The organism is Lacinutrix cladophorae (genome assembly GCF_053604645.1).
Map to the genome: position 1 here is coordinate 288,358 of NZ_JBSHNR010000110.1, position 57,671 is coordinate 346,028.

The window sequence follows — 57,671 nt, forward strand, 5'->3', positions numbered from 1 at the left end:
CAGCTGCTCTAGAAGAAGTTGAAAAAAATAAATTCCAAATAAAAGGTAGCTACACATCTTCTGGTAGTGGAGGTATTTCTATTGGTGCATTTAATGTGCCAAGAGGTTCTGTAGTAGTTACAGCAGGAGGACGAGTACTTGTTGAAGGTATTGATTATACCGTAAATTATCAATTAGGTACCGTACAAATTTTAGACGAAGCTTTAGCTGCTTCTAATACACCAATCCAGGTCTCAACAGAAAACAACTCTATTTTTGGACAAACATCAAAACGATTCTTTGGGGTAAATGTGGAGCATAAGTTTAACGAAAATTTTATTCTTGGTGCAACATATATTAGTTTAAAGGAAAGACCTGTAACACAAAAGGCTAATTATAATAGCGAGCCAATAAATAATCAGATTTATGGACTAAATGTAAATTACTCTACAGAGGTTCCGTTTTTAACTAGGTTAGCAAATAAATTACCAAATATAGATACAGATGTACCATCAAACCTTTCGGTAAGAGGTGAGGTTGCAGTTTTAAAACCCGGTTCACCTAGCGGAACAGACTTTGATGGTGAAGCAACTTCCTATATAGATGATTTTGAAGGTTCGCAAAGTGCTATAGATTTAAAATCGGCTAGTTCTTGGTATTTATCAAGTAGACCAATTAGAGTCGATGATTCAGATACTTATGATGTGCAAAATATTACAAATGGGTACAATAGGGCTATGTTAAACTGGTATCATATCGATCCAATTTTCTACAGTAGCCAGCGTCCAGGAGGTATTAGTGATGATGATATGTCCGATTTATATACTTCAAGGGTATTTATTAATGAACTTTTTCCTCAACAAGATATTGCACAAGGGCAAACCACAGTTTTAACAACATTAGATTTAGCATATTACCCAGAAGAACGTGGTCCTTATAATTTTCAACCTGGAGCACATACAGGAGTTTTAGATTCTCCTGAAGATTCTTGGGCAGGGATTTCTCGTCAGCTTACTTCTACCGATTTTGAACAAGCAAATGTGGAATATATAGAGTTTTGGCTACAGGATCCTTTTCAAGAAAATGCTACGAATCCAGGAGGTAAATTAGTTTTTAATCTTGGAAATATTTCAGAAGATATTATTAAAGATGGTAGGAAACTATATGAGAATGGTTTGCCAGACGATGGTGATGTTAGTGTTTTTACTCGTACAGATTGGGGTAGTGTAGTACCGTTAAACCAATCTTTAATTTATGCATTTGATTCTACAGGAGATGACCGTACAAACCAAGATGTTGGTTATGATGGTTTTGATGATAGAGAAGAGAAAGAACTTTCAACATCATTAGATTATCAAAATTTGGAAGATCCTGCAAATGATAACTATGCTTATTTTTTAAATACAGATGGGGATGTATTTGAGCGTTATAAAAAATATAACAATGTAGAAGGTAACTCTCCAGATACATTTAGTGATACTAATAGGGGTAGTACAACACAACCAGATGTTGAAGATATTAATAGAGATAACACAATGAATACCATTGATAGTTACTTTGAATATGAATTAGATATTACACCTTCAACCTTGAACCTTAACAATGCTTATATAGTAGATATTAAAAATACAGAATCAAGACAGTTGCCTAATGGGCAATCTGCAGTTCCTGTTTGGTATCAATTTAGAGTTCCAGTTACCGATTTTACAAATGATGTTGGGGGTATCGCAGACTTACGTTCTATACGCTTTGCACGTATGTATGTTAAAGACTTTACAGAAGCAACTGTATTTAGATTTGGTTCTTTAGATTTAGTACGAAGTGAATGGAGGAGGTATACGCAAACTCTAGATGAAGACCTTGGGGATCCAGATAATGATAATACAGATTTTAGTATTGGGGTAATTAGTACATTAGAAAACGACGGAGATTACGATTCTCCTCCTGGGGTAGAAGCAGAAGAGTTGTATAATAACAATACGGTAATAAGACAAAATGAACAATCCTTAGTGGTTAATGTTTGCGACTTAGAGTCTCATGATGCTAGAGCAGTTTACAAAAATATAAATGTAGATATGAGGCAGTATGAGCGTTTAAAAATGTTTATGCACGCAGAAGTAGGTGAAGATAGGTCTACTTTGTCTGATGGTGATTTAGTAGGTTTTATAAGAATGGGTAATGACCTTTCTCAAAACTACTATCAAATAGAAGTGCCTTTAGAAGTCTCTACTGGAACTTCAAGATCCGATCTTTGGCCAGATAGTAACGAATTAGACATAGAATTGTCTATTTTACAACAGTTGAAAGCGAAAGCAATTGCAGATAATTTTAGTGCTACAGAAGCGACATTTTACGATGTTATTGATGGTGTTGTAAGCGAAAACTCTGTGGCAGAGTTTTCAACATATACAGTCGGTCAAGAGCGTGTTGCTATATTTGGTAACCCTAATTTTGGAGATATTAGAAGCTTAATGGTTGGTGTTAAAAATGCTACGGGTAGTAATAGGTGTGGTGAAGTTTGGTTTAATGAACTTCGTCTTGCGGAAATGGATAATGAAGGAGGTTGGGCAACAGTAGTAAGTGCAGATGCAAACATAGCAGATTTTGCCAATATTACAGCTACAGGAGCGTATAGCACCTCTGGTTTCGGTACAATAGAGCAAGGCCCACAAGAACGTAGCCTAGAAGATGTAATGCAGTATGATATAGTTACTAATGTAAATGTAGGCAAGTTATTACCAAAAGAATGGGGAGTACAAATACCGTTTAATTATGGGCAAGGAGAAGAAAGTATCACTCCAAAGTACGATCAATTATATGAAGATATAGAATTGCAAACAAGAATTGATGCCGCAGAAACTCAAGAAGAAAAAGATATCATTCTAGAACAATCAGAAACCTACACAAAAAGAAAAAGTATTAACTTTATTGGAGTACGAAAAAATAGAACTACAGATAAAAAACCGAAATTTTATGATGTAGAAAACCTTACATTAAATTACTCCTATAATAAAGAAGAATATCGTGATTTTGAAATAGAACGATCCCTAGACCAACAAGTAAGTACAGGAGCAAATTATGCATATAATTTTGCCCCAATTTCGATAGAGCCTTTTAAAAAGAATGACTCGCTATTCACTGGTAAGTATTGGAAATTATTGAAAGATTTTAACTTTAACCCTTTGCCTTCTAGTTTCACCGTTAATTCTAGTTTTAATAGACAATTTAATAAACAAAAATTTAGAGATGTAGATTTAACTGGAGATAATATTGGTTTAGAAGAATTATTCAAAAGAAACTATACTTACGATTTTCAGTATACAATAAACTATAATTTAACAAAATCATTAAGTTTAAACTATACTTCTTCTAGTAATAAAATTGTTAGAAACTATTATATAGATGATGATTTAAATGGAAGACAAGATTCTGAATTAACCGTTTGGGATGGTTTCTTCGACTTTGGAGATCCTAACAGACAATACCAACAATTGGGAATAAACTATCAATTGCCATTAAACAAAATACCAACCTTAAGCTTTATTGATGCTACCTATTCATATAGTGGCGAATTTCAATGGCAAAAAGGATCTGATTTATTTGGAGACCTAGAACTAGATGGTGTTACTTACGATTTAGGAAACTCTATATCTAACGCTAATCAACATAATATTAATGCATCTTTAGATATGAATAAGTTGTATAAATATATTGGTATATCTAAAAAAAGATCTAGACAAAACAGTAAAATAAGTAGAACTAGTAGAGCAACACCTCCTAGTGAAGATAATAAAACAAAAAAGCCTAAAACTGCTAAAAAAACAGGTAAACTAGCTAATTTCGGTATAGGCTTACTAACTAGTGTGAAACGTATTCAGTTAAATTATAACGAGTCTAATGGAACATACCTTCCAGGATATTTAGAAACACCAGGTTTTGCAGGAACTTTAAAACCTACCTTTGGTTATACCTTTGGAAGTCAAAACGATATTAGATACCTAGCAGCTAGAAATGGATGGTTAACACAATACCCAGAATTTAATCAACAATATACAGAAACACATGCAAAACAGTTTGACTATGCTGTTAATGTAGAGCCTTTTAATGATCTTAAAGTAGATATCGTTGGAAACAGAATATATTCTGAAAATTTAACCGAAAATTATAACGTAAATAGTGATCTAGAATATCAGTCCTTAACTCCAAATACTTACGGGAATTTCACGATTTCTACAGCTTTAATTAAAACGGCATTTAATAAAAGCGATGAAAATGAATCTAAAACCTTTGAAGATTTTAGAACCAACCGATTAGTAATTGCAAATCGATTAGCTAATAGATTTTATGGTGGTGCAACTTTTAATAGAGATGCCGATGGTTATCCAGAAGGATTTAGCAAAACGAGTCAATCTGTATTGCTACCTGCATTTTTATCTGCTTACCATGGGCAAGATGCAAGTAAAACGAAAACTAGCGCATTGCGAAACATTCCAATTCCAAACTGGGATTTAAAATATACTGGTTTTATGAAGATGAATTGGTTTAAAAAACGATTTAAACGTTTCTCTTTATCTCATGGTTACCGTTCTGCGTATACGATTAATCAATTTAGAACAAATTTAGATTATAGCGCTCCAGACTCAACCGTAGACTATGCTAGTCAACCGACTGAAGCATTAGATCAAAACGGAGACTTTAAAAACGAAAAATTATACAGTAATATTAACTTAACAGAAATGTTTAGCCCACTGTTTCGTATCGATTTCGAATCTAAAAGCGCAATAAAAGTACTTTTAGAAATGAAAAAAGATAGAATGCTATCTTTAAGTTTCGATAATAATTTAATGACAGAAATACAAGGTCAAGAGTACATAGTAGGTTTAGGGTACAGAATTAAAGATGTACGAATGAAATCTAAACTTGCAGGGCCTAACAAAACCATCATTAGTGATATAAACCTTAAGGCAGATGTTTCCTTTAGAGATAATAAAACCATCATCCGATATTTAGACCTTGAAAATAACCAAATCACTTCAGGGCAATCTTTGTGGAGCGGTAAATTTACTGCAGATTATGCCTTTAGTAAAAATCTAACCGGAATTTTCTATTTTGATTATACTTTTTCAGAGTATGCGATATCTACAGCGTTCCCACAAACAACAATTAGATCTGGTATAACTTTAAGATATAATTTTGGTAATTAAAAGTTTAAAATTAAAAGACAATTAAATACATTTGTCAATAACAATAATTTAATAAATAAAATGAACATTCCATCAGAATTAAAATATACAAAAGATCACGAGTGGATTAAGTTAGAAGGCGATGAAGCTACTATAGGTATTACAGATTTTGCACAAAGCGAATTAGGAGATATTGTATACGTTGAAGTAGAAACTGTAGACGAAACACTAGAGGCAGAAGAAATCTTTGGTACAGTAGAAGCTGTAAAAACAGTTTCTGATTTGTTTTTACCTTTATCTGGAGAAATCACAACATTTAATGAAGCTCTTGAAGATGAGCCAGAAAAAGTGAATTCAGACCCTTATGGAGATGGATGGATGATAAAAATGAAATGTTCCGATCTTTCTCAAGTAGAAAATTTAATGTCAGCCGAAGACTATAAATCACTTATAGGTGCTTAAAAAATTTACATTTGGTATTACGATATGTTATACTGTTGTTTTAACAATAGCAAGTCTTATTCATATTTCAGGTATACCAAATATAAACTATTCTAATACCGATAAGATATTGCACTTTATCGCTTATAGTGCTTTATCTTGGTTTTGGTTTCAAACATTTCATATTAAATTTAATTGGCCCTTTAAGAAAGCATTAGTAGTTGCAGCAATTGTATCTGTAATTTTTGGTATACTTATTGAAGCATTACAAGGTATGTTAACCAATACACGAGTAGCAGATAATAATGATATATTAGCCAATACATTAGGAGTAGGTATAACCATTGTGTTTTTATTACTACTAAAAAAAACTAAAGTTAAAAAATAATAAACCCTTGCTTATTTGCCAAATAAATGGTTATTTTAGCAACAAGTAAAAACATATAATCATGGAACTTAAGAAAAATCCTAAAGCAAACGTTGGTAGAAATAGTGGCCTATACTTTTTAGTAGGTCTGGCATTAATGTTATTTTTAACGAATTTTGCAATTAATTATAAAACATACGATAAGTCTATTATAGATATTGGACAATTAAATCTAGATGAAGAGTTAGAGGAAGAAGTGCCAATTACAGAGCAATTACAAACACCTCCACCTCCACCACCACCTCCAGCAGCACCAGAAGTAATTGAAGTTGTTGAAGATGAAGTTGAAGTTGAAGAAACAGTAATTGAATCTACAGAAACTAGTCAAGAAGAAGAAATTGTTGAGGTAGAAGAAGTAGAAGAAATTGAAGAGGTAGAAGAAGATATCGAAGTGCCTTTTGCAGTTATTGAAAACGTTCCTGTATTTCCAGGTTGTGAAAAAGAATCAAACAACAATGCAAGAAAAAAATGTATGTCTACTAAAATTAGCAAGTTTGTAAACAAAAAGTTTAACACAGACTTAGCTCAAGATTTAGGATTAAACGCAGGGAAGCACAGAATAAGCATTCAGTTTAAAGTAGATAAAAACGGAAACGTAGTAGGTGTAAGAGCAAGAGCTCCACACCCAAAGTTAGAACAAGAAGCTGTAAAAGTAGTAAGCCAATTGCCTAAAATGAAACCAGGTATGCAACGTGGTAAATCGGTAACAGTACCTTACGGATTTCCAATTTCTTTTCAAGTGCAAGACTAATACCATACGTTTTTCCACATAAATTAAAATCCCGTTACATTATTTGTAACGGGATTTCTTTTTTGGTATACTTATTGTGATTTTATCATAACATTAACATTAAAACCTTTAATATTATGAGAAATTTTAAAAATGCTTACGACCTCAATGACCAAAAAGAGGAAAACGTAAAAAAATCACAAAAGCATGATGCAAATTTACAAAAAAACTCTACCATTTACTTTCAAGTTGGTTTAATTGTATGTTTACTATTTAGCTACGGCCTTTTAGAAATGCAGTTTGAAACAAAATCTTTAGAGGTTGGTTATGCCATTCCTTTAGATATCGATGATGATTTAATTGATATTAATTATGTCATTGAGGAACCTCTAGTGATAAAAGAACCAGTCCCAATAGAAAAGGTGAAAAAAGCAAAGTTGGTAGATGTGTATACTACTGTCGCAAACGATACGCCAGATGCTGTTATTACAGAAGTGGTTGTAGAAGATCCTCCAATAGTAGATAACCCTGTAGTTGCTATTGTCGATGTTCCCAATGTAAAAGAGCCAGATCCAATAATAGAAATTCCTCTCGATTTTGTTGAAATTGTACCTGTTTTTCCAGGATGTGAAAGTGCTACAACCAATGAAGAGCGTAAAGCCTGCATGTCTGAAAAAATAGGAAAACATATTCAGAAAAAATTTGATACAGACATTGCTAGCGATTTAGGCCTAGAAGGAATACAACAAATTAATGTTATGTTTAAAATAGATAGAAACGGAAATGTTACCAGTGTACAAGCTAGATCTGCTCATAAAGAACTTGAAGATGAAGCTAAAGAAGTTATTGGTGATTTACCAAAAATGACACCAGGAAAACAAAAAGATAAAAATGTTTCCGTTATTTATGGAATACCGATTAAATTTAGTGTTCAAAATTAATTGAACATATTAATTCTATAAAAATCGTTAATAAGTTGTTGTTAACGATTTTTTTGGGTCTATCAAATTCTAAAAAAATAGTATCTTACCACATTATAAAAAAACAGCGAAACCTATTATGAAGAAATTCATCCTTTTACTTCTTCTTCTTCCTTATGTTACTTTTTCTCAAGAAGATTCCTTTTTCGAAAAACCTCCCGTTTTTCCAAATTGTGAAGCTTCAGAAATTGAAAACCTTCAAAATTGTTTTGATGCTAACGTGTTAAATCATATTTATAATACATTTAAAACACCAGAAAATGTTTCCGAAGAAAAGTATAGCGGCGAAGTTGTTGTGCTTTTTGAAGTAGATAAAGAAGGTGCTTTTAAAGTGGTTTATGTGGATGCAATGTACGAGGAGTTAAAAAAAGAGGCTACTCGTGTTTTTGAAGCATTACCAAAGATTAAACCAGGAACCTATAATGGTAAACCAACCTTTAAGCAATATTCTATTCCCATTCAAATTCCTATTATAAACCAAGCAGTTCAAAAAAGAAGTATTACAAAAGTAGGTGAGGAATTGTCTATAGAAGAGACAGTTAAAACCGAATACGATAGCGTAAATAAAAAACTTGTTCCTTATACAAACAAAGAATATACGAGTCAGTTAAATATACCTTTTACGCATAGTGCATATGCTAAATTTGATAGGAATATTAATCTAGTAGGTACTAATAGCCATACTGCATCTAAGCCTTTTATATATGAAGATGTTTCCAAATATTACGATTTTAAAGCCGAAAATGAAGCATTGCATAAAGGAAAAGAAACTTTAGTGTCTAGAAAATTATGGAATGAACACATGGTTCGTTACCAAGCCGAAAATTATTGGTTTACTATAGATCCTATTTTTGATTTTGAAGTTGGTAAAGATACCGACGCCGAATTTAGTTCTACCTATAATAATACAAGAGGAATTAATATTCAAGGAGGATTAGGTAAGAAATTTAGTTTCTATGCTTCGGTTTTTGAAAGTCAAGGACGCTTTGCGCAATATTATAATCAATATGCCGAATCTATTAAAGCTTCTGATGAGGTTGCAATAATTCCCGGAAGAGGAATTGCAAAACGATTTAAAGCCGACTCTTATGATTATCCGGTTGCTGAAGCATACTTGTCTTATTCACCTACCAATTTTTTAAACGTGCAATTTGGTCATGGTAAGAATTTTATTGGTGACGGATATCGTTCCTTATTTGTAAGTGATGTTGCTAGCCCTTCTCCATTTTTAAAAATTAACACCAAGTTTTGGAAAATTAAATATACCAATACTTGGATGTGGTTAAAGGATGTTACACCTGCTGGAACAGACGAAGATGGCGCCTATTTAAATAAATACATGGCAACGCACTTTTTAAGCTGGAATGCTACAAAACGTTTAAATATTGGTTTTTTCGAATCTATAGTTTGGGCAAAATCGCAAAACAGAGGTTTTGATGTAAATTACCTAAATCCAATTATTTTTTATAGAGCGATTGAGTTCGAAACTGGGCAAGACGCAGGTAATGCTATAATGGGTTTATCTGCAAAATATAAAGTGAACGACAATATAAATGCATATAGTCAATTTGTGTTAGATGAATTTTCATTAAACGATATTACAGGAGGAGAAAAAAGTTGGAAAAATAAATTTGGTTACCAATTAGGTTTAAAATATTATAATGCTTTTAAAGTGAATAACTTGATGTTGCAAGCGGAGTATAATAGAGTAAGGCCATATACTTATTCGCACAATACGACATTTTTAAATTATGGGCATAATAACCAATCTATGGCACATCTTTGGGGAGCAAACTTTAGTGAGTTAGTTTTAATTGGTCGTTACCATTATAAACGCTGGTTTGCAAATGCTAAAATAAACCTAGGGAATAGAGGCTTAGATTTTGATAATAATATTAGTTACGGAAACAATATTTACGAAACCTATAATAATAGACCAAGTGACACTGGAATTACCGTAGGACAAGGAAACAAGACAAAAACATTCTACACAAACCTTCAAGCAGGTTATTTAATAAACCCAGCAACCAATCTGAAAATATTTGCAGATATAACTATTAGAGACTTTAATCCAGAAGCACAAACAAGTACTGCATTTAAAAATAATACCGTTTGGTTTAATTTTGGTATACGTACAGACTTGTTTAATTGGTATTTTGATTTGTAGACAATTCCTTTGAAAGAAGGAATCTCATATAATTTGACGAAATTTTTATTAGTAAAGAAATGCCATTTCATTTCTATTGACCAATTGTAATTAATACCAGAGGAGTATGTAATTAAGATTAATTTATGGTGTGTTGTTTTGCTTAATTGTTTTTTGATGTAAAAGACAAGAACAAAAAACCACAACCTAAAACCTTGTGGTTTTTTCTTTTTAAATATGCTTTTATAAACTATCTTTGCACTCGCAAAACAAAGCGTTTTATTTGAGTACAACAGCTACATCTTCAGTACAACATAGCATAATTTCAGATTTTAAAGAAATTACTAAAATGCGCTTGGCATTAAGTGTCGTGTTTTCTTCGGTAGCAGGTTATTTATTAGGAGTAGAAACTGTAGACTATACCACACTTACTCTTTTAGCTTTTGGTGGTTATTTTATGGTTGGAGCATCTAATGCATTTAATCAAATTATAGAAAAAGATTTAGATGCTTTAATGGATAGAACTAAAGATAGACCAGTTGCTGCGGAAAGAATGTCTGTAAATACTGCTTTTGCAATTGCCACTATTTTTACCATTTTAGGACTTGTTATTTTATATGTAATAAATCCGCAAACAGCTATGTTTGGAGCAATTTCCATATTTTTATATGCTTGTGTATACACACCATTAAAAACAAAAACACCATTATCTGTTTTTGTAGGAGCGATTCCCGGAGCAATACCGTTTATGTTAGGTTGGGTTGCCGCTACTAACGATTTTGGTATAGAACCAGGCACCTTATTTGCTATTCAATTTTTTTGGCAATTCCCACATTTTTGGGCAATAGGTTGGTTTTTATTCGATGACTATAAAAAAGGAGGTTTCTTTATGTTACCTACCAGAAAAAAAGATAAAGGTACAGCTGTACAAACCATTGTATATACCATATGGACAGTTTTAGCGTCGTTAATTCCAGCATTTGGTTTTACAGGAAAATTATACATAACACCAATTTCGGCAGTTATTGTTGGCCTTTTAGGTTTGGTTTTACTTTATTTTGCACTTCAATTATTCAAAAAAATGACAACACAAGCAGCAAAAACATTAATGATTGCTAGTGTTTCTTATATTACATTGCTACAAATAGTATATGTATTAGATAAATTTATACGTTAATCATGGATTTAACTCAGGGTACTTTACAGGAAAAACACGGCAGAGCAAAAAAAATGATGCTTTGGTTTGGGATAATATCATTAGTAATGTCTTTTGCCGGATGGACTAGTGCTTTTGTGGTAAGTAGTGCTAGACCAGATTGGTTAAAAGACTTTGTGTTACCAAATGCATTTATAATAAGTACTGTAGTAATTATTATAAGTAGTATTACCTTTATTTTAGCAAAACGTGCTTTAAAAAATAACAATAGACAACAAACTACTATATGGTTGTTAGCTACTTTAGTTTTAGGTGTTGTTTTTATTATAAATCAATTTCAAGGCTTTCAGCAAATTATAGATTTAGGGTATTACTTTACTGGTGCAGCTAGTAATGTTACCATGTCTTATATTTATTTAATAGCAATGGTGCATATTTTACATGTTGTTGTTGGCTTGATTTGCTTGTTAGTAGTAATTTATAATCATTTTAAACAAAAGTATAATGCGACAAATATGCTAGGCTTAGAGCTAGCTGCAACCTTTTGGCATTTTATAGATATACTTTGGGTATATCTCTTTTTGTTTTTATATTTTGTAAGATAAATTTAACGCTTTTTTAAGGTTCTTTTTTAGCGTATTAGCTAAAGCTTATCTAGAGTCTATTAAAATTTAGTGTTGTATGTTTCGTTAGAAAAATAAAATGATTATTTTTGTGCAACTTTTAATAACTAAACCAATTATATGAATACTACAGTAGCTACTGGAACAGAAGGAAAAACTTGGGGAGGAGGAAACAAACCTCTACATGCAAGTTATGGAAAAATGATGATGTGGTTTTTCATCGTTTCCGATGCATTAACATTTTCAGCATTTTTAGCTGCCTATGGGTTTTCAAGATTTAAGTTTATAAATTCTTGGCCAATTGCAGATGAAGTGTTTACTCACTTTCCTTTCTTACATGGTGTAGAAGCACCAATGTATTATGTTGCTTTCATGACATTTGTACTTATTATGTCTTCAGTAACGATGGTGCTTGCGGTAGATGCTGGTCACCATATGAATAAAGCGAAAGTAACTATTTACATGTTTTTAACAGTAATTGGTGGTTTAATATTTGTTGGTTCTCAAGCATGGGAATGGAATACTTTTATTAAAGGAGAATTTGGTGCTGTACAAACAAAGGGTGGAAACATTTTACAGTTTGTTGATACCGAAGGACATCGAGTTGCTGTTGCAGATTTTGCTAAAGTAGAAGCTGGAGACAGAACACAACATGAAAGCAAAAACGGTTTGTGGTTTGTTAACGAAAGTGAACTTCCTACTTATACAATGTCCGAGATTACTAAAGGTTTAGAAGCGCATCCAGATGTTTTAGTAAGAACTCAAATTATTGATGCAGATGGAAAAAAGACGGTTTTATCAAGAGAAGAGTCTATTAAACAACTAAAAGAAAACGGTAGGTTATTTGTAAAAGGAGCTAACCTTCATGTCAATGAATATGGTTCACCATTATTTGCTGATTTCTTTTTCTTTATTACAGGTTTTCACGGTTTTCACGTCTTCTCAGGAGTTGTTATTAATATCATTATTTTCTTTAATGTTATTCTTGGAACTTACGAAAGACGTAAAAGTTATGAAATGGTTGAAAAAGTTGGACTTTATTGGCACTTTGTCGATTTAGTTTGGGTGTTTGTATTTACATTCTTCTACCTAGTTTAATTAATTAAAAATTTATTTTTCTTTCCTCGAAAGAGGGAATATAAAAAACATATATAATGGCACACGAACATAAATTAGAGATTTTCAGAGGATTATGGAAATTTAAATCCAATACCGCAAAGATTTGGGGTGTATTAGCATTCTTAACTTTTGTAACAATAATTGAAGTTGTATTAGGTATTGTAAAACCAGAAGCTTTAATGAGTAAGTTTTTAGGAATGAAAATCTTAAACTGGATATTCATTATATTAACTATAGTAAAAGCCTATTACATTACTTGGGATTTTATGCACATGCGTGATGAAGTAAAAGCATTAAGACGAATGGTAGTATGGACAGCTGTTTTCTTGATCCTTTACCTAATATTCATTCTTTTACAAGAAGGTGGTTATATTGAAACTGTATACTCTTCAGGTTTTGTAAAACGTGATTTTTAAATAAAAATTTTTCAGTTAAAATAGATATAAAAGGTGGTTATTAAACCACCTTTTTTTATTTTTGTAGCATGAACAAAAAGCGTCTTAAAAGAAATCTAATTCTTGGAATTTTATTCTTCCTTCCAGTACTATTTCTATTGTTTTTATATCCTGCAAAACACAACTATATTGCTTTAGATATACTAGAAGAAAATGTATTAGATATTACTTCTTTTACGTCTTTAGAAAACGAAACGATCCTTCTAAAAGATCATATTACCATTTTAGGTTTTGTAGGCAAAAAACCAATAGATAAACTTACAGCAATGTCTAACTTAAAAGAGTTAATGTATGATAAGTTTAAAGGCTTCAAAAAGTTTCAAATCGTTATGGTTGTTCCAGATAGCACAAAAACAGAAGTACAGCTATTAAAGAGTGAATTAAGTAAATACGAACCGTTAAAATACTGGAAATACGTTTCCGCTTCAAATAAAGAAATTCTTAAACTATACAAAAGCCTTCACTTAATTAGTGATTTAGATGCAAATTTTGCAACAGACGATGTTGTAATTATTGATAAAGAATTAAATTTAAGAGGAAGAATAGACGATAGATCAGACAATGAAAAGCAAAAGAATAAACCAGCTTACCAAATGAAATCTTACGATTGTATTGAAGTAGCTGAGCTTAAAAATAAAATGAGTGAAGATCTAAGAATCCTATTTACAGAATACAGACAAAAACGAAAAGGGAATTTTAATTCGGAAACCAGAAGAGCAAACGATTTACAAAACGTAACAGAATAATATTTGTCGTTATAAAAAAATACAGACTCTTTTAAAACATATCTCACTAAGCTTATCGAAATGGCCTTAAAAGAAATAATATGAGCAAGAAAACAAACTATTCATACATAGGTATAGCATTAACTATCTTAGTATTCGGAATTATTTTTATACCAAAAATAGTAGATAGAATCACAAATAAAGATGTTACAAGAGAAGAGAGTAGAAGTGTAAGTGTATCGAATGAAGATAGAACAATAAGAACTTCAGATTTAGCTTTTCTTGAAATTAATGGCGAAGCGAAAAAAGTACCAAACTTTAGTTTTGCTAATCAAGATGGTAAAATAATAACCAACGAAGATTATTTAGGTAAAGTTTACGTTATAGAGTTTTTCTTTACTACCTGTCCTACTATTTGCCCTAGAATGAGTCGCAATTTAGTAGAAATACAAAATACATTTCCAGAGAATAGAAATTTTGGTGTAGCATCTTTTACCATTAACCCAGCTCATGATACTTCCGAAGTATTAAAAGCGTACGCTGAAAAATATAAAATCACAAATCCAAACTGGCATTTAATGACAGGAGATCAAGAAGTAATTTATGATTTAGCAAATAAAGGTTTTAATTTATATACTGCAGAAGAGGAAGAAGTAGAAGGAGGTTTTGAACATTCTGGAAACTTTGCCTTAATTGATAAAAATGGTTTTATAAGATCTAGAGTAGTAAACGGAAATCCAATTATTTATTACAACGGTATGATCTCTGAAGAAGAAAAAGTAGACGACGATGGCCAAGAACAACAGATAACCATGTTGAAACAAGATATTAATAAACTATTAAACGAATAACTAAAAAAAGTAAACTCTTCAAGTAATTTTGAAGTGAGCGAAATTATATAGATAAAAAATTATGGAAAATAGTCTAGACGAAAAAAAATATAACAAATTAATAGTAATTTTATCTGTTGCTGTTCCTATTGTTGTAGCGATATTATTTGGTGTTAAAATACCAAATGTAGAACCATTATCCTTTTTGCCTCCTATTTATGCAACCATTAATGCAATAACCGCTATTCTTTTGGTAATTGCTTTTTTTGCTATAAAAAAGAAAAATATTGTGCTTCATGAAAACCTAATGACTACTTCAGTTATGTGTTCTGCTGTATTTTTAATCCTTTATGTAGCGTATCATATGACTAGCGATTCTACTAAATTTGGTGGAGAAGGAGTCATTAAGTATATATATTATTTTATACTAATAACACATATATTATTGTCCATAATAATTATCCCTTTTGTGTTAATTACCTATGTACGAGCAATTACCAAAAATTTTGAAAGACACAAAAAAATAGCACGTATAACATTTCCTTTATGGTTATATGTAGCAGTAACAGGAGTTGTAGTATATCTTATGATATCCCCTTATTATGCGTAAATTAATCCTTTCCTAATCAAGGAAGGGTTAAAAAAAAATTAAAATGAAACAAAAAATATTATTCTTAATTTTCTCCATTCTTTTCTTTCTAGAAACAAATGCACAATGCGCAATGTGTAGAGCAGTCTTAGAGAGTGAGGAAGGACAAGCCACAGCAGAAGGTGTCAACGATGGTATAGTTTACCTTATGGCTGTTCCTTATCTTTTGGTAGGAGGAATAGCATTTTTTATTTATAAGACCTTCTCTAAAAATAAAACGGAATAATTTCAATTTTCTGTAACATTTCTTTCCTTTAATAGTCTTATTACTATAGCATTATTAATTCTTAACATTTTGTTAGTATAAATCGTTTAAAGGTTTATGTAATTTGTCATGCTAATCAATCAATCAATTAATCATGATAGAAATCAAAGATTTACATAAATCTTATCATATGGGAAGTAATTCTCTTCACGTATTAAAAGGAATTAATTTTAGTGTTAAAGAAGGAGAACTAGTATCAATAATGGGTTCTTCAGGTTCTGGAAAATCTACTTTGCTTAATATTTTAGGTATGTTAGACGAAGCAGACGAGGGGTCTTATACATTAGACAATGTTTCCATTAAAAATCTTAACGAAAAAATTGCTGCTAATTATAGGAATAAGTTTTTAGGATTTATTTTTCAATCCTTCAATTTAATAAACTATAAGTCAGCACTAGATAATGTTGCTTTACCTTTGTATTATCAAGGTGTTAAACGAAAAGAAAGAGCAGAAAAAGCAATGCATTATTTAGAAAAAGTAGGTTTAGCACAATGGTCTCACCATTTGCCAAGCGAACTTTCTGGAGGTCAAAAACAACGTGTAGCCATAGCAAGAGCTTTAGCTAGTGATCCTAAAGTTTTATTAGCAGATGAACCTACAGGAGCTTTAGATACAAAAACCTCATATGAAGTTATGGATCTTATTCAAGGAATAAACGACGAAGGTAAAACGATATTAGTGGTTACACATGAGCCAGATATTGCACAAATGACCAAGCGTATCGTAAACCTTAAAGATGGTTTAATTATAGATGATAGTAAGGTCGAACAAGTAAGAGCTTTAGCACATGTTTGATTTAGAACGCTGGCAAGAAATATTTGAAACCTTAAGTAAAAATAAGCTTCGTGCTTTTTTAACAGGACTCTCTGTAGCTTCTGGTATTTTTATATTAGTAATCCTTTTAGGATTTAGTACAGGAATACAAAATGGTGTGCGTTCTCAATTTCAAAGAGATGCAACAAATCTAGTTAGTATTTGGTCTGGTGTTACTACCAAAGAACACAAAGGTTTAAACCCAGGAAGAAGAATTCAATTTAAAAATGGAGATTTTAATGCTGTATCTAATAAATATGCTGATAATATAGAAAATGAATCCGCTTTCTATACCATTTGGGGAGGATTAGTAAACTACAAAAATGAATCTGGAAATTATAGAATTCAAGGTATTTTGCCAGGGAATCAATTTATTGAAAACGCCGATGTAAGTAAAGGACGTTTTATAAATATTGCAGATGTCGATGGCACCAAAAAAGTAGCAGTAATAGGTAATAAAGTAAGTCAGGATTTATTTAAAGGAGAAGACCCAATAAATAAGAACATATCACTTTATGGTATTACTTTTAAAGTAGTTGGTGTTTTTTACGATCCAGGAGGAGAACGTGATGAAAGTAAAGTTTTTCTACCCTTAACAACTGCGCAACTCGCATTTAATGGAGCAGATAATATTCGTAATATGATGTTTACATTAAAAATGGCAGATAATTTTGATGAAGCAGTTGCAGAATCACAAGCTATTTCTTCAGCAATAGAAAGCGAATTAAAAATAAGACAAACTGTTGCTCCAGACGATACAAATGCAGTACGCGTGTATAACACACTTGAGGAAGCCAAAAAAATATACTCACTTGTAGATACGATTGCAGCTGTATTTTGGTTTGTAGGTATTGGTACCATTATAGCTGGAGTAGTTGGTGTTGGAAACATCATGCTAATTATAGTAAAAGAAAGAACAAAGGAAATAGGTATACGTAAAGCACTAGGAGCACAACCTTGGTCTATTGTTGGTATGATTTTGCAAGAATCTGTTTTTGTAACCATGATTTCAGGATTATTCGGACTTATTCTAGGTCTAGGTTTATTAGAGCTAGTAGGGCCACTAATAGAAAGTGATTTTATTAAATATCCACAAGTAGATTTTAATACCGCATTAACCACTGTTTTTGTTTTAGTTTTTGCAGGAGCTTTAGCAGGATTTATTCCTGCATATAGAGCAGCCAAAATTAAACCAATTGTAGCATTAAGAGACGAATAATATGTTTAGTAGAGATCGTTGGGACGAAATATTACAAGCACTAACAGCTAATAAGTTTAGAACTTTTTTGACTGCTTTTGGTGTGTTTTGGGGAATTACCATTTTAGTGTTACTCCTTGCATTAACCAATGGGTTAAAAAATGGGGTTACAGCCGATTTTGGAAACTTTGCAACAAACTCAATGTTTATGTGGACGCAAGGAACTACAAAAACATATAAAGGCTTGCCAAAAGGAAGACGTTTTAATTTTAAATTAGAAGATGTAGAAACGCTTAAACGTGAATTACCTCAATTAAAATACGTGTCACCTAGAAATCAATTAGGAGGTTATAATGGTGCTAATAATGTGATAAGAGGCACAAAAACGGGTGCGTTTACTATATACGGAGACTATCCTGAGTTTATTAAACAGCAACCTATGGATATACTTCAAGGCCGTTTTTTAAGTTATTCAGACATTGAAACTAAAAGGAAAGTTTGTGTTATTGGTGAAGACGTCGTAAAAGCTATGTACGATAAAGAAGAAGAACCTCTTGGTTCTTATGTTAAAGTTAATGGTGTGAATTTTTTAGTTATTGGAACATTTAAAGCTGCTAATAGTGGTGATAAAGAAGAAGATGCTAATACTATTTTTATGCCTTTTACAACTTTTGGTCAAGCATTTAATAGAGGAGATAATGTAGGTTGGATGGCAATAACAGCTAATGATGATACTACAGTAACTGCTTTGAAACCAAGAATTCTAGAACTCATGAGGGAGAGCCATAAAGTACACCCAGAAGATGAACGTGCTATTGGTAATTTCGATTTGTCGGAAGCATTTGGCCGTGTAAATGGTTTGTTTTCTATATTATCCTTTGTTGGTTATTTTGTGGGAGCTTTAGTTTTAATGTCTGGAATCATAGGGATTAGTAATATCATGCTAATTGTTGTGAAAGAAAGAACAAAAGAAATTGGAGTGCGAAGAGCCTTAGGGGCTTCCCCTTGGACCATTAAATCACAAGTGTTACAAGAAAGTTTATTATTAACCATCATCTCTGGAATGGTAGGCATCTCTTTTGCAGCATTCGTGATTTTTATAATGAATTATATTTTAGATCAAAGTGGCCCTGTAGATAATTTTGCTAACCCAAGTGTGAGCATGTCTGTAATATTTACAGCGCTATTTATATTAGTAGTTTCTGGCTTATTGGCAGGATTAATTCCTGCAAATAGTGCAACTAAAATGAAACCTGTAGATGCTTTACGTATCGAGTGATTTATTTTTTAGGAAACAGTATTTTGTAAGCAGCAACTAACTGCTTGCATTAAATAATAAGATTACGAGAAAATAATATTTTAGAAAATAAACAATCAAAAAACAATAAATCAACAAAAAAATGAAAAGAACCAAAACCATAATCGTATTAACACTAATAGTTGTTGTGTTTGGTGCAGCATTATATTATTTATGGCAAAAAAACCAAGAAGATCCTGTAACCTATACAACAGATTCTGCTAGCGAACAAACCATAACAGTAAAAACAGTTGCAACCGGAAGTATCGTTCCAAAAGACGAGGTTTTAATTAAATCTAATATCTCTGGAGTTGTAGAAGAAATATTTATTGAAGCTGGTGAGTACGTAAAAGCTGGAGATTTAATTGCAAAAATTAGAGTAATTCCTAATGTGTCTTCTTTAACCAATGCAAAAGGAAGTATTGCTACTAATCAAACAGCATTACAAACCTCGCAAATTAATCTACAAACACAAGAAGCAAGTTATAATCGTCAAAAAGCATTATTCGATAAAGGTGTTATTTCTGCTAATGATTTTGAAGCTGTTAGTAATACCTATTTACAAGCTAAACAAAGTGTAGAGCAAGCTAGAATAAATGTTAATACAGCAAGACAAAATTACGATATTGTAAAAACAGGTACCACAAGCGGTTTAGGTAATATTGCACAAACACAAGTAAGAGCTACGGTTTCAGGAATGGTTTTAGATGTTCCGGTAAAAGAAGGAAATCAAGTAATTGAAGCTAATAATTTTAATGAAGGGACATCCATAGCATCTTTAGCAGACGTTAAAAAAATGATTTTTGAAGGTAAAGTAGATGAATCTGAAGTTGGGAAAATAAAAGAAGGTTTACCTTTAGAAATTACAGTAGGTGCAATTGAAGATAAAAAATTCGATGCTGTTTTAGACTATATTGCACCAAAAGGAGTTGCAGAAAATGGAGCCATTCAATTTGAAATAAAAGGAACGCTTCAAAAAATAGATTCTACTTTTATTAGAGCAGGTTTAAGCGCAAACGCTTCTATTATTTTAGATAAAGTAGAAAATACTTTAGCAATTAAAGAAGCTTTAGTACAATACGATGAAAAAACTAAAAAACCTTTTGTAGAAATGGAGACAGGAGACCAGAAGTTTGAAAGAAAAGATGTAGAACTTGGTATAAGTGATGGAATTTTTGTGGAAGTGAAAAGTGGCATTACTAAAGACGATAAAATTAAGGTTTGGAACCAAGTTCAAGGCATTCCAAAATACGCACAAGAGAATTAATTAAAAATAATTGTAACACTTTTACACTTATAAAGACTTATAATTTAATTATGAAACGAGCATGTAAAAAAGGCTTTTCTTTAAGAAGAAGACATATAATAAAAACATGTAACCGTTAATAATTAATAAAAATAGATACATGAAAAAACTTATTTTTATATTTTTTGCTTTTATCAGCATTACAACGCAAGCCCAAGAAAAAAAATGGACGCTTCAAGAGTGTGTTAACTATGCTCTAGATAATAATATTTCCGTAAAACAAAGTGAGTTAGACTTACAAAATTCGGAACTTAATAAAAAAGACGCTTTTGGTAATTTTTTACCAACACTTAATGCAAGTGCAACTCATTCTTGGAATATAGGATTAAATCAAGACCCAGTTACTTTCGATGCTGTAAACTCTACAACGAGAAACCTTAGTGGAGGTGTTAGTTCTGGTGTAAATATTTATAATGGTTTAAGAAACGTAAACCAATTACGTCGTTCAAATCTAGAAATATTAGCTAGCCAATACCAATTAGATAATATAAAAGATAATATGTCGCTAAACATAGCAACTGCTTTTCTTCAAATCTTATTTAATAAAGAGCAACTAAAAGTATTAGAAGCGCAACAATTAATAACGCAAGAAGAATTGCAACGTACTAATGATTTGGTAGATGCAGGATCTTTACCAAGAGGAGATTTATTAGAAATTGAAGCTACAATTGCAACACAAGAACAACAAGTAGTTAATGCAGAAAATGCGATTACTTTATCTAAAATAAGTTTAGCACAATTGTTATTATTAGAAGATTATGAAACTTTTGATATTGTAGATAACGATTATCAAGTACCTGCGACGTCTATTTTAAATGAATCACCAAAAACGATTATTACAAAAGCAAAAGAAGCGAGATACGATATTAAAATTGCCGAAAACAATAGTGAAATAGCCGAATATAATCTTAAAATTGCTAAAGGAGCTTTGCAACCTTCTTTAAGAGGTTCGTATAGTTTTGGGACAAATTATTTTAAATCACAATTATTTGATACGCCAGAATTTACAGATCAAGTTTCAGATAATAAAAGTCACGGATTTTCACTAAGTTTAAGCATCCCTATTTTTAACGGATTTTCTGTGAAAAATAATGTTAAACGTAGTGAAATAAATGTTCTAAATACACAATACCAATTAGAACAAGCTAATCTAGATTTAGAAACCAATGTGTACCAAGCATATAACGATGCTAAAGGTGCTTTAAAAGCGTATGAAGCTGCTGTAAAAACCGAAGCAGCAAGAAGTGAAGCCTTTAATTATTCACAAGAAAGATATAATGTTGGTATGCTAAATGCATTCGATTTTAGTCAATCTAAAAATAGATTAGAAAACGCACAAAGCGAAGTGATAAGAACTAAATACGATTATATATTTAAACTTAAAGTATTAGAATTCTATTTCGGAATTCCTATTACAACATTAAACTAACAACCATGAGTAAGAAAACAGTAACCATTATTGTAATTGTAGTAATTGCATTACTAGCCCTTTTAATTGGAGGAAAAAAAGCGGGATGGTTTGGTAAACAAGGTAATTTTAAAGAAGTTGAAACTAGAAAAATTGCTAAAATTGATATTGTTGAAACTGTTTCTGCTACAGGAAAAATTCAACCAGAAATAGAAGTTAAGCTTTCTAGTGAAGTTTCTGGTGAAGTTATTGATCTTCCTATTGTGGAAGGGCAACAAGTAAAAAAAGGAGACTTGTTAGTTCGCGTAAATCCAGATATTTATCAATCTAGTTTAAACCGTTCGCAAGCAGCATTACAAAATGTTCGTTCTGGTCTAAATCAAGCGGAAGCCTCACTCAAAGAAGCCAAAGCAAATTATGATAGAAATCAAAAGCTTTTTGATAAAGGGATTATCTCTAAAGCAGATTGGGATAAAGTAATTTCCTCTTACGAAATTGCACAAGCAGGCAAACAATCTGCATATTTCAATGTGCAAAGTTCTGCTGCAACCGTAAACGAAGCCAGAGACAACCTAAACAGAACCAATATTTATGCGCCAATGTCTGGAACAATTTCTAAATTAGATGTAGAACTAGGGGAACGTGTGGTAGGTACACAGCAAATGGCAGGAACAGAAATCATGCGTGTTGCTAATCTTACCAATATGGAAGTAGAGGTAGATGTAAACGAAAATGATATTGTAAAAGTTAATATTGGCGATTCTACTATTGTTGAGGTAGATGCATATTTAAAAAAACAATTTAAAGGTTTAGTAACCGAAATTGCAAACTCTGCCGATGGTGTATTAACAGCCGATCAAGTAACAAACTTTAAAGTGAAAGTTAGAATTCTTGAAGAGTCTTACAAAGATTTATTAAAAGGGAGAGACGAAAATTATTCGCCTTTTAGACCTGGAATGACAGCAACTGTAGATATTATTACCAATAAACGTGAAAAGGTTGTTGGCGTACCAATAAGCGCAATTGTAATTAAAACAGATACATCTTCTACCAAAAAAGGAGCTAGTAAAAATGCTATAGAAAGTGAAAGCGAAGAAAAATTTGAATGCGTTTTTATTAAAGATGGAGATAAAGCAAAACTTCGAGTTGTAAAAACTGGTGTGCAAGACAATTCTAATATTGAAATTTTGGAAGGCTTACTAGAAGATGAAGAAATTATTACAGGGCCATATAATACGGTAACAAAATCACTTAAAAATGGCGATGCTGTAGAAATTAAAAAAGAAGAAGTATCCAAAGATAAAACCGAATAAGACAAACATATATTTTGGCTACAATATTAAACATAGAAACAGCAACAACAAACTGCTCAGTCTCTCTTTCTAAAGAAGGGGAGACTTTTGCTTTACAAGAAGATAACAGTAAACAATATTCTCATGCAGAACGTTTGCATGTGTATATAGGCAATTTATTAAAGCAACATAATATAAAGCCCACCGACATAGATGCTATTGCTGTAAGTAAAGGACCTGGTTCTTATACAGGATTACGCATAGGTGTTTCTACAGCAAAAGGGTTATGTTTTTCTTTAGATAAACCATTGCTTTCTACTTCTACTTTAGAAGCATTAGCAAGACAGGTTAAAATAGAAGAAGGTGTTATAGTGCCAATGTTGGATGCAAGACGTATGGAAGTGTATTCTGCTGTTTTTGATGCTACATTTAATGCTGTTAGAAAAATTGAAGCGCAAATTTTAGATGAAAATTCTTTTGCTACTTATTTAGAAAAAGGAAAAGTATATTTTATTGGGAATGGTGTAGAAAAAACAAAAACGTTAATTACACATAAAAACGCTGTTTTTATTGACGATAAATTACCTTCTGCAAATGAAATGTCGGTAATTGCATTTAATAAGTACAAAAAAAGCGACATAGAAAATGTCGCTTATTTTGAACCTTATTATTTAAAAGATTTTGTTGCTTTAAAGCCAAAACCTAAATTTTAATTAGTTTTCTTTATGTATTTCAACACTGTGAGGGTAAGGGATTTCTATTCCTGCAGCATCTAATGCTTCTTTTACATTTTCTGTGGTTTCAAAGTAAACATCCCAATAATCTGCAACAGAAGACCAAGGTCTAACTGCAAAGTTAACAGAGCTGTCTGCTAATTCTGAAACATTTACTGTTGGAGCAGGTTCACTTAATACTTTAGGGTTATCTGTTAATACTTTCATTAAAACATCTTTAGTTTGTTTAATGTCTGCATCATAACTTACACCTATAGTTAAATCTACTCTTAGTTTCCCTTCAGTAGAATAGTTTGTAATATTACCATTAGATAATATACCATTTGGAATTATTACCTCTTTGTTAGTTGGAGTTAAAACCTTTGTAGTAAAGATTTCAATTTCTTTTACGACACCAAGCTCTCCTTGTGCTTCAATTAGGTCACCAATTTTAAAAGGTTTGAAAATCATAAGCAAAACACCACCTGCAAAATTACCAAGAGATCCTTGTAAGGCCATACCAATAGCCAAACCAGCTGCGGCTAATATTGCTGCAAAAGATGTAGTTTCTACTCCTAAATTACCTAATATAGTAACAATTAAAAGTATTTTTAAAACCCAGCCAACTAAGTTTAATAAAAACTTTTGAAGACTCTCTTCATAATTTCTTTTTGCCATTACTTTAGAAATGGTCTTCATTATTTTTTTAATAACCCAAGAACCAATAATCCATATGGCAATAGCTCCAATAACTTTTAAACCATATGTGGAAAGGAATTCCACTCCTTTATCAATCCAATTTTGTACTTCCATAATTTGTATTTATAATTAATTAATATGTTGATTATGCGAATTTAATGACTTAATTAGAAAATAATGTTAAACAAATATTATTTTAATTTTTATCTATAAAATCCTTATTTTTTCGATGTAATTAGTTTAAAAATAAAATACTAATTATAGCAAGTATTGCAGGAACAGATTGAAAGTAAAATAATCGAATTTTTTTTGTCGAATATGCGCCATAAACTCCTGCGATTATTACACAACATAATAAGAATTTTGTCATACTTACATTTTGAAACAATAAGCTAAAAACTAAACCGGCAGCTAAAAAACCATTGTATAAACCTTGATTGGCTGCTAATACTTTTGTTTTCTCGGCAAATGCTACGCTTTCTATTCCAAATGTTTTTATCACTTTTGGTGTAGTCCATAAAAACATTTCTAATACTAAAAAGTAAAAATGTTCAAAAGCTACAAAAGCTACAAGTACTGTTGCTAATATTTCCATATCTATAAGTTGTTTTTTTAATGTAAAAATCAAAGTTAGCAAATTTAAAGTATAAAAAAAGCGCTCTATTATAGAACGCTTTTTTGTGATTATTTTTTGAATTTATTTCACTTCAAAAGTTAATTTTAAATTTACTCTAAATTCAGTTACTTCATCATCATTAACAACTGCACTTTGCGATTGTACAAAAACAGATTTAATGTTTTTTACACTTTTTGAAGCTTGTTTTACTGCTTTTTTTGTAGCATCTTCCCAACTTTTGTCTGAATTAGACATTACTTCAATTACTTTCATTATCGCCATAATATTTATTTATTTTAAGTTAATATTTGTTTGAATTCTAAATTTACAAATAATTGTAGCAAAAGAAAAGTCTAATATAAAAGGATTTAACTATTAGATTAAATGCCATTTTAATAGCTGAAAGTAATTAACCGTTTATAGCCTCCACTATTTCTACTCTCTCTTTCATCATTTCTTTAAGCATATTTTCGATACCATTTTTTAAAGTAAAAGTAGATGAAGGACAACCGCTACAGGCTCCTTGTAAGATAACTTTCACTTTTTTGGTAGCAGCATTGTAAGATTCAAACTGAATGTTTCCGCCATCACTAGCAACAGCTGGTTTTACATATTCTTCTAAAATATTTATAATCTCTTTAGAGGTATCGTCCAGGTTTTCATAAGTCGCATCTAATGCTTCTGTAGATTTTTTTACAACTTCTGGTGCATTCGCAATTACTACTTCTTTACCATTCTCGATAAATGTTCTAATAAATTCACGAAGTTCCATGGTAATGTCATTCCATTCTGCAACTTCATATTTTGTAATAGAAACGTAATTCTCATCCAGAAAAATACTTTTTACAAAAGGAAAGTGAAATAACTCTGTAGCTAAAGGCGAAGCTTTCGCTTCATCAATAGAAGTAAACTCAAAAGTAGCAGCTACTAACTTCTTATTTGCTACAAATTTTAAAACCGAAGGGTTAGGGGTACTTTCTGCATAAACTGTTACAGGAACTTTTTTAGGAGCAGCTGCCTCTTCAACAACAATTCCTCCATTATTTAAATAACTTTCTATTTGTTCCGAAACTTCTGTTTGTACATCTTGCCATTCTACAATATTAAAACGCTCTACAGCAATAAAATTACTGGTAATATATACTTTTTTTACAAAAGGTAGATAGAATAATTGTTGGGCTAAAGGAGATGCTTTTGCTTCGTCAATATTATTAAATTCAAAGCTTTGGTGTTTGGTTATAAATTGGTTTAACTCAAACTTAATTATAGTAGGGTTGTTGGTTTCTTGTATGGAAACTTTAAACGTATTCATTGTAAATTATTTTTTTACAAAAATACTAAAACAACACTACAGTTATCTATATATTTAGCTTTTCTTATGTGTGTTATTATGGATTTACGACAAACAACTTAAATCTTTAACTTTTATACATTATGTATAAAGACTAAATTTTATATATTTGGAGACTAATAATATAATTTAATAGAAAATATTAAGTTGTAAACATGTAAGAAAGTGCATTTTTAACCAATCTGCCTTGAAAACTAAAACTATGAATTTAAAAAAGTTATCCCTTTTAGCTGTTGTAGTATTCTTTACACAGTTTGTAAACTCTCAAGAAGGACTTCCTATTTATACCGATTATTTAACAGATAACTATTATCTAATTCATCCTTCAATGGCTGGAGCAGCTACATGTGCTAAGTTAAGGGTAACTGGTAGACAGCAATGGTTTGGACAAGAAGATGCGCCACAACTAGCGACAATAAGTGTAAATAGTAGAATTGGTGAAACACAATCTGGTATTGGAGCAATTGTTTACACAGATAAGAACGGATATCATTCGCAGAATGGTATTTATTTAACCTATGCACACCATCTAATGTTTTCTAGAAATGAGATTGATTTAAATCAACTTTCATTTGGATTAAGTGTTGGTATGATACAATATAAATTAGATGAAACTTCTTTTTTAAATGAGCCTTTTGATCCTTTAATATATGGTATAGAGCAAAGTTCTACCAATTTTAATATGGATTTTGGTTTTTCTTATAACTTGTATAATTTTTACGCACATGCAACTGTAAAGAATGTGCTTAATAATAAGGGAGTTAATAATGATGTACATGTTACAAGTAACTTAAGACGTTATTTGTTTTCTGCTGGTTATGGTTTCGGTAAGTTTGGTAGCGATTGGTCTTATGAGCCTTCTATATTATTTCAATATAAAGATGGTACAAAAGAAGCTTCTTTCGATCTTAATGTTAAAGCGTATAAAAAAATGGATTTTGGTAAAATCTGGGGAGGATTATCTTACAGACGTAGCTTAGATGGAGCAGAGTATATTGATGGATCAAGTATTAGTAGCCAAAAATTACAATACATTTCGCCAATATTAGGTATTGATTATAATAATTTTGTATTTGCTTATACCTATGCATATCAAGCAAATTCTGTGGTGTTTAATAATGCTGGTTTCCATCAAATAACACTTGGTTTAAACTTTAATTGTAGAAAAGAAAAATATCACTGTAACTGTCCTGCAGTTAATTAATAATATATTATACTATAAAAAAGCCTTCATAATTTATGAAGGCTTTTTTATTTGTGATTAATTAAGTAGTTAATCTATTAGTATTCTTTATTTTAGAATCTTAAATTATTCCCATTCATAATTTTTCTTTTTTGCTTGTGTTTTAATTGCACCAAGCATGGCGTTTTCTAAGTTCTCCTTTTTACCTTTTTGTTGTTTAGCTATATGTTGCTTACGTTTGACGTTTAAATCTTGAATTTGCGTTTGTATTGCTTCACGCTCTTTTCTTTTTGTATCTAAATAGTTTTTCATTTCTGCTTCCGTTTTACCTTGAAGCTCTTTTGGTAATTCACTTTCTTTTAATTCTTCATATGCAAACGATTCGTCTTCACTAGCATCAATTAAATCCCAAGAAGAATTCTTATATAAATGGGAACTTTTACTAACAGCTCTACTTACTGCATTTGCTTCACTATAGCCTTTTGCATTTACATCTTGCTCTGCTTGAAGTGCTATTTTATTTCTTCCATTACTACCATAAGCAACGTAAGTTTTATTTAGTTTTTTATTTAATTGTAATATAGTGTCATCATATGGAGATGCTACATGTACAGTTGCATGGTTATGGTTTATTGCCATATAATTTCCATGTGTTAAATCTGCTCCATCTTTCCAGTAGCTAGAAATACCTTGATTGTAATCGCCACAAAAAATGGTGTTTACGGTAACATCTTTACTATGTGCAAGCTTACTGGCGTCTTTATAGTTTACTCGTCCTTGTGTAAAAGGTTCGTTACCAGCAATAAATATTAATTTTAAATCGTCTGCATTATTTCCCCATTGCAATTGGTCTATGGAAGTTTTAATAACATAGCCGCAAAATTCATTTCCACCTCTTGTAGTTAACGAAAATAATTCTTTAGAGATTTCATCTAAATCTTGACTAAATGCTAATACTTGACGAACATAGCCTTCTTCTCCATTTAAATTATCGTTGCCATATTCGTATAATGCAATTTCAAGGTTTGGTTTCGTGTCTTCACATTTCGCATACGAAAGTTCATTTACAATTTCCCAAAGTTGTGCTTTTGCTTGGTCTATTAAACCATCCATACTATTACTAGTGTCTAACAATAAAGCAACTTTAATAAATTGCTTACTTGGTTTATCTTTTATAGGTTGATGTGTTGTTGGTTCATGAATCGCTAATGCTTTTTTTTGCTTTTTATCTTTTGCTTGACATGCTATAAGGCTCATAAAAAATAATGCCAGAACACTCTTTTTAAATATTGTTTTCATAGTTGTTGTTTTTAAATTATTAAGTTGTTTTTATTTCTTTAATATCGATGCTTCCGTCTGGCGAAATGATATAGTATTTGTTTTTAATCACTTCTTTTTCCATAGGTTTTTCTTCTTTTGGTTTAGGGGAATATTGTAGTTTAATTTCCATTCCAATTTGTATTACTGGTTCTACAATAGTAGGATTAATTACTACATCATAATCTCTAAAGGATATCGGTTCATAGTAATAGGAGGTTTGTTTTTTTACTTGATAAATCCCTTTGTTTTGCTTTAATGCTTCCATAGAAATACTATTGAAAGCTTGGTAGTTTTTATAAAAATCTCTTGGAAAATAACAATACTTATTATTCGCTATTATTGGTTTGTATTCTGATAAATCGAAACCTAAGTCGTTATAAAATTCTTGTTTTGCTTTTAATTCTTTTAAAACTTCTATACGAAGCTTTTTATAAATTTCTTGTAGGTTATCTATAAAGTAATCTACTTTAACAAGGTTGTAAATTTCGTTATTTGCGCAAGCCGCTATAATCTTTTCAAACTGCTCTACTTTAGTGAATTTAATATGAATATTTTGCTGTAATTCAAACCCTTTTGGGACTTCTACATATTTTTTACTGAATAGTTTTTTTTCCACAATAGTTTCGTAAACTGGAACGAAAGAAATAACATCAATTACAAAATCGTTGGCCAAAATTCCTTTGGTAACGAGTTCCTCTCTTAATTTTTGTGTACGTTGTTTTATTAAATTATTGGTTTCTTGTGAAGTTTCACCTATCTGTGTTATATTAAAAACAGCAGTATACGATGTCGCTACGATGTTGCTTAATGCTTTCACATCTATAGAAATGGTCGGATTTGGTATTATGTTTTTTGTTTGAAAATGATTTCTGTTATTTCCGTATACATAACCATTTCCTAAGTCCTTAGAAGCTATGTTTTGACGTGAAATAGAAATAGCATTCCCTTTAATTTGTCCGAAATTGAAACTAGTATAAAGAATAATTAAAGTAGTAAAGATTAGTTTTTTCATGGGTTGTTTTTTAATTCTTAGTAAACCTATAACCAAACTTTAGAATTAAAAATCTACAATGAGTAAAGCTGTCACTTCCATGCGTTAAATAGCAGTTGTAATTAGGGAACGTAGGTTTTTACAACATTAAAAATAGAAAAGAGACGTATTGTTGTTTTTAAGTGTAAATTAAAGTGTGTAAGTTTATACTTTGTAACGAGAACAAATGAAACATATATTCAAATATATAATCCTCTTAAGCCTTCTATTATTAACGAGTAATTTACTTGCTCAGAAAAACGCGAAAACTAATTCTACTAAAGAAGAAATGCTTTTTGTTGTTCGAGGTTCTGTTCTAGAAAGCGAAACACATAAACCAATTACCAATGTACAGGTTTTTGTAAACGGTGGAGTGTATACCACTACAAGCCTTTCAGGAGATTTTAAAATACAAGTAAAAAAAGGAGATGAATTAACATTTGCTCATAAAGACATTAAAACGGTTTATTATACGATTAAAGATGACGAAAGTATCACAGTTGAAGTAAAACCTGCAATAGAAAAAGAAGCCGTATATAAAAGAAAAACTTCGCTAAATTCATTTAATAGCATTATAGATTCTGCAACAGTTTATCTAAAAAAAGATGCAGAAAAAAGTATTCTGTTTATTACCGAAGCTTTATCACAAAGCAATTCTAGAAAACAAAATGCGCAAGCTTATGAGATACTTGCAGATGTGTATGTACATTGGAAACAATATGATCTTGCAATTTCAAATTACAGAATAAGTCTTCAAAATAATACCATAAACGAAGTAATCCTAAAATTAGCAAATGCTTATTTTAAAAATAACGATTACCAAGAAAGCCTACAAACATATAAAAGTATAAAAGTAAATACTCTGTCTAACTACCAGAAAACAGAATATCATGAAGGTTTAGGAGATGTGTATAAGAAAATAGTACAATTAGATCTTGCCATTACTAATTATAAGAAAGCATTAGAGATAGCCGAGAAGCATTTAATTAAGCCCAAAATTACAGATCTAAACTCTAAAATAGGAGATGCATATAACGCAAGTGGTAAACTAAATGAAGCAAATTCCTATTTTGAAAATGCGTTAGACTTAGCGTCTCAAGAAAACAAAAAAAGAGCAGTAACGGAGAAGGTGAAAGTTGCCGATTTTCAAAATGAAAACATGGCATACGAAGATGAAATTCAATTGCGAAAAGAAGCTATAGAAGAAATTTCAGAATTAGAGACCGATACTTTAATCGATAATGAAAGTGCTTTAACATTACAAAAACAAAATTATAAAATAGGAAACGCTTATTACCAACAAAAAGATTATGCAAATGCAGTTCCTTATTTAGAAAAAAGTATAGCAGAAGCCGATAGTAAAGAAGATTTACTGGTAAAAAAAGATGCTATCCGGAAACTTTCTGAAACCTATAGAGATGCTGGAGATTACACGAAAGCATTAGAAACCTATAAAGCATATCAAGAAGCTGTAGATACGCTTTATGTTAAAATGGATCAAGAAATTGCGCAAGCCAAAAGATTTAATAAAAGTATTGCGGAAAAGCAAAACAGAATTTCTAGTTTAGAAAGCGATAGAGCTTTAAATCAAAGTAATTACCAACTTTCTGTAGAGCAAAGTAAAAGACAAAAACTTATTATTTATTCACTTTTTGGAGGATTAGTTTTATTGCTAATAACAGCATATTTAATGTATAAATATATTAAGCAACAAAAATTAGCCAATAACCTTTTGGCTTTAAAATCGTTGCGAAGTCAAATGAACCCGCATTTTATATTTAATGCATTAAACTCTGTAAATAGCTTTATTGCTACTAATGACGAACGAACAGCAAATAGATATCTTTCCGATTTTTCACAGCTTATGCGAGCAGTTTTAGAAAATAGCGAACAAGACTTTATTCCGCTTCAAAAAGAAGTAGAACTTTTAGAACTCTATACACAATTAGAACATTTTAGATTTAAAGAGAAGTTCGATTATACAATTCATGTAGATGAAAATGTGGCAATTAATGCATTTCAAATCCCACCAATGTTATTGCAACCATATATAGAAAACGCTGTTTGGCATGGCTTACGCTATAAAGAAGAAAAAGGAAAATTAGAAATAACCATTTCTCAACAAAATACAGACGAATTAACCATTTCTATTATTGATGATGGTATTGGAAGAGAAAAAAGTAAAGCCTTAAAAACCGAAAATCAGAAAAAACAAAACTCTAAAGGCATGAACAACATTAAAAAGCGTGTTGCTATTTTAAACGAAATGTATAAAGATAAAGTAGATGTTTTTATTAACGATTTTAAAACCGAAGGAGACAAAGGAACCATAGTAGTTGTAACGCTTAAAAAAGATTAATTAAAGAGAAAACTTTTCCTAATGCCCAAAACATGAAACTAAACGCCATCATCGTAGAAGACGAAAAAACAAGCAGAGATATATTAAAAAATTATCTAGATAAATACTGTCCTAATGTGCATATTTTAGGGGAAGCTGCTAATGTAGAAGAAGCCTTAGTGCTAATTAGAAATAACGACTTAGAGCTGGTTTTTTTAGATGTAGAAATGCCTTACGGAAATGCTTTCGATTTGCTAGATAAAGTAGGAGATAAAACCTTCGAAACTATTTTTGTAACGGCCTATAACCATTATGCAATAGATGCCTTAAATGCGCACGCAAGCTACTATTTAATGAAACCAATTTCTATAGACGAACTCATTAAAGCAGTAGATTATGTAGTAGAAATTAAAACCAAAGAAGATGCTTTGCAAGATGAGGTTCTGGTTCCAAAAACCAATACCGTAACCGGAAAAATAACCATTCCACAACAAGATGGTTTCGAGGTTTTAGAAACTGCAAACATTTTATACTGCAAAGCAGACGATAATTACACCGAAATATATTTAAATAACAACAAAAAGAAACTAGTAAGTAAAACCTTAAAATATTTTGAAGAAGCGTTAACCAATTCAAGTTTCGCAAGAGTACACAAAAGCTATTTGGTAAACGTAAACGAAATAACAAAATACGTAAAGGGAAAAGGAGGACACGTTGTACTTAGTAACGGAAAAGAAATACTCGTTTCCGCATCAAAAAAAGCAGCATTACTTTCTTATTTTAAGTAACAAATTCCTGCGTTAAGCAGGAATCTCATAAATAAGATAAATAAATTTTAAGTTTAGTTCAAATCTAAAGCATTCGAGCGAAGCAAGAAATTATATAATATTATGTAACACAATTTTGTCATTTCGAGCTTGCCGAGAAGTCTCACGTGATAAAATTATATCATGAAATAAAATAATAACCAAAAGGAACTCATGAATTTGAATCATGAGATTCCTTTTTTAAAGGAATTAATTATGCCATTAATAAAACCAGTAAACAACAAACACCCACAAATACCCAAAGACTGCTACGTAGCAGAAAACGCAACCATAGTTGGAGACGTATCTATGGGATCGCAATGTAGTGTATGGTTTAACGCCGTAATTCGTGGCGATGTACATTTCATTAAAATGGGAAATAAAGTAAATATACAAGACGGTGCAGTAATACATGCAACCTACCAAAAATCACCAACAACCATTGGTAATAATGTGTCTATTGGCCATAACGCCATTGTACATGGATGCACGATTCACGACAATGTTTTAATAGGAATGGGCAGCATTGTTATGGACGATTGCGTGATAGAAAGTAATAGCATAGTAGCAGCAGGCGCAGTAGTAACCGCAAATACTAGAGTAGAAGCAGGAACGATATATGCAGGAGTTCCAGCAAAAAAAGTTAAAGATATAAGTAAAGAATTAATCTCTGGAGAAATTAATAGAATTGCAGATAACTATGTAAAATATTCCAGTTGGTTTAAAGAATAAAAAGGTCTGTATAATAAATAGTATGGCGTTACCACAAGGGTCGCGCTTTACATTATATCTTTTTTTCGTGCCTCAAAAAAGGATGCCACTGCAATCGCTAACGCAAATAAAACGCTTATTTACGTTGTATTAAAATTCTAAATAATCTGCATCGTATTTTTTTCCTAAAAGTTGTTGTATCACTTTTGGGTTTCCGTTAGAATAAAACTGTAATTTAGGTTTGTTTGTAGTATCATTTAAAAGCTCATGTAGTTTTAAAACGGCTTTTGTTTGTTTAGCTACAGCTTCACCAGAGTCTATTATATTTACATGGCTTGGCAGCATTTCTAACAACTGTGGTATTAAATAAGGATAATGTGTACAGCCTAAAACAAGATAATCGATGTTGGCGTCAAGCATTGGTTTTAAGTATACCTGTAAAAGTGCCTTCATTTCCTCGCTGTTAATAGTACCATTTTCAATTAAAGGCACAATACCTTCGCCAACTTGCTCAATAACTTCAATGCCATTAGTAAACAAATCGGTTGTTTTATGAAAAAGGGTACTAGAAAGTGTTCCTTTTGTAGCAAGTATACCAACAGCTTTTGTTTTTGTATTTAATGCAGCAGGTTTAATGGCTGGTTCGATTCCTATAAAAGGTATATTGTATTTTTTTCGTAAATAATGTATTGCATTTGTAGTTGCAGTATTGCATGCAACAACTATAATTTTACAACCTTTACTTAAAAGTAGTTCGGTGTTCTTTATGCATAAAGCAATAATTTCTTCTTTGGTTTTATTACCATAAGGAGCATGTTTGCTGTCTGCTAAATAAATAGTGTTTTCATGCGGTAAACGAGCATGAAGTTCTTTCCATATAGAGGTTCCACCAACACCAGAATCAAAAATACCAATAGGTTGTTTACGCATAATACAAAAATAAAAAAGCTACCTAGTTAAAGGTAGCTTTTTAAATAATTTATTGTAATGTTTTTATTAGAAACCTAATTCTTTTTTAACATCAGCAAGTAAGTCTTTACCTTCTGCCATAATAACGCCACCACCTTGAGTAGAATCTAGCACATAGTTAAAACCTTGCGCTTTAGCTACCTTTAATATCGCAGCTTTAGCTTTTTCAGTAATAGGCTTAAGTAAGTCTACTTCTTTCTTTTGCATGTCTTGTTGTGCTTGACCTTGGTATTGTTGGATGTTTTGTTGCATTGTTTGTACCTCTACCATACGTTTTTGGTTTTCTTCTGCTGTTTTAGTGGAAGCTTCAGAATCGTATAATTTCATTTTGTTTTGGTATTCAGTAACCATAGCTTTAATGTCTGCTTCGTAAGTTTTACCAAGCTTATCCATTTCTGCTTGTGCCGTTTTCATTGCTGGCATTGCTGCAATAAGATCTTGCGTGTTTATATGCGCAACTTTAGTTTGTGCTTGCATAAAGCTAGTTCCTCCAATAAATAAAGCTACTGCTACTAATAAGGTTTTAATTTGTTTCATTTTTAATAGTTTAATGTGTGTGTAATAAATTGTTAATTGTCTTCGCCTTCTTCTTCGTCGGCATTATTGTTTTCGCGTTCTTCTTTTGCTTTTCTACGCTCTTCTAATATTCTTTGTCTTCTTTCTTCTAATGCTTTCTTACGAGCTTCTTTGTCACTTAATTGTTCTGAAGCTTCCTTTTTTTCTTCTATAGTAGTTTTACTATCTACATTTTCTTCCCCCTCACTCTTATTTTCTTCTTGACCATTTTGGTCATCTACATCTTCTGTATTATCTCTTTCTTCTAGCTTGCTTTCCTTTAAATCTTTTCTGGCTTGAACAATGCTATCTCTTCTTTTTTGTGCTGCTTCTTTTTTTGCTTCACGTGCTTCTAATATTTCTTTTCTGCGTTGTTCTGCTTCTGCGGCACGAGCTGCTTTTTTATCTTCTAATGCTTGTTTTCTAGCATCTAATGTTTCGTTTACTTCTGGTACAACATCTTCCTCCTTTGCATTTTTTCTTTCTTTTTTAGAATTTGCTTGGTCACGTTTTGAAGTACGTACAATTGCTCGTATTACTTGCTCGCTAATATCAAATCTATCTGCCGAATAAAGCATAACAACATCTGCAGACTTATCGAAAATAAAATCAAACTTTTTTGTAGATGCTATATCTTGAACAGCTGCAAATATTTGATCTTGTATAGGTTGAATTAGTTGTCTTTTTTGAATCATTAAATCGCCATTAGGACCAAATCTATTTTGTTGGTATTCTAATATTTCAAGTTCTTCAAAATTAATATCTTCTTCACGTTCTTTTACAAGTTCGCTAGTTAAAAGTGTTTTTTCATTACTTAAATCTTTTCGTTTTTGTTCTATTTCACCTAAACGAGTATCGATTTCAGATTTCCATTTTTGAACTTTACCATCCAATTGCGTTGTTGCTTCTTGGTATTCTGGTATATTTTCTAAAATGTATTCGGTGTCGATATAACCTATTCTAACACCACGTTGTGCTTGAGTGGTTGTTATGCTAAGCATGAATACAATTGCCAGTAAAAAAAGAACTTTTAATTTCATCTGTTTTATATTTTTATAATTTATTGGCTTTATAAATTCTAAAAAGGACAGGTGATTATTTAATTGTTTCTGTCTTTTTTCGAATTAAGCTTTTCAAAATTAACGAATTTTAATTTTAAAAATTTTAATTCTTCTTTTAAATAATCAAATTGTTAATAGAAAATATCGTGCCAAAATTTTTTTTCAACTAAAATTGTTGTCCAATTATAAAGTGAGTTTGCCATCCACTTACTTGACTTCCTTGCCCTGGAACAGAATCAAATCCGTAACCAAAATCAATTCCTAGTAATCCAAAAGCAGGCATAAATAAACGTAAACCTAAACCTGAAGATCTTTTTAAATCAAATGGATTGTAGTCATGAAAGTTATTATAAGCAATACCACCTTCAAGAAAACCTAACATGTAAATTTTAGCAGCAGGTTTTAACGTGATTGGGTAACGTAATTCTAAAGAGAATTTATTATATATAGAACCACCATCACTGGTTACATTTCCATTATCATCTAAAGGCTGTATCGATTGGTTTTCGTAACCACGTAATGCTATAGATTCTCTTCCGTCTAAACTATAACTCCCTAATCCGTCACCTCCAAGGAAGAAACGTTCGAAAGGAATAACACCTCTGTCATTATTATATGCTCCTAAGAAACCTAGCTCTAAACTTGGACGTAATACTAGTTTTCCAACTACTTTCGTGTACCAATCTGCTTTAAATTTTATTTTATAAAATTCTAACATTTTGTAGCGTTCTTGGTCAATTTCACCAGCTCTCTCATAGTCATCAGTATCTGTTAAATCTAATGCATCTCTTTCGTCTGCTAATGCACTATAATCTACATTGTTGAATAAAGAATATGGTAAAGATAATTTTGCGCTAATATTAAAATTTGAACCACCTGTAGGGAAAATAGGATCGTTGTAAGTGTTATTTCTACTTAAACCAATAGTGTACGCTAGGTTGTTAGAGTAACCATCACCAAAAGTAAATAGACCAGTATTATAGTTTTTTAGGTCATAGTGTTGAAAGCTTAACCCTTGCGATAGTGTAAAATAATCATCTGGAACCGAAAGTCTTTTCGCTAACCCAACAGATATTCCTGTAATATTGAAACGCTTATCTTTATCCGCATTTCCTGTACTAGAATCGTATAAAAACTGTTTAGAGTGAGAAATAGAGGTTGAAAATTGAACAGGTTTTTTACCACCTAACCATGGCTCTGTAAAAGAGAAACTATAGGTTTGGTAAAATTTACTTGCTTGTAAACGAAGTGCTAGTTTTTGACCATCACCACGAGGAACAGGTTTATAGGCATCTTTGTTTAAAATGTTTTTTATAGAAAAGTTATTAAAGGATAAACCTAGCGTCCCAATAAAACCACCTCCACCATAACCACCTTGTAGTTCTATTTGGCTAGACCCAGTTTCTACTACACCGTATTGTAAATCGATAGTACCTTCGTTAGGGTTTGGGTTTTTAAAATCTGTGCTTATTTGTTCTGCATCAAAAAATCCTAGTTGACTTAATTCTCTAATAGTACGTACAACATTTGCTTTACTATATAATTGTCCTGGACGTGTACGAAGTTCACGGTAAATTACTTTATCGTTTGTAACATCATTTCCAGTTACAGTAACACTATTGAAGTAGGTTGGTTTACCTTCAGAGATTCTAATTTCCATATCAATAACATTACCTTCAGCATTAATTTCTACCGGATTAATTGTTGAAAATAAATACCCGTTATTTTGATATAGATTTGTTAAATCGTCTCCGTCTGGTCTGGAATCGTCAGCTATTTTTTCTTGTAAAAGAACACCGTTATAGGTTTCCCCTTTTTTAATACGGAGTACTCTTTTTAGTATTTCATCGGTATACACGGTATTACCAATAAAGGAAATATCACCAAAACTGTATTTTTCTCCTTCTTCTAGGTTAATATTTAAAGATACAGTATTGTCATTATTAACAACTAAACTGTCGCTTAAAATCCTTGCATCTCTATATCCGTTTTCTTTGTATTTGTTAATTAAGCTAGTTAAGTCTGTTTTATAGTCTTCTTCTATGTATTTAGAGCGTTTCCAAACTCTTGCATAGTTTCTTTTTTTTGTGTTTTTCATTGCATTACGTAGCTTGTTTTCTGGTAAAACAGAATTGCCAGTAAATACGATGTCTTTTACTTTTACTTTTTTTCCTTTGTCTATTGCTAAAACCATATTGACTTTAGCTTTATTTAGAGAATCTGCAATTTCAATGGTGTTTATATTTGCTTTTGCATTATAGAAACCATCTTTTTTATACTTGTTTTGTAGGTAGTTTTTAGTAGTTGTTACTAAGTTTTCTGTAACCTTAACGCCCTTTTCAAGTTTGTTTTCTTTAATTATTGTTTCTTTTTTTCCTTTTTTTACTCCAGTAATTTTAATGGCATTAAGTTCCGGTAAATCCGATAATCTAATTTCTAAAAATGCAGTACTTCCTTCTACCTTTAAAAGGTATATATCTATATCGTTAAAAAGATTCGAGTTCCAAAGTTTTTTAATGGCACTACTAATGTCTTCGCCAGGAATTTGAATTTCACTTCCTTTTCTTAATCCAGAATAGGTAATAATGGTTTGTTCACTAAAGGAAGAGTTACCATTTACAGTGATTTCTGCAATAGTATATTTGTTACCTTTTGTAAATGTAGTTTCTTGAGCAAATGTGCTTAAACTAAATATGGTTACTATTAGTGCTAAAAAATATTTAGTATTTGCTTTAAAAGGCATTAACTTAGCTAAGTTGTTCACTTGTTTTCCCAAATCTTCTTTCTCTTTTTTGATATTCTATTATGGCTTCGTATAAATTTTGCTTATTAAAATCTGGCCATAAGGTTTCCGTAAAATACAATTCTGCATAGGCTATTTGCCAAAGCAGGAAGTTACTAATACGTTGCTCGCCACTGGTTCTAATAAGCAAATCTACATCTGGTAAATTTTGCGTGTAAAGATGCTCATTAATAAATGATTCATCAATACTTTCGGGCGAAATTATATTATTTTTAACTTTAATTGCTATTTTTTTAACTGTATTTAGTATTTCTTCTCTCGAACCATAGCTTAAAGCCAAAGTAAGAGTCATTCTATTATTCGTTTTTGTTTTGTCTATAACTTCTAGTAGTTCCCGATGTGCTTTTTTAGGAAGTGCATCTAAATTGCCAATTGCAGATAATTTAATATTGTTTTCTTGAAGTGTTTTGATTTCTTTTTTTAAAGCAGAAACTAAAAGTTTCATTAGCGTTTGCACTTCAAGTTTTGGTCTATTCCAGTTTTCAGTAGAAAAAGCATAGAGTGTTAGATTTTCTATTCCTAATTCTGCAGATGCTTCTACAGTTTCTCTTACCGATTTTGTGCCGTTTTCATGACCAAAAGCACGAAGCATACCTTTCTGTTTAGCCCATCTACCATTGCCATCCATAATTATAGCTAGATGTTTTGGCAATTTATTTGTATTTATTTTTTCTTTTAAATTCATTTAAAAAGAACAATAACATGGTGTTTCACCAAATGTATACGTTAGTGTTAACCCAGTAAATACATACCAGTCATTATTATTTAAATTCCCAAAAGCATACCTATCAAATGCTTCTTCAGCGTCTGGTACGCTACCATCAATTTCATCGGAAAAAGTATAACGTGCTCCTATTTCTCCTGCAAGTATCAGGTTTTCTGCTATTTGGTGTTTGTAACCTAAAACCATCGGTATTGCAAAAGCAATGCTTGAAGTGTCATCATCTAACAACTCACCATTTAAATCAAAACGGTAATTGTCGTGTTTGGCAACAGCTATTCCTGTGTATAAATATGGAGTAGAATTTGTTTTTCTACTATGTAAGTTAAAATTAAAGAAAGTAAATTCTAAACCTAAGGACGCCTCAATAATAGCATTATTGATTTTGTAATCTCTTTCTTTTCTTCTTGGGTCATCCGATTTACTATCGTCTGCTTCCAGTTCTGAGTATATTAAGGAAAAGCGAAAAGAGTGTCTAGCACTTCTATTCCATTTAAAAATACCACCAACTGCTGGTTGATTTGGTGAAATATACTTTGAAGAACCAACATCACCAATAAAATTACTACCACCAGCGAACACACCTATTTCATAAGTTTGTGCTTGCGATAGCTGAAAAGTTAAAGCGCTGATTATAATAATGATAAAATATCTCATATGCGATTAAAGTTTGCAAATATAATAAATAAGATTAGCCAATAACAATTTGAATCAAATTGTATGGGAATAAAACAGTTTTTCGGTTAAAATATTGTTTAATTCCGTTTATCCTCACCCCAAAGTAGTTTTTTTCTGAGTGTATCTAGAAAACTTTCCTCTATTAATTCTAACATTTTTATTGTAAAAGGTGCTTTTTTAATTTTTATAATGGTGTTATTGTTAAGTGTTGCTATTCTAGAATCTAAAGAAACTAAATGTTGCTCTTCTCTACCATCCACTTTTAATTCTATTTCTGTAGAGTCTGGTATCACTAATGGTCTTGCGCTTAAATTATGTGGCGCAATTGGTGTTAAAACAAAACTATTGGTGTCTGGGGTTATTACAGGTCCTCCACAACTTAAAGAATATCCAGTAGATCCTGTAGGTGTAGATACTATTAACCCATCACTCCAATACGACGTTAAATACTCGTTATTCAGTTTTGTGTCCACAGTTATCATGGAGGTCGTATTCTTTCTACTTATTGCAATCTCGTTAAGTGCAAAGTTGGTTTCTTTAATATCCTTATTTTCTGGAAATGTTTCAATACTTAATAAACTACGTTCCGATATTTTGTAGTTTTTATTTAATATGTTTTTAAAAGCATATTCAATATCATCGGTTTGTATTGTTGCTAAAAACCCTAATCGTCCTGTGTTTACTCCAACAATTGGTATATCTAGATCTTTTACATATGTTATTGCGCGTAAAATGGTGCCATCTCCGCCTATACTTATTAATAGGTTAAAAGTATTATCTAGAGTTGTAAAAGCGCTTACCGAAGTACTCTTAATAATGTCTTTTGTGTTTTCAAAGAATTCTTGTTCTATAAAAATTTCTACATCTTCTTTTGAAAGAATTTTTAATAGAAGATCAAAAGTATCCAAAGATTTTTCAGGATAATATTGACTGTATATAGCTATCTTCATATTACATGTTTAGATATTTGTTAAGATAATCGGATCGTTCTTTTAAACTTTCTAAATAACTATCTTCTTCATGCCCCGAAACTACATTATAACTGTAACGTCTAAAGGTTTGCATGATGTCATTTAATCCTGTGTTTCCTATTTTAAGTGTTATTTGTACTACATCATTTTCCATTTTCGAAATAAAAGCACCTAGTAGTTTACCATCATTAGATTCTACAATTTGGCTTATTTCGCTAAACGAATAATCATTCAACCCCTTTTCTACAATTAAAATACCTCCAGCTTCAGAGAAAAAAGGTGTTTCGTTAAACAAACTTATAATGTCTTTAAGTTCGTAGTAGCCTAAATAATTATTGCTTTTACTTAAAACAGGCATGATGTTCGTCGAATTTTGAGCGAAAGCTTCTAATATATCTAACCAATTTGTTTCTTCTCTTACAAAAAAACCTTCCGCCGAATAAGTGATTTCATTTACTGGTTTTGCGCTTTCAAAGCAATGTACGTCTGTTTCAGAAATACAACCTAAATAAACACCTTCCTCATTTTTGATAGGAATATGAGAATATGTGAGCTGATTAAATAGTACCTGCAAATCACGTACGCTATCACTTAATGTAAGTGGTTTGATATCGTTTATTATATAATTTGAAAGATTCATTTTTCTTCTTTTTTACTTCTGCAAATTAATCAAAAAAATAGTACAAAAAGGCTGTTCTAGTTTGTATTTTTGCACTATAATACATTATATAATGACAAAATTAAGTGTAAATATTAATAAGATAGCAACTTTGCGAAACTCACGAGGTGGAGATTTGCCAAACGTAGTGCAGTTTGCTAAAGATGTGCAGCGTTTTGGAGCAGAAGGGGTAACGATTCATCCAAGACCAGACGAAAGACATATTCGTTATCAAGATGCTTACGATTTAAAACCAGAAGTGTATACCGAATATAATATTGAAGGGAACCCAATTCCCAAGTTTTTAGATATGGTATTAGCTATAAAACCTACACAAGTTACTTTGGTTCCAGACAGTATAGATGCTATTACTAGTAATGCAGGGTGGGATACCATTAAGCATAAAGATTTTTTAGTAGAAGTGATTCAAGAGTTTAAGCAAAATGGGATACGTACTTCTATTTTTGTCGATCCAGATGTAAAACAAATAGAAGGTGCAAAAGCAACTGGAACCGATAGAATCGAGTTATATACCGAAGCATTTGCGCACCAATATAGTTTAGAGAATTACGACGCTATTAAACCATATACCGTTTGTGCCCAATTATGTAATACATTAGGTTTAGGTATAAATGCTGGGCATGATTTGTCTTTAGATAATATGAAATTTTTTAAAGAAAACATTCCAGGACTATTAGAGGTTTCTATTGGTCATGCATTAATTTCTGAAAGCCTCTATCTTGGTGTAGAAAATGTAATTCAAATGTATTTACAACGACTTAAATAAAAATATAAAGCAACAATTTCGTGGCAAATAAAGAAATATTACACGCTAATATAATAGGAGAAGGAAAACCTTTTGTAATTCTTCATGGGTTTTTAGGAATGAGCGATAATTGGAAAACGCTTGGAACGCAATTTAGCGAAGCAGGTTTTCAAGTGCATTTAGTAGATCAGCGAAATCATGGTAGAAGTTTTCATGATTCTCTTTTTAATTATGATGTTTTAGTAGAAGATTTGAAGCGTTATTGTGAAGAAAATGAATTAGAAGATATCGTGCTTTTAGGACATTCGATGGGAGGAAAAACAGCCATGCTTTTTGCTACAGAATACCCCGAATTAGTGTCTAAATTAATAGTCGCAGATATTTCTCCAAGATTTTACCCAATTCATCACGATGCTATTTTAGAAGGATTAAGTAGTCTTAATTTTGAAACATTAAAAACAAGAGGAGCTGCAGATAAAGTGCTGGCAGATTATGTTTCCGATTTTGGAACTAGACAGTTTTTGCTTAAAAATCTATATTGGATAGAAAAAGGAAAACTTGCACTGCGCATAAACTTAAAGGTTTTAAAAGAAAATGTAAGTGAAGTCGGAGAAGCTTTGCCAATACATGCGAAATTTAGTAAAGATACTATGTTTCTTCGTGGAGATAAAAGCGAATATATTGCACTACAAGACGAAGCATTAATTAATAGGCATTTTCCCTTAGCCAATATTATAACTATAAAAAACGCAGGACATTGGTTACATGCCGAAAATCCAACAGATTTTTTTAATGCTGTAATAAGTTTCGTAAATTAAATTGTAACTAATTGTAGATTATACTTACTAATCAAATAAAAATATGAACTTAATTATAAGACTTTTATTAAATGCTATTGCCGTTTTTGTATTAGCAAATATATTAAACGGTGTGCAGGTAGATGGTTATGTTACCGCTATCGTTGTGGCACTAGTGCTTTCTATTTTAAACTTAATAGTAAAACCAATTTTGGTTATTTTAACCTTGCCAATTACCATTGTAACATTAGGTTTGTTTATGTTTGTTATTAATGCATGCATTATACTTCTAGCAGATAATTTTATTGATGGTTTTGTGGTGAATACTTTCTGGACCGCAATGCTTTTTAGTGTGCTTTTATGCATCTTACAATCCTTATTGCATTCCTTTTTAAAACAAGATAAAAAGTAGCCTTGCTATCAATACGTTAAAAACTTTGTTCTAGTGTAAAAAAGTAGTATTTTTGCACTCCTTTTTAATAGAAATAACTCTAAAAAGAAAAACTTTTTAGATTCCTATTAAAATGTTTTCCATGAAAGTGGAAGCGTAAACTAGTGTTAAATGCCCTTTTTGGGGCTTTATATCATTTATAATGAATATTACAAGAGAAAACATTGATGCATTAAATGCAGTAGTAAAAGTAGATATCGCAAAAGAAGATTATAGCGATAAAATTGAAAAAATCTTAACAGATTATAAAAAAACTGCTAACATTCCTGGATTTAGAAAAGGGCACGTGCCAATGGGAATGGTAAAGAAACAATATGGTAAAGCCGTTTTAGTAGACGAGGTTAATAAGCTTTTACAAGACGCATTAAATAAATATTTAACAGAAGAAAAGTTAGATGTTTTAGGACAACCTTTACCAAAAGTACAAGACGATATTGATTGGGATGCCGAAAACTTTTCTTTTGAATTTGAATTAGGTTTAGCGCCAGAATTTAATGTAGACTTAAAAAGTAAAAAAGCAATAACACATTATAATATAGTTGCTGGAGATAAAATGATTGATGATCAAATCGTGAATATTCAAAAGCAATATGGTAAATTAATTTCGCAAACTACAATCGAAAAAGACAGTGAAATTACTGGAACTTTCAAAAACGAAGAAAAAGAAATTGAAAATACAGTAACTTTAACTTTAGATAAATTTAAAGGAGCAGCAAACGCAAAGAAATTTATTGGAGCTAAAGTTGGTGACGTAATTGCATTAAAAACAAAAGGTTTATATAGTGATGATCATGATTTAATGCATGCATTAAAAATTCAACATGATGAAGCGCATGGTTTAGAAATAGAAGTAACCTTTACCGTTACAGAAATTAACCAACGCGAACTTGCAGATTTAGACCAAGAATTGTTTACAAAACTATTTGCAGATGGTAGCGTGACTACAGTTTCAGAATTAAAAGATAAGATTAAAGAGGATGCCGAAAAACAATTCGTGCAACAAGGAGATCAAAAGCTTTTAAATGATGTTACAGAGTATTTAGTAGAAAATACCAAGTTCGATCTACCAGCAGCATTCTTACAGAAATGGATGCAAACTGCAGGTGAGCAACAATTAACAGAAGACCAAGCAAAAGAAGAATACGAAAAATCTGAAAAAAGCTTGCGTTACCAATTAATTGAAGGGAAATTAATTACAGATAACAAAATACAAGTAACGCTAGAAGATATTAAAGGACATGCTAAAAACATGATTAAAGCGCAAATGGCTCAATTTGGACAAATGAATCCGTCTGAAAAAGAACTAGATGATATTGCTGCTCGTGTATTGTCTAACCAAGATGAAGCTCGTAAAATGTCTGAGCAAATCATTAGCCAACGTTTATTAGAGATCTATAAAGAAAAGGCAAATGTTAAAGCTAAAGAATTAACTTACGAAGACTTTGTAAAAGAAGTTTACGGAGATAAATAAGAAGGTGAAATAGTAGCACATAGCTTATCTAAGTGTTAACATAATTTTAAAGAATAAATCCTTATATTTAGGCGTTGAAACTTTTAGGTTTCGACGCCTTTTTTAATAACTATAATTTTTATATCAACATATGGATTACGGAAAAGAATTCGAAAAATTCGCAATTAAAGATCAAGGAATAAGCAGTACATATTACAATAAGATAATTAGTAGCATGTATCCAACAAACTTGACACCAAATATTATTGAAGAACGTCAAATGAATATCGCTATTTTTGATGTGTTTTCACGTTTAATGATGGATAGAATTATCTTTTTAGGAACTGGAATTAACGACCAAGTTGCTAATATTATTCAAGCTCAATTATTATTTTTAGAAAGTACCGATGCTAATAAAGATATTCAAATCTATATAAATTCTCCAGGAGGAAGTGTATATGCAGGTCTTGGTATTTATGATACGATGCAATTCATTAAGCCAGACGTAGCTACAATTTGTACAGGAATGGCTGCATCTATGGGAGCTGTTTTATTATGTGCAGGACAAAAAGGGAAACGTAGTGGTTTAACTCACTCTAGAGTTATGATTCACCAACCTTTAGGTGGAGCGCAAGGTCAAGCGAGTGATATAGAAATTACAGCTCGTGAAATTTTAATCTTAAAAGAAGAGCTTTATAATATTATAAGTAAACATTCTGGACAAGATTACGATAAAGTATACGCCGATAGTGATCGTGATTACTGGATGAAAGCAGATAAAGCTAAAGAATACGGAATGATTGATGAGATTTTAGTTAGAAGCTAAAATTAATGCAATAAAAATTGTCATATCGAGAATTAGTCGAGATATCTTTTAAAAATTAGATTTTTTAACATAATTGGTATGACATTTAAATTAAGTAAAAGTTAGTGTGAAAAATTAAAAATTTGGAACCCATAACTTTTAACTAATAACTTAAATAATGGCAAAAGAAGATTTAGAATGTTCGTTTTGTGGACGAAAAAAACCAGAAACAAACTTATTAATTGCAGGATTAGATGCACATATTTGTGATCGCTGTATAGAGCAAGCTCACGGTATTGTTATAGAAGAATCTAAACAAACCGATAATAGTGACCTTTCTGCAGAGTTAGTATTACGTAAGCCAATAAAAATTAAAGGCTTTTTAGACGAATATATAATTGGGCAAGAAGCAACCAAAAAAGTAATGTCTGTTGCAGTATATAATCACTACAAAAGATTATTACAGCCACCAACGGATGACGATATTGAGATTCAAAAATCAAATATCATCATGGTTGGACAAACTGGTACTGGTAAAACTTTAATGGCTAAAACAGTTGCTAGAATGTTAAATGTACCTTTAGCAATTGTAGATGCTACCGTTTTAACAGAAGCGGGATATGTTGGTGAAGATGTAGAAAGTATTTTAACGAGATTGTTGCAAGCAGCCGATTACAATTTAGAAAAAGCAGAAAAAGGAATTGTTTTTATAGATGAAATAGATAAGATTGCACGTAAAAGTGACAATCCATCTATTACTCGTGATGTTTCTGGAGAAGGCGTACAACAAGCATTATTAAAATTACTTGAAGGTACCGTTGTAAATGTGCCACCAAAAGGAGGACGTAAACATCCAGATCAAAAATTTATAGAAGTAAATACAGAAAACATCTTGTTTATCGCAGGTGGAGCTTTCGATGGTATCGATCGTGTAATCTCAAAAAGATTAAACATGCAAGCCGTTGGTTATTCTGCTTCTATGAGTGATGATGTTGTAGACCATGACCATCTTTTGCAATACATTATTCCTAAAGATTTAAAAGACTTTGGTTTAATTCCAGAAATTATTGGTCGTCTACCTGTACTAACATACATGGATCCTTTAGATGCAAAAACCTTAAGAGCGATTTTAACCGAACCTAAAAATGCCATCATTAAACAATACAAAAAATTGTTCGAAATGGACGAAATTGCTTTTAGTATTGCAGATGGCGCTTTAGATTTTATTGTAGGAAAAGCTATCGAGTATAAGTTAGGAGCTCGTGGATTACGTTCGCTTTGTGAAGAAATATTAACAGATGCCATGTTCGAGTTACCAGGAAGTAAAGAGAAAAAACTAAATGTAACTAAAGCGTACGCTGAAGAAAAATTAACAAAAACTACAATTAAGAAATTGAAAGCTGTTTCATAATTTTTAATTGTTATCCTTAATAAAAAAACCATTTATAAGTATTTATAAATGGTTTTTTGTTTATTTTAAAAAATGAAATTTAAAGAGGTAAAAGCAATAGAAACTCCAAGATTAACATTGCATATATTAAATGGAGATGATGTAGATATTGTTTTTGCTCTGCGATCTAATGTCGAAGTCATACAATATATTGTGCGAGAGCCACTTAAAAATATATCTGAAGGTGAAGAAAAAACACAAGAATTGGTCAAGTATATAGAGAACAACGAGTCTATTTCTTGGGTTATAAGTCTAACTTCTGAAAAAATAAAAATAGGAAGTATTTGTCTTTGGAACTTTAGTGAAGACAGAAAAACAGCAGAAGTTGGTTACGATTTGTTGCCAGAATACCATAAGTTAGGGATAATGAATGAAGCATTAAAAGCTGTACTATGCTTTGGCTTTAGTACTTTGAAATTAAACACTGTTGAAGCATATACAAGTAAATATAATAAAGGCTCTATTGCATTATTGAAAAAGAATGATTTTAAACAATGTCAGGATAGAAAAGATGAAGGCTTTCCAGATAATATTATTTTTAACTTAAAGATTTAGCTTTTTTATTTTTAAAAAATCGGTACAATTCAATATTCATAAAAATAAGAAGCATACCATACATAGTGTCTTCTACAGGAATATTACTAATTCTAATTCCTAGATTTTCTGTGTTATTATACCAGACAATAGGTTCTTTTACTAAAAAACTTCCGGTTAGAATTCCATTGCTAATAAAAAAGAATGGAAGAATTAAAAAATAACTCAAGTAATGATAAGACATATTAGTTTTTCTAATTTTTAATATAATTAGAAAAATAGAGGTGCTTAAAAAAGTGATAGAAGTGTAGCGTTTTTCTAGGTGAAACAGACCAATAACTAAAAGAAATATTATAAAAGTAAAACTTAAAACAGATTCTATTTTTTCAAAAGGGTTCTTATTAATAAGATGTTTCATTGCAAAAAAAGTGAATACACAACAATAAGGAATGCATATAAAAAATAAGACTTCTTCAATAGGTAAGTTTCCTAAATCAATTCCTGTTAAATAGTTTGGGTTAAAGCCCCAAACGCCAATATTAGTAAAAATAGAATCCCAAATAATAAAAAGGACCGCAACAATTATATTGGCTTTAAAAAAAGAGTTCCATTCTTTATAGAAGGCATGTTTATTATAAAAACTAGCTATAAGTGGTATAGCAATACAAGCTAAATCTACTAAAAGGTAGGTGTAAGACTGCATTTATTGTTTTTTAAAAGTATTGTGATATTTTTTTGGAACAAACAGCATACCAAAACATTCGCCTTCTTGTTTGCCTAAATGTTTATGGTGCACTTTATGGGCTTTTCTTAATCCAATAAGGTATTTGTTTTTGGTGTTTTTAAACCATTTAAAACGTTGATGTATAAGCACATCGTGTATTAAAAAATAACTAAGGCCGTAAAAGAAAATCCCTAAGCCAATAAAGAATAAGAAATTTAAATTCGGAATGACACCATAATATAAAAGTAAGATGCTTGGAATTGCAAAAATAACGAAAAAAGCATCGTTTTTTTCGAAAGCATGAGGGTATTTAGGCTGGTGATGATCCTCATGTAAATACCATAAAAAACCGTGCATTACATATTTATGTGTAAGCCAAGTTATTGCTTCCATGCAAGCAAATGTTAGCATGATAATTAGTATGTAGAGTATTATAGTCATGTTGTATTGTAAGTTACTAAATTCGTTGAAAAATTAAAAAGCATTTAACTTATATCTTATATAGGATTTAGTGAGTATAAATAACTTTAGTGTGTTAGATATTCTAATTCTTCCACTTAAAATCTTTTCAGAATCTGCTTTTTTAAGTTTCTTTAGTAGTTTTAAATAATATCTGTATGCAATATAAACACCAAGTCTACTTTCTAAAGGTAGTTGAATAATTCCTTTGTAAGCTTCATTAAAATCTTTTTCAATGTCTTTTATAATTTCTTCTTTATTCGTGTTGTTTAACGAATCACTATTTAGGTTTGGGAAGTAAGAACGTCCTAAGCTCTCAGTATCGTCTTTAAAATCTCTTAAAAAATTCACTTTTTGAAATGCAGACCCTAAACGAGTTGCAGATTCTTTTAATGCATTAAATTTTTCATCATTATTATTTACAAATACCCGTAAGCACATTAAACCAACAACATCTGCAGAGCCATATATATAATTTTCATACGCTTCTTTGGTATTGTATTCTGTTACTTGTAAATCGGCCTCCATTCGTTTTAGAAAGTCATCTGCATAGGTATGTAAGCGATATTTTTGGGCTACTTCTTGAAACGAATTAATGATAGGGTTTAAGCTAATTTTTCTGTCTAATGATTTTTTGTAATCTGCAACAAATTCATAAAATAACTCTTCTTGATTATACCCGTCAAAGGAATCTACAATTTCATCAGCATATCGAACAAAACCATATATAGCATAGATGGAAGGTCGAATAGCAGGAGCGAAAAGTTTTATGCCAAGAGAAAAAGAAGTGCTGTAGCAGTTGGTAACAATCTTGCTACATTTTAAACTGGATGTATCAAATAATGCTTTCATATTATGCTAAGTTTTTAATGATTAGATCGCTAACTATTTTTCCGGAAATTAAAGAAGGTGGTACACCTGGTCCTGGAACGGTTAGTTGTCCGCAGAAATATAAATTTTCGATTTTTTTGCTTTTTAATTTGGGCCTTAAAACATGTGTTTGTGTTAAAGTATTTGCTAAACCATACGCATTACCTTTATACGAATTGTAGTCTTTTTTAAAGTCTTTTACACAATAGGATTCTTTAAAAAGTATATTTTTTTTGATGCTTTCTCCAGTAATTTTTTCAATTCTATCTATTAGTTGATTAAAGTAATGCTCTCTTATTTCTGGAGTGTCTTTAACATCTGGAGCAATAGGAATTAAAAATATGCCAGTTTCTTTTCCTTTAGGAGCTGTTGAAGTATCTGTAATACTTGGAAAACTAGCATAGAATAATGGTTTTTCTGCCCATTCTTTAGTGTCATAAATGGTTTTAGCGTGTGTTTCAAAATCGGTATCAAAAAACAAGGTATGATGTGATACGTTTTTTAATTTTTTGTCAAATCCAACATAAAAAAGTAGCGCAGAAGGAGCAAAAGTTTTTTTATTCCAATACGATTCAGAGTATTGTCTTAATTCTTTTGGGAGTAGTGTTTCTGTGTGATGATAATCTGCTCCGCTTAATAAAATATCGCAAGTATGATTTTCTTTATTTGAAGTTATTCCAACTACTTTATTGTTTTTTGTATTTATATTTTCTACTGTACAATCTGTAATTATTTTTACTCCCAGACTTTCTGCAAGATTTGTCATTGCAATAACTACTTCATACATGCCTCCTTCTGGATGCCAAGTACCTAGTTTAAAATCGGCATAATTCATGAAATTATAAAAGGATGGCGTATTGCTAGGTTTTGCACCAAGAAATAAAACAGGGAATTCTAATATTTTTTGTAGTTTTTTGTTTTTTACATATCCACTAACTTGTTTTTTTATGGTGGAAACAAATTCGGATAGTTTTAAAATGGTTTTGCTATTTATTATTTCAAAAACATGAACACCTGGTTTGTAAACCAAGTCTTTTATAGCGATGTTATAATTTTTTTCTGCCTTATTTATAAATTTTTGAAGTTTATTGGCACTCCCTTTTTCAATGCTTTCAAAGGTGTTTTTTATAGCTTCAAAATTATCAGCGATACTAATTGAATCTTCTTTTCCAAAATAAATTTGGTAAGCAGGGTTTAATTTGTTGAGTTTGTAAAAGTTTTTTGTAGAGGTATTAAAGTCGTTAAAAAAACGTTCAAACACATCTGGCATCCAGTAAAAAGTTGGCCCAATGTCAAAAACAAAACCATCTTTTTTTAATTGCCTAGCTCTTCCGCCAACCGTTTTGTTTTTTTCTAAAATAGTTACATCAAAACCTTTACTTGCTAAATAGCAAGATGCGGATAGTGAGGAAAATCCAGACCCAATAATGATAATTTTTTTCAAACGCATTGCATAATTTAATTAAATAAACCGACAACAAAAAAAGTTGTCGGTTTATTTATGAAAACCAATTAGAGGAATTGGTTTTTGTTAGTTATTAATCATTACTTTATTTATAACATGTATAACACCGTTTCCAGCTTGTACATCTACTGCTATAATACCAATATCTGTAGCTCCAGAGCCATCTGTTATATTTGCGATATTGTTACCAGTTCCTGGTAGTGTAATGGTGATGTTGTCACCTTCTAAAGTCCCTGCAGTTGTATCTCCAGGATTGTTTAACATGCTAGAAGTAATATTAGCTTCTTGAATAACGTGGTGTAATAGAACTTGTGTTAAAGGACCTTCGGCAGGAATTGCGGCTAAAGATGCAAAAGCATCATTAGTTGGAGCAAATACTGTAAAGTCAGGGTTTATCATATCTGTATTACCAATTTCAGTTCGAGATAAAATGGAAGCAAAATCTGTAGCTGGAGTTAAAGTGGTTAACGCTTCTACTAAAGTAGAAAATGTTGGGTCTGCCGTAGCGAAAGTAACTACCGTTGGAATATCTATTACGGTATCTACAGCGTGTATAATTCCGTTAGTACCTACAACATCTGCTTGTGTCACTGTAGAGACTCCATTAAAAACAACTCCATTAGAGGTGTTGTAATACAAACTTAATGCGTTGTCTCCAGGTCCAGTTGCTCCTGTATTTGTATATCCTGTTCCTGCATCAACCAAAGCACTAGAAGTAACTGTAGAACCTATGATTACATGGTTAAGTAAAAGTTGTGAAAGTACAGCGGTATCTACATCTCCTAAAGCAGTACCATTTAAGAATGTGCTAAAGGCATTATTGTCTGGCGCTAATACTGTAAAAGGTCCATCTGTACTAAGAACATTAACTAAATCCCCATCTGCAGCTCCTAAAGCAGCCACTAAGTTAGAAAAAGATGGGTTGGCAACAGCATGGTCTACTATACTAGGTAATTCTAATACGGTATCTATAATATGTACAGTTCCGTTAGAGGCATTTACGTCTGCTGTAGTAACCATTGCTGTATTATTAAAAGTTACACCGTTAGTTGCATCAAAATAAATGCTGATATTTAAATTATCTGGTCCGCTAGCACTTCCTGATGTATAACCAGATCCCATTGATATTAAGTCGCTAGAAGATACATCTGCCATGATTACATGGTTTAAAAGTACTTGAGCTAGTACGTCTGTTGGAACTGCATCTAAAGAAGCAAATCCGTTAGCAGTTAGAAAATTTGCAAAAGCATCATTGGTAGGAGCCAATACCGTAAAAGGTCCACTGCCACTTAAAACTGTAGTAAGATTTCCATCAGCTCTATTTAGAGCTGCCACTAAAGAACTTAAATCTGGTGTTGCTAATGCTAATTCTACAATGTTAGGTGTAGTTGTTGAGTTGTTGTTATTGTCGTCGTCATTACTACAAGATGTTATGAACAATGATAGACTAAAAAGTGCGATAATAAAGATTTTCGTTTTCATATTGTCTAAGTTTAATAATTAATATTTAGACAAATATATAATAAAATTTATAATTGTCAAACAAAAAATAAAATAAGTTAGACAAATTGATTTTTATTTTTTTTAGTTCATTCGTTTTTTTTGTTTAACTTTGTCTTATAAATTATTAGACATGAGTAGATATACAATGGCACAAATTGTTACTTTAACAGGTATAAAAGCGCATACTTTACGTAAATGGGAGACTAGATATAATTTTTTAGATCCAGAACGTACAGATACTAACATTAGGTATTATTCGGATAATCAATTAAAAAAATTATTGAACATTAGTGTGTTAAGTAGAAATGGTTTCAGAATTTCTAAAATAGATAAAATGTCTGATGCAGAAATTCATAAAACCATTATAGATAGCCTTGTTAAAGGGAATTATGAAGATGAAATAAGTGCTTTGGTTATTAGTATGTTGGATATGGATGAGGTATCTTTTAATGAGATTTTAAGGACACAAATCATTAAAAAAGGTTTATTGACTACTACTGTGGAGCTTATTTATCCATTTCTAAATCAAGTTGGTGTTCTTTGGGGAGTTAATAAAGTGATGCCAGCACAAGAGCATTTTATTTCTAATTTAATTAAGAAAAAAATGTTTGCTTCTATAGATTTGCTCCCTTATCCACAGGAAGAAGCACCTAAAATATTGATGTTTTTAACAGAAAATGAGCATCATGAAATAGGACTTTTACTCGCATATTATATTGCCAGAGAGATGGGGTGGAAAGTATATTATTTAGGGCAAAATGTGCCTATTGAGAATATTAAGCAAGTTGTAACAGAAATTCGACCAGCGCTTATGCTATCTATGTTTGTTACTCCTACAGAAGTGTCTATTTCCAGTAAAATAGATGCGATTTTACAACAAGGAGAAAGTGTGCCTCTTCTTGTTTCTGGAAATCCCATGAGTTTTGAAAGTGTTAAAGAGAGTGAAATGCTGAAATATTTGTCGCATCCTGAAGATTTAATTGAAATCTTAAAAAATAAAAAACCCAAGTAATCTACTTGGGTTTTTATTTATGGACGATAATTAATACTGCATCAGTATATAGTAATCGATTAATAGCAAGGCTAAAGTAATTGTAATTTATTTAATAACATTGTGTTTTAGATAAAGGATAGTTAATACTCGTTGTATTTAAATAGAATGTTTTTTTTTCCGATTAACTACTTAAAAAAATAATGTCTTTCTATTTAGTAATTCAGTTTTAGTAATTCTTCCATGTAATTTCTAGTATTAGAAAGTCTAGGTATTTTGTGTTGCCCTCCAAGTTTATTGTTCTGTTTAAGCCAATCATAAAACAATTTTTCTCTAGCAACATGAATTGTTGGCTTGTTAAGCGTTAAGTTGTTGTAGCGTTTGGCTTCGTAGTCTGAATTTAAAGATTTTAAAGCATTGTCAAACAGTTCATTAAATAGGTTTATGTCTTTGGGTAGTTTGTTAAATTCTATTAGCCATTCGTGTGCTCCTTTTTCTTTGCCTTGCATAAAAACTGGAGCAGCAGTAAAGTCTACAATTTCTGCTTTTGTTTTTTTACAAACCGTTTTTAAAGCATCTTCTGCGTTTTCAATAATTAACTCTTCACCAAATACATTAATATGGTGTTTTGTACGTCCAGAGACTTTTATTCTGTAGGGTTTAGTGGAGGTAAATCTAACGGTATCCCCAATTTTATAGCGCCATAGTCCTGCGTTAGTAGTAATAACAACAGCATAGTTTTTGCCGATTTCAACTTCTGCAAGCGGTATAATTTTTTCATTAATACTTCCATAGGTTTTCATAGGGATAAATTCATAAAAAATCCCATAATCTAGCATTAGAAGGAGTTCACTAGAATTGTTTAAATCTTGAATGGCAAAAAATCCTTCCGAAGCATTATAAATTTCATAATACTTAAAAGTGCTTTTTGGCAAAATATTCTGGTATTGCTCTTGGTAAGGTGTAAAGCTAACTCCACCATGAAAATAAACTTCTAAATTGGGCCAAATTTCATGTAAATTATTTTTGCCTGTAGTTTCTAATACATTATTTAATAAAACGAGCATCCAAGAAGGTACACCAGCTAAACTGGTTACATTTTCGTTAATAGTTTCGTCTACAATTGCTTGCATTTTGTGCTCCCAATCGCTCATAAGCGAAACTTTGTTGCTTGGTGTGCTGCTAAATTCAGCCCAAAAAGGCATATTATCAATTAAAATAGCACTTAAATCTCCAAAAACGGTTCCGTTTTCTTTATATAGTTCTTTGCTTCCTCCAAGACGTAAACCTTTTCCAGTAAAAAGCTGAGAACCTTCATTGTTATTTAAATACATGCAAAGTAAATCTTTACTAGCTGCATAATGGCAATCCTCTAAAGAGTCTGAACTTACAGGAATAAATTTACTTTTAGCACTTGTGGTTCCGCTAGATTTTGCAAACCATTTAATAGGTGTTGGCCAAAAAATATTATTTTCGCCTTTTCTAGATCGTTCTATGCTAGGCTGTAAATCTTCGTAAGAAGAAAGAGGAACTCGTTCTGCAAATTGTGTATAGTTTTTTATAGATGCAAAATCATATTGTTTGCCTGTCTCTGTGTCTTTTGCAGTTTCAATAAGATCTAATAGTAATTCTGTTTGTACTTCATTTGGGTATTTTAAAAACAATTCGATTTGATGAAATCGTTTTTTTAAAAACCAGGAAGCAATAGAATTGACTATAGGAATTGGCATATTTATATTATCTTTAAAAGTTTAAAAATAAGACTTTTTTTTATGTTCTACCAAGGTGTTTTAACAAAAATGGAAACCGAATTCGCGCAGCCCATTCAATATTATTTAGTGTTTGAAAGTGATTTCTTGAATATGAACCAGTTGCTAGGTAAAATCTTAGACATTAAGTTTGTTAAATACCAATGTTTACACTGTGGTTTAAATAAGGAAATTTACAGACAAGGTTTTTGTAAGAGTTGTTTTTTTGACATTCCGCAAGCAGCAGATTGGATTATACGTCCAGAATTAAGTACAGCGCATCTAGATAAAGAAGATAGAGATTTAGTATACGAAAAGAAAGTACAATTGCAGCCTCATATTGTGTATTTAGCAAATTCTAGTAATGTAAAAGTAGGAGTTACTAGAAAAAGCCAAGTACCAACACGTTGGATAGATCAAGGAGCACATGAAGCTATAGAAATTGTTGAGGTTCCAAATAGATATTTAGCAGGAATTACTGAAGTTGCTTTAAAAGAGCATGTAGCAGATAAAACCAATTGGCGAACCATGTTAAAAAATGATATTGCAGATGAAAACCTAGTAGAATGGCGTGAGCGATTAAAAGTTTTTATTCCAGAAGAAGCACAGCAGTATTTTATTGCAACGAATACAGAAACGAATATTGAGTTCCCTGTATTACAATACCCTTTAAAACCTAAAAGTTTAAATATTAAAAAGGAAAAAAAGTACACCGGGAAATTAGTAGGTGTAAAAGGACAATACCTGATTTTTGAAGATCAAACCGTTTTTAATGTAAGATCTAATGAAGGTTTGGTTGTCGAAATTAAGGTAGATTAAGGCAAACAAAAAACACGCTTTCAACGAAAGCGTGTTTTTTTATATATTAAAAAAGAAGTAACTACTAAATATCTTCAGCGTCTCTTAAACCTTGAATATAAGATGCTTTTTGTATTTGTCTTCTACGTTTAACAGATGGTTTAGTGAAAAACTGGTTTTCTCTTAAGTTCTGCATTACTTTCACATTTCTGTGTTTACGCTTGTAACGTTTTAAAGCACGTTCTATATTTTCGCCTTCTTTTATTTCTATTCTTAACATAATGATTCTTTAATTGTGGATGCAAAAGTAAATTAATTATTCTTATTTTATAATATTTATTTACTTTTTTTTGTTTCTTTTTTATTCTATGGAGTCTTTTTTAGTCTCTTGTTTCTTTTTTCCTCCCAAAAGTCCGCCTAATAAATCTTTCACTCCTTCTTCAACAGTTGGTTTTTTTGGTGTTGTTTGCGTGTTTGTAGTATCTGTAGTATTAGTATTCGAATTGTTTCCTCCAATAATATCCGTCAGTACATTTTTTATTGGGTTTGTAGTTTGTGTTTTTGTCGAATCGTTTTTTGGGTTGTTTTCTCCAATAGCATCACCAATTAAATCTTGTAATTGCTGAGAGCCTTGGTTTAAAAGTTTTTGCTTTT

56 protein-coding genes (2 of these 56 only partly in view) are annotated in these 57,671 nt (G+C 31.2%); 34 read left to right on the forward strand and 22 right to left on the reverse strand.

The window, feature by feature from the left end; genetic code table 11:
- From sov to tsaB, 21 genes are all read left to right on the forward strand, one after another.
- Positions 1 to 5,183: the 3' portion of a T9SS outer membrane translocon Sov/SprA gene (sov, locus tag ACVC3Y_RS08590; RefSeq protein WP_452226647.1), read on the forward strand. It extends 1,990 nt beyond the left edge of the window; the window shows 5,183 of its 7,173 coding nt (coding positions 1,991–7,173); its start codon lies off the left edge, out of view; it ends in the stop codon at positions 5,181 to 5,183.
- A 60-nt stretch (positions 5,184 to 5,243) separates the two neighbouring features.
- Positions 5,244 to 5,624, forward strand: a complete 381-nt coding sequence (gcvH, locus tag ACVC3Y_RS08595; RefSeq protein WP_303422549.1) for a glycine cleavage system protein GcvH — start codon at positions 5,244 to 5,246, stop codon at positions 5,622 to 5,624.
- The gene (locus ACVC3Y_RS08600) at positions 5,617 to 5,991 is read left to right on the forward strand and encodes a VanZ family protein (protein ID WP_452226648.1); all 375 of its coding nucleotides are present in this window, start codon (positions 5,617 to 5,619) and stop codon (positions 5,989 to 5,991) included. Before gcvH ends, ACVC3Y_RS08600 begins: the two co-directional genes overlap by 8 nt.
- 61 nt (positions 5,992 to 6,052) lie before the next feature.
- Positions 6,053 to 6,781: an energy transducer TonB gene (locus tag ACVC3Y_RS08605; protein WP_452226649.1), complete on the forward strand. Its 729-nt coding sequence runs from the start codon at positions 6,053 to 6,055 to the stop codon at positions 6,779 to 6,781.
- Positions 6,782 to 6,897: 116 nt separating this feature from the next.
- Complete coding sequence (locus ACVC3Y_RS08610) at positions 6,898 to 7,701, forward strand: energy transducer TonB (RefSeq protein WP_303422540.1); 804 nt, start codon at positions 6,898 to 6,900, stop codon at positions 7,699 to 7,701.
- A gap of 118 nt (positions 7,702 to 7,819) precedes the next feature.
- Positions 7,820 to 9,907 carry an energy transducer TonB gene (locus ACVC3Y_RS08615; RefSeq protein ID WP_452226650.1) on the forward strand — a complete coding sequence of 696 codons (2,088 nt, stop codon included), beginning with the start codon at positions 7,820 to 7,822 and terminating at the stop codon, positions 9,905 to 9,907.
- Positions 9,908 to 10,169: 262 nt separating this feature from the next.
- Complete coding sequence (gene cyoE / locus ACVC3Y_RS08620; RefSeq protein WP_303422534.1) at positions 10,170 to 11,063, forward strand: heme o synthase; 894 nt, start codon at positions 10,170 to 10,172, stop codon at positions 11,061 to 11,063.
- Positions 11,064 to 11,065: 2 nt separating this feature from the next.
- The gene (locus tag ACVC3Y_RS08625) at positions 11,066 to 11,647 is read left to right on the forward strand and encodes a cytochrome c oxidase subunit 3 (protein WP_303422531.1); all 582 of its coding nucleotides are present in this window, start codon (positions 11,066 to 11,068) and stop codon (positions 11,645 to 11,647) included.
- A 138-nt stretch (positions 11,648 to 11,785) separates the two neighbouring features.
- Complete coding sequence (locus ACVC3Y_RS08630) at positions 11,786 to 12,763, forward strand: cytochrome c oxidase subunit 3 (RefSeq protein ID WP_303422527.1); 978 nt, start codon at positions 11,786 to 11,788, stop codon at positions 12,761 to 12,763.
- Positions 12,764 to 12,819: 56 nt separating this feature from the next.
- The gene (locus ACVC3Y_RS08635; protein WP_303422524.1) at positions 12,820 to 13,200 is read left to right on the forward strand and encodes a cytochrome C oxidase subunit IV family protein; all 381 of its coding nucleotides are present in this window, start codon (positions 12,820 to 12,822) and stop codon (positions 13,198 to 13,200) included.
- A gap of 68 nt (positions 13,201 to 13,268) precedes the next feature.
- Positions 13,269 to 13,985 carry a hypothetical protein gene (locus ACVC3Y_RS08640; protein WP_303422521.1) on the forward strand — a complete coding sequence of 239 codons (717 nt, stop codon included), beginning with the start codon at positions 13,269 to 13,271 and terminating at the stop codon, positions 13,983 to 13,985.
- A gap of 80 nt (positions 13,986 to 14,065) precedes the next feature.
- Complete coding sequence (locus ACVC3Y_RS08645; protein ID WP_303422518.1) at positions 14,066 to 14,815, forward strand: SCO family protein; 750 nt, start codon at positions 14,066 to 14,068, stop codon at positions 14,813 to 14,815.
- Between the two features lie 61 nt (positions 14,816 to 14,876).
- Positions 14,877 to 15,404, forward strand: coding sequence for a DUF420 domain-containing protein (locus ACVC3Y_RS08650; protein WP_303422515.1), 528 nt, complete (start codon positions 14,877 to 14,879; stop codon positions 15,402 to 15,404).
- A gap of 43 nt (positions 15,405 to 15,447) precedes the next feature.
- Complete coding sequence (locus ACVC3Y_RS08655; protein ID WP_303422512.1) at positions 15,448 to 15,669, forward strand: hypothetical protein; 222 nt, start codon at positions 15,448 to 15,450, stop codon at positions 15,667 to 15,669.
- A gap of 133 nt (positions 15,670 to 15,802) precedes the next feature.
- Positions 15,803 to 16,504: an ABC transporter ATP-binding protein gene (locus tag ACVC3Y_RS08660; protein WP_303422509.1), complete on the forward strand. Its 702-nt coding sequence runs from the start codon at positions 15,803 to 15,805 to the stop codon at positions 16,502 to 16,504.
- On the forward strand, positions 16,497 to 17,741 hold the full coding sequence (locus ACVC3Y_RS08665; RefSeq protein ID WP_303422506.1) for an ABC transporter permease: 1,245 nt from the start codon (positions 16,497 to 16,499) through the stop codon (positions 17,739 to 17,741). The genes ACVC3Y_RS08660 and ACVC3Y_RS08665 overlap by 8 nt, the downstream gene beginning before the upstream one ends.
- 1 nt (position 17,742) lies before the next feature.
- The gene (locus ACVC3Y_RS08670; RefSeq protein WP_303422504.1) at positions 17,743 to 18,999 is read left to right on the forward strand and encodes an ABC transporter permease; all 1,257 of its coding nucleotides are present in this window, start codon (positions 17,743 to 17,745) and stop codon (positions 18,997 to 18,999) included.
- Positions 19,000 to 19,120: 121 nt separating this feature from the next.
- Positions 19,121 to 20,284, forward strand: a complete 1,164-nt coding sequence (locus ACVC3Y_RS08675; RefSeq protein ID WP_303422502.1) for an efflux RND transporter periplasmic adaptor subunit — start codon at positions 19,121 to 19,123, stop codon at positions 20,282 to 20,284.
- Between the two features lie 139 nt (positions 20,285 to 20,423).
- A complete protein-coding gene (locus ACVC3Y_RS08680; RefSeq protein ID WP_452226651.1) occupies positions 20,424 to 21,752 on the forward strand; it encodes a TolC family protein in 1,329 nt (442 codons plus the stop codon).
- 5 nt (positions 21,753 to 21,757) lie between these two features.
- Positions 21,758 to 23,044, forward strand: coding sequence for an efflux RND transporter periplasmic adaptor subunit (locus tag ACVC3Y_RS08685; protein ID WP_452226652.1), 1,287 nt, complete (start codon positions 21,758 to 21,760; stop codon positions 23,042 to 23,044).
- 14 nt (positions 23,045 to 23,058) lie between these two features.
- On the forward strand, positions 23,059 to 23,736 hold the full coding sequence (tsaB, locus tag ACVC3Y_RS08690) for a tRNA (adenosine(37)-N6)-threonylcarbamoyltransferase complex dimerization subunit type 1 TsaB (RefSeq protein WP_452226653.1): 678 nt from the start codon (positions 23,059 to 23,061) through the stop codon (positions 23,734 to 23,736).
- On the opposite strand, the gene ACVC3Y_RS08695 is transcribed toward tsaB, so the two are convergent.
- The 4 genes from ACVC3Y_RS08695 to ACVC3Y_RS08710 all read right to left on the reverse strand — a co-directional run bounded on the left by ACVC3Y_RS08695 (position 23,737) and on the right by ACVC3Y_RS08710 (position 26,363).
- A complete protein-coding gene (locus tag ACVC3Y_RS08695; RefSeq protein ID WP_303422493.1) occupies positions 23,737 to 24,549 on the reverse strand; it encodes a mechanosensitive ion channel family protein in 813 nt (270 codons plus the stop codon).
- A 121-nt stretch (positions 24,550 to 24,670) separates the two neighbouring features.
- Positions 24,671 to 25,030 carry a DUF1304 domain-containing protein gene (locus tag ACVC3Y_RS08700; RefSeq protein ID WP_452226654.1) on the reverse strand — a complete coding sequence of 120 codons (360 nt, stop codon included), beginning with the start codon at positions 25,028 to 25,030 and terminating at the stop codon, positions 24,671 to 24,673.
- A 102-nt stretch (positions 25,031 to 25,132) separates the two neighbouring features.
- Positions 25,133 to 25,333 carry a dodecin family protein gene (locus tag ACVC3Y_RS08705; RefSeq protein ID WP_303422487.1) on the reverse strand — a complete coding sequence of 67 codons (201 nt, stop codon included), beginning with the start codon at positions 25,331 to 25,333 and terminating at the stop codon, positions 25,133 to 25,135.
- Between the two features lie 127 nt (positions 25,334 to 25,460).
- Positions 25,461 to 26,363: a NifU family protein gene (locus ACVC3Y_RS08710; RefSeq protein ID WP_452226655.1), complete on the reverse strand. Its 903-nt coding sequence runs from the start codon at positions 26,361 to 26,363 to the stop codon at positions 25,461 to 25,463.
- 241 nt (positions 26,364 to 26,604) lie between these two features.
- On the opposite strand from ACVC3Y_RS08710, the gene ACVC3Y_RS08715 reads away from it, so the two are divergent.
- Complete coding sequence (locus tag ACVC3Y_RS08715; RefSeq protein WP_303422482.1) at positions 26,605 to 27,606, forward strand: PorP/SprF family type IX secretion system membrane protein; 1,002 nt, start codon at positions 26,605 to 26,607, stop codon at positions 27,604 to 27,606.
- 105 nt (positions 27,607 to 27,711) lie between these two features.
- On the opposite strand, the gene ACVC3Y_RS08720 is transcribed toward ACVC3Y_RS08715, so the two are convergent.
- The gene (locus ACVC3Y_RS08720; protein ID WP_303422479.1) at positions 27,712 to 28,884 is read right to left on the reverse strand and encodes a VWA domain-containing protein; all 1,173 of its coding nucleotides are present in this window, start codon (positions 28,882 to 28,884) and stop codon (positions 27,712 to 27,714) included.
- 19 nt (positions 28,885 to 28,903) lie between these two features.
- Complete coding sequence (locus ACVC3Y_RS08725; RefSeq protein ID WP_452226656.1) at positions 28,904 to 29,917, reverse strand: SIMPL domain-containing protein; 1,014 nt, start codon at positions 29,915 to 29,917, stop codon at positions 28,904 to 28,906.
- A 205-nt stretch (positions 29,918 to 30,122) separates the two neighbouring features.
- Here ACVC3Y_RS08725 and ACVC3Y_RS08730 point away from each other — a divergent pair, with 205 nt between their 5' ends.
- The 3 genes from ACVC3Y_RS08730 (at position 30,123) to ACVC3Y_RS08740 (ending at position 33,811) form a co-directional block, all read left to right on the forward strand.
- Positions 30,123 to 32,294, forward strand: coding sequence for a tetratricopeptide repeat-containing sensor histidine kinase (locus tag ACVC3Y_RS08730; RefSeq protein ID WP_452226657.1), 2,172 nt, complete (start codon positions 30,123 to 30,125; stop codon positions 32,292 to 32,294).
- 32 nt (positions 32,295 to 32,326) lie between these two features.
- Positions 32,327 to 33,061, forward strand: coding sequence for a LytR/AlgR family response regulator transcription factor (locus ACVC3Y_RS08735; RefSeq protein ID WP_452226658.1), 735 nt, complete (start codon positions 32,327 to 32,329; stop codon positions 33,059 to 33,061).
- Between the two features lie 234 nt (positions 33,062 to 33,295).
- Positions 33,296 to 33,811: a gamma carbonic anhydrase family protein gene (locus ACVC3Y_RS08740; RefSeq protein ID WP_303422468.1), complete on the forward strand. Its 516-nt coding sequence runs from the start codon at positions 33,296 to 33,298 to the stop codon at positions 33,809 to 33,811.
- A 129-nt stretch (positions 33,812 to 33,940) separates the two neighbouring features.
- Here ACVC3Y_RS08740 and murI read toward each other — a convergent pair whose 3' ends face one another.
- The 8 genes from murI to ACVC3Y_RS08780 all read right to left on the reverse strand — a co-directional run bounded on the left by murI (position 33,941) and on the right by ACVC3Y_RS08780 (position 42,188).
- Positions 33,941 to 34,720 (reverse strand): glutamate racemase, encoded by a 780-nt coding sequence (gene murI / locus ACVC3Y_RS08745; RefSeq protein WP_303422466.1) that lies wholly within the window; start codon positions 34,718 to 34,720, stop codon positions 33,941 to 33,943.
- 66 nt (positions 34,721 to 34,786) lie between these two features.
- A complete protein-coding gene (locus tag ACVC3Y_RS08750; protein WP_303422463.1) occupies positions 34,787 to 35,296 on the reverse strand; it encodes an OmpH family outer membrane protein in 510 nt (169 codons plus the stop codon).
- A 32-nt stretch (positions 35,297 to 35,328) separates the two neighbouring features.
- The gene (locus tag ACVC3Y_RS08755; RefSeq protein WP_303422461.1) at positions 35,329 to 36,354 is read right to left on the reverse strand and encodes an OmpH family outer membrane protein; all 1,026 of its coding nucleotides are present in this window, start codon (positions 36,352 to 36,354) and stop codon (positions 35,329 to 35,331) included.
- Positions 36,355 to 36,541: 187 nt separating this feature from the next.
- On the reverse strand, positions 36,542 to 39,118 hold the full coding sequence (gene bamA / locus ACVC3Y_RS08760) for an outer membrane protein assembly factor BamA (RefSeq protein ID WP_452226804.1): 2,577 nt from the start codon (positions 39,116 to 39,118) through the stop codon (positions 36,542 to 36,544).
- 4 nt (positions 39,119 to 39,122) lie between these two features.
- Positions 39,123 to 39,863 (reverse strand): isoprenyl transferase, encoded by a 741-nt coding sequence (locus ACVC3Y_RS08765; RefSeq protein WP_303422457.1) that lies wholly within the window; start codon positions 39,861 to 39,863, stop codon positions 39,123 to 39,125.
- Positions 39,864 to 40,556: a type IX secretion system protein PorG gene (porG, locus tag ACVC3Y_RS08770; protein ID WP_303422454.1), complete on the reverse strand. Its 693-nt coding sequence runs from the start codon at positions 40,554 to 40,556 to the stop codon at positions 39,864 to 39,866.
- A 98-nt stretch (positions 40,557 to 40,654) separates the two neighbouring features.
- Complete coding sequence (locus ACVC3Y_RS08775; RefSeq protein WP_303422452.1) at positions 40,655 to 41,527, reverse strand: NAD kinase; 873 nt, start codon at positions 41,525 to 41,527, stop codon at positions 40,655 to 40,657.
- Between the two features lies 1 nt (position 41,528).
- The gene (locus ACVC3Y_RS08780) at positions 41,529 to 42,188 is read right to left on the reverse strand and encodes a CBS domain-containing protein (protein WP_452226659.1); all 660 of its coding nucleotides are present in this window, start codon (positions 42,186 to 42,188) and stop codon (positions 41,529 to 41,531) included.
- A gap of 91 nt (positions 42,189 to 42,279) precedes the next feature.
- On the opposite strand from ACVC3Y_RS08780, the gene ACVC3Y_RS08785 reads away from it, so the two are divergent.
- The 7 genes from ACVC3Y_RS08785 to ACVC3Y_RS08815 all read left to right on the forward strand — a co-directional run bounded on the left by ACVC3Y_RS08785 (position 42,280) and on the right by ACVC3Y_RS08815 (position 48,480).
- Complete coding sequence (locus tag ACVC3Y_RS08785) at positions 42,280 to 42,993, forward strand: pyridoxine 5'-phosphate synthase (protein ID WP_303422446.1); 714 nt, start codon at positions 42,280 to 42,282, stop codon at positions 42,991 to 42,993.
- 20 nt (positions 42,994 to 43,013) lie between these two features.
- Positions 43,014 to 43,790 carry an alpha/beta fold hydrolase gene (locus tag ACVC3Y_RS08790; protein ID WP_452226660.1) on the forward strand — a complete coding sequence of 259 codons (777 nt, stop codon included), beginning with the start codon at positions 43,014 to 43,016 and terminating at the stop codon, positions 43,788 to 43,790.
- Positions 43,791 to 43,833: 43 nt separating this feature from the next.
- Positions 43,834 to 44,181, forward strand: a complete 348-nt coding sequence (locus ACVC3Y_RS08795) for a phage holin family protein (RefSeq protein WP_452226661.1) — start codon at positions 43,834 to 43,836, stop codon at positions 44,179 to 44,181.
- Between the two features lie 181 nt (positions 44,182 to 44,362).
- Positions 44,363 to 45,691 (forward strand): trigger factor, encoded by a 1,329-nt coding sequence (gene tig / locus ACVC3Y_RS08800; protein ID WP_303422437.1) that lies wholly within the window; start codon positions 44,363 to 44,365, stop codon positions 45,689 to 45,691.
- 130 nt (positions 45,692 to 45,821) lie between these two features.
- Positions 45,822 to 46,496: an ATP-dependent Clp endopeptidase proteolytic subunit ClpP gene (clpP, locus tag ACVC3Y_RS08805; protein ID WP_215967612.1), complete on the forward strand. Its 675-nt coding sequence runs from the start codon at positions 45,822 to 45,824 to the stop codon at positions 46,494 to 46,496.
- 157 nt (positions 46,497 to 46,653) lie between these two features.
- The gene (gene clpX / locus ACVC3Y_RS08810; protein ID WP_303422431.1) at positions 46,654 to 47,886 is read left to right on the forward strand and encodes an ATP-dependent Clp protease ATP-binding subunit ClpX; all 1,233 of its coding nucleotides are present in this window, start codon (positions 46,654 to 46,656) and stop codon (positions 47,884 to 47,886) included.
- Positions 47,887 to 47,958: 72 nt separating this feature from the next.
- Entirely contained in the window at positions 47,959 to 48,480 is a 522-nt protein-coding gene (locus ACVC3Y_RS08815; RefSeq protein ID WP_303422426.1) for a GNAT family N-acetyltransferase, read from the forward strand.
- On the opposite strand, the gene ACVC3Y_RS08820 is transcribed toward ACVC3Y_RS08815, so the two are convergent.
- The 5 genes from ACVC3Y_RS08820 to ACVC3Y_RS08840 form a co-directional block, all read right to left on the reverse strand.
- The gene (locus ACVC3Y_RS08820; protein ID WP_303422424.1) at positions 48,464 to 49,162 is read right to left on the reverse strand and encodes a lycopene cyclase domain-containing protein; all 699 of its coding nucleotides are present in this window, start codon (positions 49,160 to 49,162) and stop codon (positions 48,464 to 48,466) included. The genes ACVC3Y_RS08815 and ACVC3Y_RS08820 overlap by 17 nt on opposite strands.
- Positions 49,163 to 49,624 (reverse strand): sterol desaturase family protein, encoded by a 462-nt coding sequence (locus ACVC3Y_RS08825; RefSeq protein WP_452226662.1) that lies wholly within the window; start codon positions 49,622 to 49,624, stop codon positions 49,163 to 49,165.
- Positions 49,625 to 49,657: 33 nt separating this feature from the next.
- Entirely contained in the window at positions 49,658 to 50,494 is an 837-nt protein-coding gene (locus ACVC3Y_RS08830) for a phytoene/squalene synthase family protein (protein ID WP_452226663.1), read from the reverse strand.
- 1 nt (position 50,495) lies between these two features.
- A complete protein-coding gene (locus ACVC3Y_RS08835; protein ID WP_452226664.1) occupies positions 50,496 to 51,962 on the reverse strand; it encodes a phytoene desaturase family protein in 1,467 nt (488 codons plus the stop codon).
- Between the two features lie 81 nt (positions 51,963 to 52,043).
- Positions 52,044 to 53,459 carry a fasciclin domain-containing protein gene (locus tag ACVC3Y_RS08840; protein ID WP_303422412.1) on the reverse strand — a complete coding sequence of 472 codons (1,416 nt, stop codon included), beginning with the start codon at positions 53,457 to 53,459 and terminating at the stop codon, positions 52,044 to 52,046.
- Positions 53,460 to 53,610: 151 nt separating this feature from the next.
- On the opposite strand from ACVC3Y_RS08840, the gene ACVC3Y_RS08845 reads away from it, so the two are divergent.
- Positions 53,611 to 54,492, forward strand: a complete 882-nt coding sequence (locus ACVC3Y_RS08845) for a MerR family transcriptional regulator (protein WP_303422410.1) — start codon at positions 53,611 to 53,613, stop codon at positions 54,490 to 54,492.
- Positions 54,493 to 54,686: 194 nt separating this feature from the next.
- Here ACVC3Y_RS08845 and ACVC3Y_RS08850 read toward each other — a convergent pair whose 3' ends face one another.
- Positions 54,687 to 56,201 (reverse strand): GH3 auxin-responsive promoter family protein, encoded by a 1,515-nt coding sequence (locus ACVC3Y_RS08850; RefSeq protein WP_452226665.1) that lies wholly within the window; start codon positions 56,199 to 56,201, stop codon positions 54,687 to 54,689.
- A gap of 42 nt (positions 56,202 to 56,243) precedes the next feature.
- Between ACVC3Y_RS08850 and ACVC3Y_RS08855 the strand changes: the two genes are divergently transcribed.
- Positions 56,244 to 57,038, forward strand: a complete 795-nt coding sequence (locus tag ACVC3Y_RS08855; protein WP_303422404.1) for a DUF2797 domain-containing protein — start codon at positions 56,244 to 56,246, stop codon at positions 57,036 to 57,038.
- Positions 57,039 to 57,102: 64 nt separating this feature from the next.
- On the opposite strand, the gene rpsU is transcribed toward ACVC3Y_RS08855, so the two are convergent.
- Both rpsU and ACVC3Y_RS08865 read right to left on the reverse strand, forming a co-directional pair.
- Positions 57,103 to 57,297, reverse strand: a complete 195-nt coding sequence (gene rpsU / locus ACVC3Y_RS08860) for a 30S ribosomal protein S21 (RefSeq protein WP_183484356.1) — start codon at positions 57,295 to 57,297, stop codon at positions 57,103 to 57,105.
- Positions 57,298 to 57,378: 81 nt separating this feature from the next.
- Positions 57,379 to 57,671, reverse strand: partial view of an AsmA family protein gene (locus ACVC3Y_RS08865; protein ID WP_452226666.1) — the 3' end only. It continues 2,425 nt past the right edge of the window; only the last 293 of its 2,718 coding nucleotides appear in the window; its start codon lies off the right edge, out of view — the gene reads right to left on this strand; it ends in the stop codon at positions 57,379 to 57,381.

Coding starts and splice junctions, on each gene's coding strand:
- gcvH (WP_303422549.1), top strand. CDS start 5,244: ATGAACATTCCATCAGAATTAAAATATACAAAAGATCACGAGTGGATT.
- ACVC3Y_RS08605 (WP_452226649.1), top strand. CDS start 6,053: ATGGAACTTAAGAAAAATCCTAAAGCAAACGTTGGTAGAAATAGTGGC.
- ACVC3Y_RS08610 (WP_303422540.1), top strand. CDS start 6,898: ATGAGAAATTTTAAAAATGCTTACGACCTCAATGACCAAAAAGAGGAA.
- ACVC3Y_RS08615 (WP_452226650.1), top strand. CDS start 7,820: ATGAAGAAATTCATCCTTTTACTTCTTCTTCTTCCTTATGTTACTTTT.
- ACVC3Y_RS08625 (WP_303422531.1), top strand. CDS start 11,066: ATGGATTTAACTCAGGGTACTTTACAGGAAAAACACGGCAGAGCAAAA.
- ACVC3Y_RS08630 (WP_303422527.1), top strand. CDS start 11,786: ATGAATACTACAGTAGCTACTGGAACAGAAGGAAAAACTTGGGGAGGA.
- ACVC3Y_RS08635 (WP_303422524.1), top strand. CDS start 12,820: ATGGCACACGAACATAAATTAGAGATTTTCAGAGGATTATGGAAATTT.
- ACVC3Y_RS08640 (WP_303422521.1), top strand. CDS start 13,269: ATGAACAAAAAGCGTCTTAAAAGAAATCTAATTCTTGGAATTTTATTC.
- ACVC3Y_RS08645 (WP_303422518.1), top strand. CDS start 14,066: ATGAGCAAGAAAACAAACTATTCATACATAGGTATAGCATTAACTATC.
- ACVC3Y_RS08650 (WP_303422515.1), top strand. CDS start 14,877: ATGGAAAATAGTCTAGACGAAAAAAAATATAACAAATTAATAGTAATT.
- ACVC3Y_RS08655 (WP_303422512.1), top strand. CDS start 15,448: ATGAAACAAAAAATATTATTCTTAATTTTCTCCATTCTTTTCTTTCTA.
- ACVC3Y_RS08660 (WP_303422509.1), top strand. CDS start 15,803: ATGATAGAAATCAAAGATTTACATAAATCTTATCATATGGGAAGTAAT.
- ACVC3Y_RS08665 (WP_303422506.1), top strand. CDS start 16,497: ATGTTTGATTTAGAACGCTGGCAAGAAATATTTGAAACCTTAAGTAAA.
- ACVC3Y_RS08670 (WP_303422504.1), top strand. CDS start 17,743: ATGTTTAGTAGAGATCGTTGGGACGAAATATTACAAGCACTAACAGCT.
- ACVC3Y_RS08675 (WP_303422502.1), top strand. CDS start 19,121: ATGAAAAGAACCAAAACCATAATCGTATTAACACTAATAGTTGTTGTG.
- ACVC3Y_RS08680 (WP_452226651.1), top strand. CDS start 20,424: ATGAAAAAACTTATTTTTATATTTTTTGCTTTTATCAGCATTACAACG.
- ACVC3Y_RS08685 (WP_452226652.1), top strand. CDS start 21,758: ATGAGTAAGAAAACAGTAACCATTATTGTAATTGTAGTAATTGCATTA.
- ACVC3Y_RS08695 (WP_303422493.1), bottom strand. CDS start 24,549: ATGGAAGTACAAAATTGGATTGATAAAGGAGTGGAATTCCTTTCCACA.
- ACVC3Y_RS08700 (WP_452226654.1), bottom strand. CDS start 25,030: ATGGAAATATTAGCAACAGTACTTGTAGCTTTTGTAGCTTTTGAACAT.
- ACVC3Y_RS08705 (WP_303422487.1), bottom strand. CDS start 25,333: ATGGCGATAATGAAAGTAATTGAAGTAATGTCTAATTCAGACAAAAGT.
- ACVC3Y_RS08710 (WP_452226655.1), bottom strand. CDS start 26,363: ATGAATACGTTTAAAGTTTCCATACAAGAAACCAACAACCCTACTATA.
- ACVC3Y_RS08715 (WP_303422482.1), top strand. CDS start 26,605: ATGAATTTAAAAAAGTTATCCCTTTTAGCTGTTGTAGTATTCTTTACA.
- ACVC3Y_RS08720 (WP_303422479.1), bottom strand. CDS start 28,884: ATGAAAACAATATTTAAAAAGAGTGTTCTGGCATTATTTTTTATGAGC.
- ACVC3Y_RS08725 (WP_452226656.1), bottom strand. CDS start 29,917: ATGAAAAAACTAATCTTTACTACTTTAATTATTCTTTATACTAGTTTC.
- ACVC3Y_RS08730 (WP_452226657.1), top strand. CDS start 30,123: ATGAAACATATATTCAAATATATAATCCTCTTAAGCCTTCTATTATTA.
- ACVC3Y_RS08735 (WP_452226658.1), top strand. CDS start 32,327: ATGAAACTAAACGCCATCATCGTAGAAGACGAAAAAACAAGCAGAGAT.
- ACVC3Y_RS08740 (WP_303422468.1), top strand. CDS start 33,296: ATGCCATTAATAAAACCAGTAAACAACAAACACCCACAAATACCCAAA.
- murI (WP_303422466.1), bottom strand. CDS start 34,720: ATGCGTAAACAACCTATTGGTATTTTTGATTCTGGTGTTGGTGGAACC.
- ACVC3Y_RS08750 (WP_303422463.1), bottom strand. CDS start 35,296: ATGAAACAAATTAAAACCTTATTAGTAGCAGTAGCTTTATTTATTGGA.
- ACVC3Y_RS08755 (WP_303422461.1), bottom strand. CDS start 36,354: ATGAAATTAAAAGTTCTTTTTTTACTGGCAATTGTATTCATGCTTAGC.
- bamA (WP_452226804.1), bottom strand. CDS start 39,118: ATGCCTTTTAAAGCAAATACTAAATATTTTTTAGCACTAATAGTAACC.
- ACVC3Y_RS08765 (WP_303422457.1), bottom strand. CDS start 39,863: ATGAATTTAAAAGAAAAAATAAATACAAATAAATTGCCAAAACATCTA.
- porG (WP_303422454.1), bottom strand. CDS start 40,556: ATGAGATATTTTATCATTATTATAATCAGCGCTTTAACTTTTCAGCTA.
- ACVC3Y_RS08775 (WP_303422452.1), bottom strand. CDS start 41,527: ATGAAGATAGCTATATACAGTCAATATTATCCTGAAAAATCTTTGGAT.
- ACVC3Y_RS08780 (WP_452226659.1), bottom strand. CDS start 42,188: ATGAATCTTTCAAATTATATAATAAACGATATCAAACCACTTACATTA.
- ACVC3Y_RS08785 (WP_303422446.1), top strand. CDS start 42,280: ATGACAAAATTAAGTGTAAATATTAATAAGATAGCAACTTTGCGAAAC.
- ACVC3Y_RS08795 (WP_452226661.1), top strand. CDS start 43,834: ATGAACTTAATTATAAGACTTTTATTAAATGCTATTGCCGTTTTTGTA.
- tig (WP_303422437.1), top strand. CDS start 44,363: ATGAATATTACAAGAGAAAACATTGATGCATTAAATGCAGTAGTAAAA.
- clpP (WP_215967612.1), top strand. CDS start 45,822: ATGGATTACGGAAAAGAATTCGAAAAATTCGCAATTAAAGATCAAGGA.
- clpX (WP_303422431.1), top strand. CDS start 46,654: ATGGCAAAAGAAGATTTAGAATGTTCGTTTTGTGGACGAAAAAAACCA.
- ACVC3Y_RS08815 (WP_303422426.1), top strand. CDS start 47,959: ATGAAATTTAAAGAGGTAAAAGCAATAGAAACTCCAAGATTAACATTG.
- ACVC3Y_RS08820 (WP_303422424.1), bottom strand. CDS start 49,162: ATGCAGTCTTACACCTACCTTTTAGTAGATTTAGCTTGTATTGCTATA.
- ACVC3Y_RS08825 (WP_452226662.1), bottom strand. CDS start 49,624: ATGACTATAATACTCTACATACTAATTATCATGCTAACATTTGCTTGC.
- ACVC3Y_RS08830 (WP_452226663.1), bottom strand. CDS start 50,494: ATGAAAGCATTATTTGATACATCCAGTTTAAAATGTAGCAAGATTGTT.
- ACVC3Y_RS08835 (WP_452226664.1), bottom strand. CDS start 51,962: ATGCGTTTGAAAAAAATTATCATTATTGGGTCTGGATTTTCCTCACTA.
- ACVC3Y_RS08840 (WP_303422412.1), bottom strand. CDS start 53,459: ATGAAAACGAAAATCTTTATTATCGCACTTTTTAGTCTATCATTGTTC.
- ACVC3Y_RS08845 (WP_303422410.1), top strand. CDS start 53,611: ATGAGTAGATATACAATGGCACAAATTGTTACTTTAACAGGTATAAAA.
- ACVC3Y_RS08850 (WP_452226665.1), bottom strand. CDS start 56,201: ATGCCAATTCCTATAGTCAATTCTATTGCTTCCTGGTTTTTAAAAAAA.
- ACVC3Y_RS08855 (WP_303422404.1), top strand. CDS start 56,244: ATGTTCTACCAAGGTGTTTTAACAAAAATGGAAACCGAATTCGCGCAG.
- rpsU (WP_183484356.1), bottom strand. CDS start 57,297: ATGTTAAGAATAGAAATAAAAGAAGGCGAAAATATAGAACGTGCTTTA.